At 55.6% G+C, this 57061-nt stretch carries 52 protein-coding genes (1 of these 52 cut by a window edge); 26 read left to right on the top strand and 26 right to left on the bottom strand.

Annotated features, from left to right (window positions below):
- The 6 genes from glgP to asd form a co-directional block, all read right to left on the bottom strand.
- A protein-coding gene (gene glgP / locus VGM55_RS16530; RefSeq protein ID WP_331636060.1) for a glycogen phosphorylase crosses the window boundary here: on the bottom strand, positions 1-1047 show its start. 1401 nt of this gene lie to the left of the window's left edge; only the first 1047 of its 2448 coding nucleotides appear in the window; it begins with the start codon at positions 1045-1047; its stop codon lies off the left edge, out of view.
- 26 nt (positions 1048-1073) lie between these two features.
- Positions 1074-2507: a glycogen synthase GlgA gene (gene glgA / locus VGM55_RS16525; RefSeq protein ID WP_154189128.1), complete on the bottom strand. Its 1434-nt coding sequence runs from the start codon at positions 2505-2507 to the stop codon at positions 1074-1076.
- A gap of 111 nt (positions 2508-2618) precedes the next feature.
- Positions 2619-3902: a glucose-1-phosphate adenylyltransferase gene (gene glgC / locus VGM55_RS16520; protein ID WP_154189129.1), complete on the bottom strand. Its 1284-nt coding sequence runs from the start codon at positions 3900-3902 to the stop codon at positions 2619-2621.
- A gap of 14 nt (positions 3903-3916) precedes the next feature.
- Positions 3917-5899 carry a glycogen debranching protein GlgX gene (glgX, locus tag VGM55_RS16515; RefSeq protein WP_154189130.1) on the bottom strand — a complete coding sequence of 661 codons (1983 nt, stop codon included), beginning with the start codon at positions 5897-5899 and terminating at the stop codon, positions 3917-3919.
- Positions 5896-8085, bottom strand: a complete 2190-nt coding sequence (glgB, locus tag VGM55_RS16510; protein WP_331636058.1) for a 1,4-alpha-glucan branching enzyme — start codon at positions 8083-8085, stop codon at positions 5896-5898. The genes glgX and glgB overlap by 4 nt, the downstream gene beginning before the upstream one ends.
- A gap of 261 nt (positions 8086-8346) precedes the next feature.
- On the bottom strand, positions 8347-9453 hold the full coding sequence (asd, locus tag VGM55_RS16505; protein ID WP_154189132.1) for an aspartate-semialdehyde dehydrogenase: 1107 nt from the start codon (positions 9451-9453) through the stop codon (positions 8347-8349).
- A gap of 174 nt (positions 9454-9627) precedes the next feature.
- Between asd and VGM55_RS16500 the strand changes: the two genes are divergently transcribed.
- The gene (locus VGM55_RS16500) at positions 9628-10221 is read left to right on the top strand and encodes a YhgN family NAAT transporter (protein WP_331636057.1); all 594 of its coding nucleotides are present in this window, start codon (positions 9628-9630) and stop codon (positions 10219-10221) included.
- Between the two features lie 589 nt (positions 10222-10810).
- On the opposite strand, the gene VGM55_RS16495 is transcribed toward VGM55_RS16500, so the two are convergent.
- The 6 genes from VGM55_RS16495 to VGM55_RS16470 all read right to left on the bottom strand — a co-directional run bounded on the left by VGM55_RS16495 (position 10811) and on the right by VGM55_RS16470 (position 16476).
- A complete protein-coding gene (locus tag VGM55_RS16495; protein WP_154189133.1) occupies positions 10811-11245 on the bottom strand; it encodes a hypothetical protein in 435 nt (144 codons plus the stop codon).
- Positions 11246-11359: 114 nt separating this feature from the next.
- On the bottom strand, positions 11360-12700 hold the full coding sequence (gene gntU / locus VGM55_RS16490) for a gluconate transporter (RefSeq protein WP_331636056.1): 1341 nt from the start codon (positions 12698-12700) through the stop codon (positions 11360-11362).
- Positions 12697-13230 carry a gluconokinase gene (gntK, locus tag VGM55_RS16485; protein ID WP_154189134.1) on the bottom strand — a complete coding sequence of 178 codons (534 nt, stop codon included), beginning with the start codon at positions 13228-13230 and terminating at the stop codon, positions 12697-12699. The genes gntU and gntK overlap by 4 nt, the downstream gene beginning before the upstream one ends.
- Before the next feature lie 150 nt (positions 13231-13380).
- Positions 13381-14376: a gluconate operon transcriptional repressor GntR gene (gntR, locus tag VGM55_RS16480; RefSeq protein ID WP_154189135.1), complete on the bottom strand. Its 996-nt coding sequence runs from the start codon at positions 14374-14376 to the stop codon at positions 13381-13383.
- 243 nt (positions 14377-14619) lie between these two features.
- Positions 14620-15315 carry a pirin family protein gene (locus VGM55_RS16475; RefSeq protein WP_154189136.1) on the bottom strand — a complete coding sequence of 232 codons (696 nt, stop codon included), beginning with the start codon at positions 15313-15315 and terminating at the stop codon, positions 14620-14622.
- A 123-nt stretch (positions 15316-15438) separates the two neighbouring features.
- Entirely contained in the window at positions 15439-16476 is a 1038-nt protein-coding gene (locus VGM55_RS16470; RefSeq protein WP_331636054.1) for an oxidoreductase, read from the bottom strand.
- 422 nt (positions 16477-16898) lie between these two features.
- Here VGM55_RS16470 and VGM55_RS16465 point away from each other — a divergent pair, with 422 nt between their 5' ends.
- Positions 16899-17396, top strand: coding sequence for a GNAT family N-acetyltransferase (locus VGM55_RS16465; protein WP_331636053.1), 498 nt, complete (start codon positions 16899-16901; stop codon positions 17394-17396).
- Positions 17397-17491: 95 nt separating this feature from the next.
- On the opposite strand, the gene VGM55_RS16460 is transcribed toward VGM55_RS16465, so the two are convergent.
- From VGM55_RS16460 to VGM55_RS16445, 4 genes are all read right to left on the bottom strand, one after another.
- The gene (locus VGM55_RS16460; RefSeq protein ID WP_331636052.1) at positions 17492-17719 is read right to left on the bottom strand and encodes a hypothetical protein; all 228 of its coding nucleotides are present in this window, start codon (positions 17717-17719) and stop codon (positions 17492-17494) included.
- A 310-nt stretch (positions 17720-18029) separates the two neighbouring features.
- Positions 18030-19451, bottom strand: coding sequence for a PTS cellobiose transporter subunit IIC (gene celB, locus VGM55_RS16455; RefSeq protein WP_331636051.1), 1422 nt, complete (start codon positions 19449-19451; stop codon positions 18030-18032).
- 36 nt (positions 19452-19487) lie between these two features.
- Complete coding sequence (locus tag VGM55_RS16450; protein WP_331636050.1) at positions 19488-20789, bottom strand: 6-phospho-beta-glucosidase; 1302 nt, start codon at positions 20787-20789, stop codon at positions 19488-19490.
- A 16-nt stretch (positions 20790-20805) separates the two neighbouring features.
- Positions 20806-21111: a PTS sugar transporter subunit IIB gene (locus VGM55_RS16445; protein ID WP_331636049.1), complete on the bottom strand. Its 306-nt coding sequence runs from the start codon at positions 21109-21111 to the stop codon at positions 20806-20808.
- Between VGM55_RS16445 and VGM55_RS16440 the strand changes: the two genes are divergently transcribed.
- The 3 genes from VGM55_RS16440 to VGM55_RS16430 all read left to right on the top strand — a co-directional run bounded on the left by VGM55_RS16440 (position 21098) and on the right by VGM55_RS16430 (position 23233).
- Positions 21098-21301: a hypothetical protein gene (locus tag VGM55_RS16440; RefSeq protein WP_154185941.1), complete on the top strand. Its 204-nt coding sequence runs from the start codon at positions 21098-21100 to the stop codon at positions 21299-21301. The genes VGM55_RS16445 and VGM55_RS16440 overlap by 14 nt on opposite strands.
- Before the next feature lie 59 nt (positions 21302-21360).
- Positions 21361-22476, top strand: coding sequence for a MurR/RpiR family transcriptional regulator (locus VGM55_RS16435; protein WP_331636048.1), 1116 nt, complete (start codon positions 21361-21363; stop codon positions 22474-22476).
- 88 nt (positions 22477-22564) lie between these two features.
- Complete coding sequence (locus VGM55_RS16430) at positions 22565-23233, top strand: DUF3313 domain-containing protein (RefSeq protein WP_331636047.1); 669 nt, start codon at positions 22565-22567, stop codon at positions 23231-23233.
- A 51-nt stretch (positions 23234-23284) separates the two neighbouring features.
- Here the strand turns inward: VGM55_RS16430 and VGM55_RS16425 are convergent, their stop codons facing one another.
- Entirely contained in the window at positions 23285-24184 is a 900-nt protein-coding gene (locus VGM55_RS16425; RefSeq protein WP_154185935.1) for a DMT family transporter, read from the bottom strand.
- 174 nt (positions 24185-24358) lie between these two features.
- On the opposite strand from VGM55_RS16425, the gene VGM55_RS16420 reads away from it, so the two are divergent.
- Positions 24359-25231, top strand: a complete 873-nt coding sequence (locus tag VGM55_RS16420) for a helix-turn-helix domain-containing protein (RefSeq protein ID WP_154185933.1) — start codon at positions 24359-24361, stop codon at positions 25229-25231.
- Here VGM55_RS16420 and VGM55_RS16415 read toward each other — a convergent pair.
- Entirely contained in the window at positions 25211-26377 is a 1167-nt protein-coding gene (locus VGM55_RS16415) for a benzoate/H(+) symporter BenE family transporter (RefSeq protein WP_414648283.1), read from the bottom strand. The genes VGM55_RS16420 and VGM55_RS16415 overlap by 21 nt on opposite strands.
- A 95-nt stretch (positions 26378-26472) precedes the next feature.
- On the opposite strand from VGM55_RS16415, the gene VGM55_RS16410 reads away from it, so the two are divergent.
- From VGM55_RS16410 to VGM55_RS16360, 11 genes are all read left to right on the top strand, one after another.
- A complete protein-coding gene (locus tag VGM55_RS16410) occupies positions 26473-27012 on the top strand; it encodes a helix-turn-helix domain-containing protein (protein WP_154185929.1) in 540 nt (179 codons plus the stop codon).
- 70 nt (positions 27013-27082) lie between these two features.
- Positions 27083-29047 (top strand): U32 family peptidase, encoded by a 1965-nt coding sequence (locus VGM55_RS16405; RefSeq protein ID WP_331636046.1) that lies wholly within the window; start codon positions 27083-27085, stop codon positions 29045-29047.
- A gap of 369 nt (positions 29048-29416) precedes the next feature.
- Positions 29417-30556: a UDP-4-amino-4-deoxy-L-arabinose aminotransferase gene (gene arnB / locus VGM55_RS16400; protein ID WP_154185925.1), complete on the top strand. Its 1140-nt coding sequence runs from the start codon at positions 29417-29419 to the stop codon at positions 30554-30556.
- A 1-nt stretch (position 30557) separates the two neighbouring features.
- Positions 30558-31538, top strand: a complete 981-nt coding sequence (arnC, locus tag VGM55_RS16395) for an undecaprenyl-phosphate 4-deoxy-4-formamido-L-arabinose transferase (protein ID WP_154185923.1) — start codon at positions 30558-30560, stop codon at positions 31536-31538.
- Positions 31538-33520, top strand: a complete 1983-nt coding sequence (gene arnA, locus VGM55_RS16390; RefSeq protein ID WP_154185921.1) for a bifunctional UDP-4-amino-4-deoxy-L-arabinose formyltransferase/UDP-glucuronic acid oxidase ArnA — start codon at positions 31538-31540, stop codon at positions 33518-33520. The genes arnC and arnA overlap by 1 nt, the downstream gene beginning before the upstream one ends.
- A complete protein-coding gene (gene arnD, locus VGM55_RS16385; protein ID WP_331636045.1) occupies positions 33517-34413 on the top strand; it encodes a 4-deoxy-4-formamido-L-arabinose-phosphoundecaprenol deformylase in 897 nt (298 codons plus the stop codon). The genes arnA and arnD overlap by 4 nt, the downstream gene beginning before the upstream one ends.
- A 4-nt stretch (positions 34414-34417) precedes the next feature.
- On the top strand, positions 34418-36079 hold the full coding sequence (gene arnT, locus VGM55_RS16380) for a lipid IV(A) 4-amino-4-deoxy-L-arabinosyltransferase (RefSeq protein WP_154185917.1): 1662 nt from the start codon (positions 34418-34420) through the stop codon (positions 36077-36079).
- Positions 36076-36399 (top strand): 4-amino-4-deoxy-L-arabinose-phosphoundecaprenol flippase subunit ArnE, encoded by a 324-nt coding sequence (arnE, locus tag VGM55_RS16375; protein ID WP_154185915.1) that lies wholly within the window; start codon positions 36076-36078, stop codon positions 36397-36399. The genes arnT and arnE overlap by 4 nt, the downstream gene beginning before the upstream one ends.
- Positions 36399-36794, top strand: coding sequence for a 4-amino-4-deoxy-L-arabinose-phosphoundecaprenol flippase subunit ArnF (gene arnF, locus VGM55_RS16370; protein WP_331636044.1), 396 nt, complete (start codon positions 36399-36401; stop codon positions 36792-36794). Before arnE ends, arnF begins: the two co-directional genes overlap by 1 nt.
- A 55-nt stretch (positions 36795-36849) precedes the next feature.
- Positions 36850-37434 (top strand): flavin reductase family protein, encoded by a 585-nt coding sequence (locus VGM55_RS16365; RefSeq protein ID WP_154185911.1) that lies wholly within the window; start codon positions 36850-36852, stop codon positions 37432-37434.
- Positions 37434-37676, top strand: a complete 243-nt coding sequence (locus tag VGM55_RS16360; RefSeq protein ID WP_154185909.1) for a DUF2164 domain-containing protein — start codon at positions 37434-37436, stop codon at positions 37674-37676. Before VGM55_RS16365 ends, VGM55_RS16360 begins: the two co-directional genes overlap by 1 nt.
- Here VGM55_RS16360 and VGM55_RS16355 read toward each other — a convergent pair.
- Positions 37666-38241: a shikimate kinase gene (locus VGM55_RS16355; RefSeq protein ID WP_331636043.1), complete on the bottom strand. Its 576-nt coding sequence runs from the start codon at positions 38239-38241 to the stop codon at positions 37666-37668. The genes VGM55_RS16360 and VGM55_RS16355 overlap by 11 nt on opposite strands.
- A 283-nt stretch (positions 38242-38524) precedes the next feature.
- Here VGM55_RS16355 and VGM55_RS16350 point away from each other — a divergent pair, with 283 nt between their 5' ends.
- Entirely contained in the window at positions 38525-38869 is a 345-nt protein-coding gene (locus VGM55_RS16350; protein WP_154185905.1) for a hypothetical protein, read from the top strand.
- A 40-nt stretch (positions 38870-38909) separates the two neighbouring features.
- On the opposite strand, the gene VGM55_RS16345 is transcribed toward VGM55_RS16350, so the two are convergent.
- The 3 genes from VGM55_RS16345 to VGM55_RS16335 form a co-directional block, all read right to left on the bottom strand.
- Complete coding sequence (locus VGM55_RS16345; protein ID WP_154185903.1) at positions 38910-39725, bottom strand: MetQ/NlpA family ABC transporter substrate-binding protein; 816 nt, start codon at positions 39723-39725, stop codon at positions 38910-38912.
- A 95-nt stretch (positions 39726-39820) separates the two neighbouring features.
- On the bottom strand, positions 39821-40489 hold the full coding sequence (locus VGM55_RS16340) for a methionine ABC transporter permease (RefSeq protein ID WP_154185901.1): 669 nt from the start codon (positions 40487-40489) through the stop codon (positions 39821-39823).
- Entirely contained in the window at positions 40482-41504 is a 1023-nt protein-coding gene (locus VGM55_RS16335; protein WP_154185899.1) for a methionine ABC transporter ATP-binding protein, read from the bottom strand. Before VGM55_RS16335 ends, VGM55_RS16340 begins: the two co-directional genes overlap by 8 nt.
- A 452-nt stretch (positions 41505-41956) precedes the next feature.
- Between VGM55_RS16335 and VGM55_RS16330 the strand changes: the two genes are divergently transcribed.
- Both VGM55_RS16330 and btsR read left to right on the top strand, forming a co-directional pair.
- Positions 41957-43645 (top strand): sensor histidine kinase, encoded by a 1689-nt coding sequence (locus tag VGM55_RS16330; protein ID WP_331636042.1) that lies wholly within the window; start codon positions 41957-41959, stop codon positions 43643-43645.
- On the top strand, positions 43639-44358 hold the full coding sequence (btsR, locus tag VGM55_RS16325) for a two-component system response regulator BtsR (protein ID WP_331636041.1): 720 nt from the start codon (positions 43639-43641) through the stop codon (positions 44356-44358). The genes VGM55_RS16330 and btsR overlap by 7 nt, the downstream gene beginning before the upstream one ends.
- A 12-nt stretch (positions 44359-44370) precedes the next feature.
- Here btsR and yjiA read toward each other — a convergent pair whose 3' ends face one another.
- From yjiA to VGM55_RS16310, 3 genes are read right to left on the bottom strand one after another with little or no spacing between them, the layout of a single operon-like run.
- The gene (gene yjiA / locus VGM55_RS16320) at positions 44371-45333 is read right to left on the bottom strand and encodes a GTPase (RefSeq protein WP_331636040.1); all 963 of its coding nucleotides are present in this window, start codon (positions 45331-45333) and stop codon (positions 44371-44373) included.
- 13 nt (positions 45334-45346) lie between these two features.
- Positions 45347-45550: a YbdD/YjiX family protein gene (locus VGM55_RS16315; RefSeq protein ID WP_154185891.1), complete on the bottom strand. Its 204-nt coding sequence runs from the start codon at positions 45548-45550 to the stop codon at positions 45347-45349.
- A 56-nt stretch (positions 45551-45606) separates the two neighbouring features.
- On the bottom strand, positions 45607-47760 hold the full coding sequence (locus VGM55_RS16310; protein WP_331636039.1) for a carbon starvation CstA family protein: 2154 nt from the start codon (positions 47758-47760) through the stop codon (positions 45607-45609).
- Between the two features lie 433 nt (positions 47761-48193).
- On the opposite strand from VGM55_RS16310, the gene cueP reads away from it, so the two are divergent.
- Positions 48194-48742 carry a copper-binding periplasmic metallochaperone CueP gene (gene cueP / locus VGM55_RS16305; RefSeq protein WP_331636061.1) on the top strand — a complete coding sequence of 183 codons (549 nt, stop codon included), beginning with the start codon at positions 48194-48196 and terminating at the stop codon, positions 48740-48742.
- A 43-nt stretch (positions 48743-48785) separates the two neighbouring features.
- Here the strand turns inward: cueP and VGM55_RS16300 are convergent, their stop codons facing one another.
- Positions 48786-49349, bottom strand: coding sequence for a LuxR family transcriptional regulator (locus VGM55_RS16300; RefSeq protein ID WP_331636038.1), 564 nt, complete (start codon positions 49347-49349; stop codon positions 48786-48788).
- Positions 49350-50057: 708 nt separating this feature from the next.
- Between VGM55_RS16300 and pgaA the strand changes: the two genes are divergently transcribed.
- From pgaA to VGM55_RS16275, 5 genes are all read left to right on the top strand, one after another.
- On the top strand, positions 50058-52502 hold the full coding sequence (pgaA, locus tag VGM55_RS16295; RefSeq protein ID WP_331636037.1) for a poly-beta-1,6 N-acetyl-D-glucosamine export porin PgaA: 2445 nt from the start codon (positions 50058-50060) through the stop codon (positions 52500-52502).
- Between the two features lie 8 nt (positions 52503-52510).
- Complete coding sequence (gene pgaB, locus VGM55_RS16290) at positions 52511-54526, top strand: poly-beta-1,6-N-acetyl-D-glucosamine N-deacetylase PgaB (RefSeq protein WP_331636036.1); 2016 nt, start codon at positions 52511-52513, stop codon at positions 54524-54526.
- A complete protein-coding gene (gene pgaC / locus VGM55_RS16285) occupies positions 54519-55847 on the top strand; it encodes a poly-beta-1,6-N-acetyl-D-glucosamine synthase (RefSeq protein WP_331636035.1) in 1329 nt (442 codons plus the stop codon). The genes pgaB and pgaC overlap by 8 nt, the downstream gene beginning before the upstream one ends.
- A complete protein-coding gene (gene pgaD, locus VGM55_RS16280; protein WP_154185885.1) occupies positions 55847-56281 on the top strand; it encodes a poly-beta-1,6-N-acetyl-D-glucosamine biosynthesis protein PgaD in 435 nt (144 codons plus the stop codon). Before pgaC ends, pgaD begins: the two co-directional genes overlap by 1 nt.
- Before the next feature lie 240 nt (positions 56282-56521).
- A complete protein-coding gene (locus tag VGM55_RS16275; RefSeq protein WP_331636033.1) occupies positions 56522-56959 on the top strand; it encodes a GNAT family N-acetyltransferase in 438 nt (145 codons plus the stop codon).
- Positions 56960-57061: the final 102 nt, after the last annotated feature.

Raw genomic sequence — 57061 nt, 5'->3', positions numbered from 1 at the left:
GACCTCAAACGCCTCTTCCCACGCAAACTTATGTTCGTCAATCAGCAGCCGCATCAGCTCCGGAATCGACAGTACCGGATGGGTGTCATTCAGGTGAATCGCCGTTTTCTCTGCCAGATTGGCATAGGTTTTATGCAGCTGGTAATGGCGGCTCAGGATGTCCTGCATGGTTGATGAAACCAGGAAGTATTCCTGACGCAGACGCAGCTCGCGCCCCGAATAGGTTGAGTCATCTGGATAAAGCACACGGGACACGTTCTCGGAGTGGTTTTTGTCTTCTACCGCCGCGAAGTAATCGCCCTGGTTAAACTTACCGAGGTTGATCTCGCTGCTCGCCTGGGCGTTCCACAGTCGCAACGTGTTGGTCGCATCGGTGTCGTAGCCCGGGATAATCTGGTCATAGGCCACCGCCAGGATCTCTTCGGTCTCGACCCAGCGAGATTTTTTACCCTCCTGCTGAATACGTCCGCCAAAACGCACCTTATAGCGTGTGTTATGGCGCTTAAATTCCCACGGGTTACCGTATTCAAGCCAGTAGTCCGGCGACTCTTTCTGGCGACCATCAACGATGTTTTGCTTAAACATACCGTAGTCGTAGCGAATACCGTAGCCCCGTCCCGGTAACCCCAGAGTCGCCAGCGAATCGAGGAAACAGGCGGCGAGACGGCCAAGACCACCGTTGCCAAGGCCGGGGTCGTTCTCCTCATCAATCAACTCTTCCAGGTCCAGCCCCATCTCTTCGAGGGCGTTTTTCACATCTTCATAAATGCCGAGAGAAAGCAACGCATTCGACAGCGTGCGCCCGATGAGAAACTCCATCGACAGGTAGTAAACCTGGCGGACTTCCTGCGAGAGCTGGGCGCGATTGGAGCGTAACCACCGCTCAACCAGCCTGTCGCGAACGGCAAAAAGCGTGGCGTTAAGCCACTCGTGTTTATTGGCGATGGCAGGGTCTTTCCCCACCGTAAACATCAGCTTATACGCAATCGAGTGTTTCAGCGCCTCGACGCTAAGCGTGGGTGATGCATAGGAAAAGGGTGCGTTCATATCAGTGATTCCTGGTGTATGGGTAATTACAACAAGCGTTGATAAAGGTCGCGGTATGACTGCGCCGCTACCTGCCAGCTAAAATCCATATTCATCGCCTGCCGCTGCACAAAACGCCACAGAGACGGGCGGGACCACAGCACGAAAGCACGCCGGATCGCACGGAGCAGCGACCAGGCATTACTGTCTTCAAATACAAAACCGGTCGCCACACCGTCTGCCAGATTTTCCAGCGAGGTATCCGACACGGTGTCGGCCAGGCCACCGGTTCGCCGCACCAGCGGCAAGGTGCCATATTTCAGGCCGTAGAGCTGCGTTAAGCCGCAGGGCTCAAAGCGGCTCGGAACTAAAATCACGTCAGCACCGCCCATGATGCGGTGAGAAAAAGCCTCGTGATAGCCAATTTGTACCCCAACCTGGCCGGGATGCTCGGCCGCCGCCGCCAGGAACCCTTCCTGCAGGACGGAATCACCGGCGCCCAACAGCGCCAGTTGCCCGCCCTGCTCCAGGAGTCCGGGTAGCGCCTCGAGCACCAGGTCCAGCCCTTTTTGGCTGGTTAAGCGGCTGACCACCGCAAACAGCGGCACTTTGTCATTCACCTTCAGCCCCATCGCCACCTGTAGCTGACGTTTGTTTTCAGCTTTCTCTTCCAGCGAGTCGCGGGTATAGCGTGAGGCCAGCAGCAAATCACTTTCCGGGTTCCAAATCTTATCGTCTACGCCGTTTAAAATGCCCGACAGGCGTCCTTCACGCTGGCGCTGGCGCAAAAGCCCCTCCATGCCATAGGCAAAGTGCGGTTCGGTAATCTCGCGAGCATAGGTTGGGCTGACGGCGGTAATATGATCGGCGTAGTAAAGCCCGGCCTTCAGGTACGAAATCTGCCCATGAAACTCCACTCCGTTCATATCGTAAAACCACCACGGAAGATCGATTTCACTTAAGTGGTGAGCATAGAACATGCCCTGATAAGCAAGGTTGTGCACGGTAAACACCGACTTCGCCGGGCGACCGCGCGCCGCCAGATAAGCCGGTACCAACCCCGCGTGCCAGTCATGGGCGTGCACGATATCAGGGTGCCAGAAGGGATCGAGTCCACAGGCCATTTCGGCGCCCACCCAGCCAAGTAGCGCAAAACGCAGCACGTTGTCCTGGTAGGCAAACTGATTCGTGTCGTGATACGGGCTTCCGGGACGCTCGTAAAGATGGGGCGCATCAATCAGGTAAATCCCTACGCCGTTATAGTGGCCGTAGAGCAGGCGCATGTCGCCCGCGAACGTTTGTCGATGGGCAACGACCTGAATATCTTCGATTCCCCGCCGAATGTCGGGAAAAGCGGGAAGCAGGACGCGCGTATCAACGCCGCCTGCAATCTGTGCCGCCGGCAACGCGCCAAGCACATCCGCAAGGCCGCCAGTCTTCAGCAGAGGAAACATCTCGGAACAGACATGTAAGACCTGCATTATCGCTCCCATTTGGAAAGTCGCGGCGCTGTGTCTTAACCCTCAGGCAACGCCAAACGATAAAATAACCGCGCACGGCAATCGCGTGCGCTGGCCAATTTTCTACGCGCTTCAGCTCTGCAGCTTCGCCAGCATCTCACGCGTGACCAGTACAATGCCCTCTTCAGAGCGGTAAAAGCGGCGAGCATCCTCTTCAGCATTTTCTCCGACTACCATGCCCTCAGGGATCACGCAGGCGCGGTCGATAATGCAGCGGCGTAATCGGCAGGAGCGGCCGACAATGACGTCTGGCAACAGTACGGATGAGTCGATATTGCAAAACGAGTTAATGCGCACGCGCGGAAACAGCACCGATTGCACGACCACCGAGCCCGAGATAATGCAGCCACCGGAAACCAGCGAGTTCAGCGTCATGCCGTGACTACCGGAACGGTCCTGCACAAACTTAGCGGGCGGCAGCGGCTCCATATGCGTACGAATCGGCCAATTCTGGTCGTACATATCCAGCTCCGGCATGACCGAGGCCAGGTCAAGGTTTGCTTTCCAGTAGGCTTCCAGCGTGCCCACATCGCGCCAGTAAGGCTCGGCGTTAGGATCGGACTGCACGCAGGAGAGCGGGAACGGGTGGGCGTAAGCTTCGCCGGCCCGGGTAATTTTTGGAATGATATCTTTGCCAAAGTCGTGGCTTGAATTTTCATCCCGATCGTCTTCTTCCAGAAGAGCGAACAGGTAATCGGCGTCAAAGACGTAAATGCCCATGCTTGCCAGAGACTTGCTGCTGTCGTTTGGCATCGTTGGCGGGTTTTCCGGCTTCTCCACGAAGTCGACAATTTTTTCGTCAACGTCCACCGCCATGACGCCAAACGCCGAAGCTTCATGTATCGGCACCGGCATACAGGCAACGGTACAGCGCGCGCCCTTCTCGACGTGATCGATAAGCATGCGCGAGTAGTCCTGCTTGTAGATGTGATCTCCGGCGAGGATCACCACATATTCGGCGTCGTAGCGGCGAATAATGTCGAGGTTCTGGGTCACGGCATCCGCCGTACCGCGATACCAGTTTTCACCGTGCACGCGCTGCTGGGCGGGCAGCAGATCGACAAACTCGTTCATCTCTTCGCTAAAGAAGGACCAGCCGCGCTGAATGTGCTGCACCAGGGTATGTGATTGATACTGAGTAATGACCCCAATGCGGCGAATACCGGAGTTGATGCAGTTGGATAGCGCAAAATCAATAATGCGGAACTTGCCGCCAAAGTGAACCGCAGGCTTGGCGCGTGTCGACGTGAGATCCTTCAGTCGAGTTCCGCGACCACCGGCCAGAATTAACGCAACGGATTTGATCGGCAGCTGGCGAGCCAACATCAACGGATCGTTTTTTTCAAACCTAACCATGACGAACTCCTTTTTCATGACTTGTGGAACACGCAAATTCCGTGCGCAGGACCATGCCATACAACCATCACGACCGGGTTATCCTCTCCGGCAAACGGAGGAACGGCGTGCCATTCCCCCTCAGGTAGAACGATGTCCGCAACGTCTTCGGTCGCGTTAATTGTTATCAGCCAGCGATCGGACAGCTGGATTTGCAGGCGATGCACCCCACACTGCCACTCATCGACGCTCAGGGGCTGCGCCTCCTTATTCAGCCAGCGAACGTTGCCGTCCCCCTCTTCCCACCAGCCGTTGGCGGTCAACGCCGGAATAGCCTGGCGCAGACGAAGAAGGGCCGCCGTAAAGGTGGCTAACCCGTCGTTTCCCTGCTCCCAGTCAAGCCAGGTCAGCACATTGTCCTGGCAGTAGGCGTTGTTGTTGCCATGCTGGCTGTGGCCATGCTCATCTCCGGCGAGCAACATCGGCGTTCCCTGGGAAAGTAATAACGTTGTGAGCAGCGCATGCACGCTGTCCCGACGCCGTTCTTTAATAATCAGGCTGGCCTCAAGCCCTTCAAAACCATAGTTATTGCTAAAGTTACTGTTGGTACCGTCGCGGTTATCTTCACCATTGGCTTCGTTATGCTTCTGGTTAAAACTGACGCAATCACGCAGCGTAAAACCATCATGGGCAGTGATTAAATTAATACTGGTGGATGGCCGCCTTTCGCCATGACGATAAACATCGCTCGACCCGGCAAAGCGGCAGGCAAACCCGCCCAAAGAGAGATCCTGCTGCAGCCAGAAGCGGCGCATCCCGTCCCTGAAATGATCGTTCCATTCGGCAAACAGCGGCGGGAAGTTACCGACCTGATACCCCCCCTGACCGATATCCCAGGGCTCGGCTATTAACTTCACCTGCGACAGTTGCGGATCGTTTTTGATCGCCTCAAACAGCGGCGCATCCTGGCGAAACTCCGGCGTGCGCCCCATCACCGAGGCCAGATCAAAACGGAAACCGTCCACATGGAAGCTGTCAACCCAGTAACGCAGGCAGTCCGTCATCTGCGCCACCACGCCCGGCGTGCTGAGGTTCAGGGTATTCCCACAGCCGGTCCAGTTCTGGTAATCGCCGTTGTCCATTAACCAATAATAGCTACGGTTGTCGATTCCGCTCAGCGACAGGGTTGGGCCATCTTTGTCCAGCTCCGCGCTGTGGTTCAGGACAATGTCGAGGATCACTTCAATGCCGGCTTTGTGCAGCGCTTTGATGGCGCTTCGTAGCTCGTTCGCGGCGTTATGAGGGTTTTGATCTATCGCGTAGTCACTTTCAACGGCATAGAAAGCGCGAGGGTTGTAGCCCCAATAGTTACTCAGCCCCAGCTGCGAAATGCGGGGTTCGGTAACAAAATGCGCGACGGGCAGCAGTTCAAGCGCCGTGATCCCCAGTCGTTTGAAGTAATCAGTCATCACCGGGTGCCCCAGCGCCGCATAAGTGCCGCGCAGCGCCTCCGGGATGCCGGGATGAAGCAGCGTCAGCCCACGGACGTGGGCTTCATAAATAACCGTGTTGCCCCACGGCGTTCTGAGCGGCAGGTCGTCTTCCCAGTCAAATGTTTCCCTGACCACCACGCACTTCGCCATGTGCGGGGCGCTGTCTTCGAGGTTGGGTTCATCGTAGCCGCAGTGAAAATGTGGGTGATCTTCGGCACCGCCCACCACCACACGTGCGCAGGGATCGAGCAGCAGCTTCGCAGGGTTGAACCGGTGACCCTTTTCAGGCTCCCAAGGCCCGTGAACCCGGTAGCCGTAGAGCAGCCCCGGTTTGCCTTCCGGCAGATAGCCATGCCAGATGTCCCCTGAACGCGATGGCAAGTCATAGCGCTGTTCGCGACCGTGTTCATCAAACAGGCACAGCTCTACCTTTTCGGCATGCACCGAGTAGAGGGTGAAATTAACGCCTTTGCCGTCGTAATACGCACCGTACGGTGCCGGGCTACCTTGAGTGAGCTGCATCATGCATCGCCCTCCCGGATCAGCCAGAGGGTGGACAGCGGCGGCAACGTAATGCACAGGGAATGCTCGCGGCCGTGGCTTGGCACCGCCTCGCTGCGCACTGTACCGCTGTTACCGGCGTTACTGCCGTGATAATGCATCGAGTCTGTATTCAGCTCTTCGCGCCAGCGCCCAGGCTGGTTGATGCCGAAGCGGTAATGGTAGCGAGGTACCGGCGTGAAGTTGCTGGCAACAATGACCTCGTTGCCCCCGGCATCACGGCGCACGAAAATAAAGACCGAATTCGCCTTATCTTCCACCACCAGCCATTCAAAGCCGTAGTCGTCAAAATCCAGCTGATGCAGTGCGGCATGGCGCCGGTAGGTATGGTTGAGGTCGCGCACAAGGCGCTGCACGCCATGGTGCCAGTTATCGCCCCCCTGCAGCAGGTGCCAGTCAAGGCTGCTGTCGTGGTTCCATTCGCGGCCCTGGGCGAACTCATTGCCCATAAACAACAGCTTTTTGCCGGGGAAGGCCCACATCCAGCCATAGTAAGCGCGCAGGTTGGCGAACTTCTGCCAGGCATCCCCCGGCATGCGGTCGAGAATCGACTTTTTGCCGTGCACGACTTCATCGTGCGAGAGAGGCAGAACAAAGTTTTCGGTGCCGTTATACAGCATCCCAAAGGTCATTTTATCGTGATGATGCTGGCGGTAGACCGGGTCGAGCTTCATATAGTCGAGCGTGTCGTGCATCCAGCCAAGATTCCACTTAAACCAGAACCCCAGCCCTCCCATGCTCGGCGGGCGAGAAACGCCGGAAAAATCGGTCGACTCTTCCGCCATGGTTACCGCGCCCGGCGTTTGCTCACCGATGATACGGTTGGTATTACGCAGAAATTCAATGGCCTCCAGATTTTCACGTCCCCCGAACGCATTCGGGATCCACTCGTCTTTTTCGCGACTGTAATCGCGGTAAATCATCGAGGCGACGGCATCCACGCGCAGGCCATCAATGCCAAAACGTTCAATCCAGTACAGCGCGTTGCCCACCAGATAGTTACAGACTTCACGGCGGCCATAGTTATAAATCAGCGTGTTCCAGTCCTGGTGATAACCCTCACGCGGGTCGCCATGTTCATACAGCGCGGTACCGTCAAAATTCGCCAGCCCCGCGTCATCCGTCGGGAAATGCCCGGGCACCCAGTCCAGCAGAACGTTAAGTCCGGCCTCGTGGGCGGTCTGAAGGAAGTAGAGGAAGTCGTCGCGCGTGCCGAAGCGGCGCGTCGGGGCATAAAGCCCTTGCGGCTGATAGCCCCAGCTGCCGTCAAACGGGTGTTCGTTAACCGGCAACAGTTCAAGATGGGTGAAGCCCATCTCTTTCACGTAGGGAATGAGCTGCTCTGCCAGCTCGCGATAGCTGAGCCAGAAGTTATTGTCGCTGTGGCGGCGCCAGGAGCCAAGGTGCACTTCATAGATTGAGATGGGCTGGTCAAAGCCGTTAGCTTTCTGCCGTTCGGGGCTGAGCGTGGTTTTCTCCGGCAGGCCACAGATCAAAGAGGCCGTTTCGGGGCGCATTTGCGCTTCAAAAGCGTAAGGATCGGCCTTAATACGCAGGTGCCCATCGGCATCCAGCAGCTCGAATTTATACAGCTGTCCGTTGTGCGCTCCGGGGATAAACAGCTCCCAAATGCCGCTCTCTCGCCTCAGCCGCATCGGGTGACGGCGGCCGTCCCAGTAGTTAAACTGCCCGACAACGGAGACGCGCCTGGCGTTCGGTGCCCAAAGCGAGAAGCGCGTTCCGGTCACGCCGTCCATCGTGTCGGCGTGCGCGCCCAGCGTTTCATACGGGCGTAGATGCGTGCCTTCGGAGAGCAGCCAGCTGTCCAGGTCCTGAATCAGCGGCCCAAAGCGATAGGGATCGTCAATCAGGTTCTCCTGACCGTGCCAGACCACGGCAAGCTGATAGCGAAAGGCATTTTTACGGCGAGGAATCAGCCCACAAAAGAAACCCCGGGAATCAAGGCACTCCAGTTGGCCCACTTTGCGCCCGGTTTTTGGTTCGATAACCCAGACTTCTGTGGCGTTAGGCAACAGCGCACGGACTTCAAGCCCGGCGTCTGTTTGATGCATTCCCAGCAGGGAAAACGGATCGGCAAAATGACCCGTAATTAGCGCATTGATCACGTCTCTTTCCGGCAGAACAGACATGGCATTTTCCTTTTTTATGTGTCACCAACAACCCACGCTACGCCGCCGCGCAGGTACGACACTTATCATTGACCTGACGAACGGCACTTAACTCCTGTAAGCCGGTTCGCCCAATACTCGCCAAAACGCTTGCGCGTGATGACTTAAGCATAGCCAACGCTTTATTGACTCCTCGTGAAATAAATTAATAACTTCCGTTTTACCTCAAATTGCAGGCAAAAAAAGAGGGGCATCATTTGCCCCTCTGTTAACTCCGCTTGATTATGCGAGCGCCCGCAGCATTCTGCGCAGCGGCTCGGCAGCGCCCCACAGCAGCTGGTCGCCGACGGTGAAGGCCGAAAGATACTCAGGCCCCATGTTCAGCTTACGCAGGCGGCCAACTGGCGTAGACAGCGTGCCGGTTACCGCAGCCGGGGTCAGCTCACGCATGGTGATATCACGGTCGTTTGGCACCACTTTCGCCCACGGGTTGTGCGCGGCCAGCAGCTCTTCCACGGTTGGGATAGACACATCTTTCTTCAGCTTGATGGTAAACGCCTGGCTGTGGCAACGCAGCGCGCCCACACGCACGCACAGACCGTCAACCGGGATAACGGAAGAGGTGGCAAGAATTTTGTTGGTCTCCGCCTGACCTTTCCACTCTTCACGGCTCTGACCGTTGTCGAGCTGCTTGTCGATCCACGGGATCAGGCTGCCGGCCAGCGGCACGCCGAAGTTATCAACCGGCAGCTTACCGCTGCGGCCAAGCTCGGTGACCTTACGTTCGATATCCAGAATCGCGGAAGCCGGATTCGCCAGTTCGGTGGAGACTTCGCCATACAGCTGGCCCATTTGATTCAGCAGTTCACGCATATGGCGCGCGCCGCCGCCGGATGCAGCCTGGTAAGTCGCAACGGATACCCAGTCAACAAGGTCGTTGGCAAACAGGCCGCCGAGGGACATCAGCATCAGGCTTACGGTGCAGTTGCCGCCAACGAAGGTTTTGACGCCTTTGTTCAGGCCTTCCTGAATGACATGCTGATTGACCGGGTCGAGGATAATAATCGCGTCATCTTTCATGCGTAGAGAAGAAGCTGCGTCAATCCAGTAACCTTGCCAGCCGCTTTCACGGAGCTTTGGATAGATTTCGTTGGTATAATCGCCGCCCTGGCAGGTCACTATGATATCCAGCGCCTTCAGCGCTTCCAGATCAAATGCGTCCTGCAATGTACCGCCGGTAGTGCCGGTAAACGTAGGGGCTGCCTGCCCAAGCTGGGAAGTGGAGAAGAAAACCGGACGAATGGCGTCAAAATCGCGCTCTTCCACCATGCGTTGCATGAGTACAGAGCCGACCATACCGCGCCAGCCAATAAAACCAACATTTTTCATAGCGACTTAATCCTGCAGAGATGATTGCGTGTGTAAGCGCTGGCAGTGAGCCAGAACATCACTCCACATTACAAAATGCAGCCAAAGTCGCAAGTGAAATTAATCAATGATATCTGCCGTGTCAGAAACAAAGCTTATTACCAGAAACAACTTGCCAGATTTTGGGGAAAACAGATGACTGAAATCATATCCGCAGCGGTTTTACTGATCCTGATTATGGACCCGCTCGGCAACCTGCCGATCTTTATGTCGGTGCTAAAACATACGGAGCCAAAGCGCCGCCGGGCCATTATGATCCGCGAACTGCTTATTGCTCTACTGCTAATGCTTATCTTCCTGTTTGCCGGGGAGAAAATCCTGGGCTTCCTGAATTTGCGGGCCGAAACCGTCTCCATTTCAGGCGGGATTATCCTGTTCCTTATCGCCATTAAGATGATTTTTCCGGGCCAGGAAGGCAGTTCGTCCGGCCTGCCCGCCGGGGAAGAGCCGTTTATCGTGCCGCTGGCGATCCCGCTGGTTGCCGGCCCTTCTCTGCTGGCCACGCTGATGCTGCTGTCGCACCAGTATCCAAACCAGATGGGACATTTAGTGGCCGCGCTGATGCTGGCCTGGGGTGGCACGGTGGCCATTCTGCTGCAGTCTTCCCTGTTCCTGCGCCTGCTGGGTGAAAAAGGCGTGAATGCCCTTGAGCGCCTGATGGGGCTGGTGCTGATTATGATTTCCAACCAGATGTTCCTGGATGGGATCAGAACGTGGATGCGTGGGTAAAATAGAGAGCCTTTTGCCGTAAATATCCTCTATGAAAGTTCGGCTAAGGTTTCATTCACTTATAGCCCGCAGTTGTTCCGTTCACCAGAAAATCTGTGTTCCACATAAGTTCAGAGTACGGTGAACGTGTCCGGGGGATAACGCCATCCCCCGGACAGCCCCGGCGCCCGGCGAGCTCATCGCCGCTGAAGCGGTAAACCCCCGGCTATCACCCAAACAGTCGGGGGCGATGAGAGCCGGGGACAAGGGTGTAGCTGTAGGTCTTGAAGCGACTGTAATGTTCTGTGTAGCTGCGGGTTTGAAGCGAGGCTCGGTTCCGGCTTAAATCGCCTCCGTTTTCTCTCCGACTGGCCAGGGTCCGGACGTCGGGAACGCATCTCAGCCGACCCAGGACTGGGAGATAAAGCGGAGGTCTGCCGCTTTATCGGTCGATTTATTTGGCCGGGAGTCCGGGGTCTCGAGGAAGTGACGGTGACTTCCCCGAGACGTTCACCGTTGCGGTGGCTGCATATAAAACAGGACTGGAAGTGAACGGAATCTTAGCCGATCCCACATAAGCAAGAGATAACCCTACCAGGCTCGATCCCCCTCACGAACACATATACCGATACGGCCCCGGCTGGCATGCACGCAGCAGGAGATGAAGATTTTCCTGCTTCAGCGTATACATGCCGCCAAAGAACGGATCGACAATCAGCCACCCCGGTACGCCGAAGAAGATGATGTTGCCGAAGAGATACCAATTGCTAAAACGGATTTCCAGCGGTATGGACATGGAGTAATACCCTTCGTGCTTTAGCATCAGCGTATAGTTTTTCTTCCCGAAGTAGCTGCCGTCCGTCTTTTTAAGCGTCACGGACTGTGGGGTGATGCCCTGCGCGGCAATCTCTCCCTTGCCATCAAAAATCGTAAAGGCCGCGCTCTTTGGCGTACTGTCGATATACACCGTGGCGTCATTATTGCTAACCAGCGTCGCGCAGCCGGTTAACAGCGGCAATAACAGTAAGAAGAGTAATTTTTTCATGCGGCGCTCCCTCTTTAATAGGGAGTAAGAGCGTCACGGGAAGAGAGAAGCTTAACCCGTAAAAGCAAAACACCCGGCAATTACCGGGTGTTTTTAGCAGGTTCAGACGAGAGATTAAGACAGCAGGCTGAACGCAATCATCCCGACAATCGCCCCGGTGGTGCCGAGGATGGTTTCCATCATCGTCCAGGTCTTCAGCGTTTGTGCTTCGGTTGCGCCGGTAAACTTACCAAACAGCCAGAAGCCTGCGTCGTTCACGTGGCTCACCACGATAGAGCCGCCCGCGATACAGATAGACAGCGCCGCCATCTGCGCGCCGTTATAATGCAACTGCTCGATGACCGGCATCACCAGGCCAACGGCGGTCAGGCAGGCCACGGTCGCGGAACCCTGAATAATACGTACCGCAGCCGCCAGCACGAAGCAGGTAATCGCGATAGGCAGACCCATGCCGGTCAGCGCTTCGCCCAATGCCGGGCCCACGCCGGAGTCAACCAGCACCTGTTTGAACACGCCACCGGCGCCGATAACCAGCAGGATAATCCCCGCAGGCTGCAGCGCCTGGCCGCACACCGCCATCACTTTTTCTTTGTCCATGCCCTGGCGATAGGCCAGACCATAAATAGCCACCAGGCAGGCCACCAGAATCGCGGTGAACGGGTGGCCGATGAACTCCAGCCATTCGTACAGCGTAGAACCCGGCGCGGTGAAACGAGCGGCAATGGTTTTCAGGCCAACCAGCACCAGCGGCAGCAGGATCAGCGACAGGCTGAAGCCAAAGGACGGCAGCCTGCCTTCGCCCAGGTGCGGCTCGGAGATATCGTCCGGGATTTCCAGCGAAACAAATTTGCTGATGAAGTTTCCGAACAGCGGGCCGGCGATAATCATGCCGGGGATCGCGGCGCACAGGCCAATCAGGATCATCCAGCCAAAGTCAGCGTGCATCTGCGATGCCAGCAGCATCGGCGCAGGCCCAGGCAGCAGGAACGCGGCAGCAGCGGCGACGCCCGCAAACAGAGGGATCACCAGCTTCACCAGGTTGGTTCCGGTATGGCGCGCCATCGAAAACGCAACGCTTATCAGCAGCACGATGGCTACCTCAAAGAACAGCGGCAGCGCGCAAATCAGACCCGCCAGGCCAATCGCGTAATGCGCGCGGCTGTGGCCGAAGGACTTCAGCATCTTAACGGCAATCTGATCCACCGCGCCGGTTTCATGCAGAATTTTGCCGAACATCGCGCCGAGGGCCACCACAATCGCCAGGAAGCCCAGCGTACCGCCCATGCCTTTCTGCATGGTGTCGGCGATTTTGTCGAGCGGCATGCCGGAGAACAGCCCGGCACCAATAGAAACCACCATCAAAGCCACGAAGGCGTGCATACGGGCCTTCATCACTAAAAACAGCAGGAGCAGCACGGAGCCGACCGCGGTTAAAACAAGCGTTAATGTACTCACTCTGCGCTGCCTTGGTTGATTAATGCGAGGGTGCTGGCGACAACGCCGTCCAGCGGCTGGTCGATATCCACGATCAGCACGTCTTTTTCATCCGCCTGCGGCTCTTGCAGGGTTTCGAATTGAGTCACCAGCATCTGGGTTTTGAAGAAATGGCCTTTACGCGCTTTCAGGCGGCTTTCAATCACCCCGAAGTCGCCTTTCATATAGATAAAGGAGAGGTTCGGATTGCCGTCACGCAGCAGGTCACGATAGTGCTTTTTCAGCGCCGAACAGACGATCAGCGAAACCTTGTTGGTGCGCTGCATCGCAAACGCGGCGTCGTTTAACGCCTTCAGCCACGGGGTACGGTCGTCGTCGTTCAGCGGCTCGCCGGAGGCCATTTTCAGGATGTTGCTGCGGGGATGCAGGAAGTCGCCGTCAAGAAACGCGGCGTTCAGCCGATGGGCAACTTCGCTGGCAACGGCGGATTTGCCGCTGCCGGAGACGCCCATCAGGACGTAAATGTGGTGGTCGTGATTAGTAGTGCTCATGATGGCTCCGACTCTGACACAAAGCAATGCGCCTGGTTTTGTTACGGGTAACTGTTACCGATAACATTTTCCGGTCTGGCTGAGCAATAAGCAATAACCATTAGCTTGCAAAGTGTATAAGTGTGAGCTGTATCAAATAAAATTTTCGGCTTAGATCGAGCCGCCGGGCGACAGCGTAAAGCCTAAATCGAGCATTTTTGGGGTAATGATCTCACCGCGAATACGCGCCAGCAGACGCTCTGCCCCGATACGCCCCATGCGCTCTCGCGGGGTAAGCACGCTCGCCAGCCGCGGCTCCATCACCTGCCCGATGTCATGGCCGTGGAAACCGGCAATCGCCATATCTTCCGGAATGCGCAGGCCCTGGCGCTGGCATTCAAACGCCGCACCAATCGCTAAGTCATCGTTGGTGCAGAAGATACTGTCGAGCTGTGGATATTCCCGTTTTGCCTGGCGCAGCAGCTCAATGCCGGTGGAGTAAGAAGAGGAGTTTTCAATCATCACGCTGTACGGCGTCAGCCCGGCGTCGAGCATCGCCTGCTCGTAGCCTTTTTGCTTGATGAGGGTACGTTCGTCGAGCCGCGCGCCGAGGTAAGCAACGTGCCTGTGGCCACGGGCAATGATGGTGGCCGTCATTTGGCGAGCCGCTTCGAAGTTATCAAAGCCCACGGCGATATCCAGGCAGGGAGAAATGCTATCCATCAGCTCCACCACCGGAATACCGGCGACTTCAATCATCTTTAGCGTTCTGGCCGTGTGGTTCCGCTCGGTCAAAATCAGGCCGTCGATGTTCCAGGACAGCATGGATTCCAGGCGCTCCTGTTCCAGCTCCGGCTTATAGCCGTAGTGGGCGAGCATGGTTTGATAGCCGTGGGCATCAATGACGTTTTCAATGCCGCGCAGGACTTCGGCGAATACCTGGTTGGTCAGAGAAGGAAGCAGGACACCGATGGCCCGGCTGGTTGAATTAGAAAGAATATCCGGCGCACGGTTCGGGATATAGCCCAGCTCATCTAACGCGGCGGCAATTTTAACCTGCAGCGCGGCAGACACCTGATCCGGGTTGCGTAAAAAACGGCTGACCGTCATTTTGGTCACCCCAACGCGATCCGCAACATCCTGTAGTACCGGTCTTTTCTTTTTCATCGTCCTGCTTGGCTTATGAAGTTTCGACAGCCGAGTTTAGCACGGACAAAAGAAAACCCGCCCCTTTTTCAGGGACGGGTTCAGATTGATGACAAACAGCCGAAAAACGTGGTTTTCGACTGTTTGGGATAAACCAGAGAACATAGTTCATTGTTTTATTAGGCCGTCAGACCTTTTTAGGACAATGAACTTTTCCAGCATTTATAGCCCGCCCTTCTTCAGGGCGGGTTTGACGGGTAACGTTTATACTGGCGGCAGGTCGAACAGCAGGATCTCACTCGCTTCGCTGGCGTGAACGGAAATCGCCTGCTCATCCCATATCGCGATCGCGTCGCTGGTTTTTGCCTGCGTGCCGTTAATAGACACGTCGCCTTTTACCACCTGGATCCAGACGCGGCGGTCGGCCGGAATCTGATAAACAGACTGCTCATCTTTGGCCAGCGCCCAGCGAGACAGCTCCATATCCTGATAGACTTTCAGTGAACCGTCACGAGCATCCGGGGAAAGCACCAGTTGGCGCCCCTGAGGGGCATCAAAACGGCGCTGATCGTAGCGCGGCGTAATTCCGGTTTTTTCTGGAATGATCCAAATCTGGTACAGGCGCAGCGGTTCGGTCTGGCTGGCGTTGTACTCAGAGTGACGGATCCCGGTCCCGGCGCTCATAATCTGGAATTCACCCGCAGGCACGCGCTCTTTGTTGCCCATGCTGTCCTGATGCTCAACCGCACCTTCCAGCACGTAAGTCAGGATTTCCATGTCCTTATGCGGATGGGTACCAAAGCCCTGGCCCGCATCGATAACGTCTTCGTTAATGACCCGCAGCGCCGAGAAACCCATAAAGTTGGCGTCATAATAGTCGGCAAAAGAGAAGGTATGCCAGCTGTCCAGCCAACCGTGGTTCGCATGGCCGCGGTCCTGTGCTTTTCTTAAGTAGATCATGGTATGTCCTCCGCAATTCGTTTGATGGGATAAGTGTGGACCCATTTAGCGGAGGATCATAGAGGGTGAAAATTGACTCCTCTGTTCAAAAAAAGTGAACGAGTCAGAGGAGCCAAAATGTTATCAGGAGAGGCTTATTGTCGCAGGTGACGGCTGTTCGAAACCGCGCTCCAGAATTTCCAGGTTGGTCAGAGCTTCAATTTCTCTGACGTAATTAGGCCTGCCGGCGATCAGCGTGTCGTACAGCGCATCGTAGACGCGGCCATAGTCACCCACTTCCGGCTTCCACTCCTCGCGCACCGTTTCACCGGCTTCGTTAACGTACTCCAACGTAGCTACGCTGCTGTCCGCGCCGAACCCAGGCTCACCCGGCATGATGTACGCTTTGAGGCTGGTTTCCTGCTGGTCGATGCCGTACTTCACGAACGAGCCTTTGGTGCCGTGAACGATAAATTTCGGGTAATCGATTTTCACCAGATGGCTGGTTTTCACGATCGCTTTGAGGTCGCCGTAGAACAGCTGGGCTTCAAAGGTATCGTCCGGGTTGGCTTTGTTACGCAGGCTGCGGATGTCATAGGCAACGCGATCCGGGCGGCCAAACAGGGAAATGATCTGGTCCATGGTGTGCACACCCAGGCCGTAGAAAGCGCCGTCCGCAGGTTGGCCCGGGTTCGCTGGCGCATCAGGGCGATACATATCGAAGTGACTTTCAATTTCCACGATCTTGCCGAGCTTGCCGCTCTCGATGGCTTTTTTCATCGTCAGGAAGCAGGAGTCAAAGCGGCGGTTCTGGTAAGGCGTAACCACCAGGCCCTTCTCACTCGCCAGCGCAAACAGCTCGCGCGCTTCGGCAAGCGTTGGGGTAAACGGTTTTTCCACCAGCACGTTCTTACCCGCTTCGAGCGCCTTTTTCGCGTACTCGAAATGGCTGTCGACGTGGGTACAAATCACCACCAGCTTGACCTGAGGGTCGTTGAGAATGTCATCAAGCTGGCTGGTAAAGTGGATCCCGGCGTACTGCGGCTGCTGTTCCAGCTCCGGCTTTTCGCTACGGCGGAAGATGTGGGCCACGTTGAGTTTGTCTTTACGGAAGAGTACGAACGGAAGGTGATAGCGGGTGGTGCTTTTACCAAAGCCGATGAAGGCACAGTGCAGAGTCATTTCATTGTCCTTTTTGATTTGAGCTGACTGTACCTTACTGCATTTTCCATCCACGTTTTATTAAAACCGGACAAAGGTTTGCCCAAAGTAGTTGGAGCTGTAGCAAGGCAGCAAGGGAAGGCATCCCGATGAGCTTACTCAGGTAAGTGATTCGGGTAACTGAGTGCAGCCAACGCAGCTGCAGCTTCAAATAAGAAGGGCAAAAAAAAAGCCAGCACCCGGCTGGCTAAAGTAATACTGGAAGCAATGTGAGCAATGTCGTGCTTTCAGGATGTCTCCGTAGGGGTCTCCCCTGAACGCACGGCAATAATAATCATTATCATTCGCACTTGTAAAGCGTTTTTTGAAAAAAATAGCGTTGACTTGCGGTTCAAAGTCAATGATGTTTAAAAGGTTTTCCATAACTCATTGAGGAGAAAAGGATGAAATCAGTTGTTGTGCGTCACGCCGAACCCGGCGATGCGGAAGCTTTACAGAAAATGTATGCCCATCCGGCGCTTTACCGCGACACGCTGCAGCTACCTCATCCTCCTCTAAAAGCCTGGCATGACCGAATTACCGCCCCCAAACCGGGAAGCCGACATTTGGTGGCGTGCATCGACGATGAGATTGTGGGGCAGTTGACGCTCACGGTGGAGCAGTCTCCGCACCGCAGCCACGTTGCCACCTTCGGCATGGGCGTGCATTACGATCATCAGGGAAAAGGCATCGCTTCAGCTTTGCTTAAAGAAATGATTGCCCTGTGCGATAAGTGGCTTCGCGTCGAGCGCATTGAGCTGACGGTCTATACCGATAACGCCCCGGCGCTGGCGGTGTACCGCAAGTTTGGCTTCGAGGTGGAAGGCACCGGGAAACGCTTTGCGCTGCGCGACGGCGAGTATGTGGATGCGTATTTTATGGCACGTTTTAGACCGGGGTGATTTTAGCCCTCACTCGGGCACTCTCTTATACCCTATTTTCTCGGAGGATATCTTTCGCTCCGCGGCTGTTCCGTTCACCCGTAGATCAATGTTCTCTACACGCTCAGAGCACGGTGAACGTGCCAGGGAGAAAGCGCCATCTCCCTGGCAACCCTGGCGCCCGGCAAGCTCATCGCCGCTAAAGCGGTAAACCCACCGGCTATCACCCAAACATTCGGGGTCGTTCGCGATTCGTTCCCGACGATCGCTCTCTTTCGCTGCTCCCGGCAGCTCAACCCCGCCTGAGTTGGGTCATAACCTGGGACGATGAGAGCCGGGAACAAGGGCGTGGCTGCGGGACTTGCAGCAACTTTTATGTTCAGCGTGGCTATAAGCTTGAAGCGAGGCTCGGTTCCGGCTTAAATCGCCTCCGTTTTCTCTCCGACTGGCCAGCCTCCGGCCGTCGGGAACGCATCTCAGCCGACCCAGGACTGGGAGATAAAACGGAGGTTTACCGCTTGCGGCGATTTATTTGGCCGGGAGTCCGGGGTCTCGGGGGAATGGCGGTGATTCTCCCGAGACGTTCACCGGTTCGGTGGCTAAGGGTGAGGCTGTACTTGAGGTGAACGGAACTTCCTGGACACAATTAAATCGCTACACCGTACTCCTCTCACTCACCGCCTCAGCCGGGGCGCTGACCGCCGCCTGATTCGCCTGCTGCTCTTCGCGGAACTTCAGGTTATCCCAGACCCGGAAGAACGGGTAATACATCACCAGCGAGATAGCCAGGTTCACAATCTGCAGAATTGAGCCGGAAACGTGGCCGCCCGTCGCTAAATAGCCGCTGACGATAATCGGCGTGGTAAACGGCAGCGCAATCCCGGCAGGGGGCGCAACCAGGCCGGTTGCCATCGCCGTGTAGGAGACAATGACCAGCACCACCGGCGTCAGGATAAACGGCACCACCAGGTACGGGTTCATCACCAGCGGAATACCAAACACCATTGGTTCGCTGATGTTAAACAGGCTGCCAGGGGCGGCAATTTTACCCAGCTGCTTCATCTGTACGCTACGGCTGCGGATCAGCATGAAAATAACCAGGCCTAACAGCGCGCCGGTGCCGCCGGGTGCGATCCACAGGTCGTAAAACTGCTGGGTAATGATGTGCGGGATAGGCAGGCCGTTCTGGAATGCGGCCAGGTTCTCGGACATATTAGTCAGCCAGACCGGGCGGATAAACACCAGCACGATGGTGTCGCCGTGCAGGCCCAGCGTCCAGAGAATGCCAATCAGGATCACCGACACAATCATCCCCGGCAACGAACCGCCGATATGGCTCATCGGGATGCCTACCAGATCGGTAATCATAGTGTTGATGTCACCAAACGGTGTGGCTTCCACCAGCAGGCGAAGCGCCAGCACCACCGCCAGCACGCAGAAACCGGGTACCAGCGCGAGGAACGATTTTGCTACCGCCGGCGGCACGCCCTCAGGCATGCGAATCACCAAATTACGGTTGCTGATAAAACGGTAAATTTCGGTAGAAAGCAGGGCGATAAGAATGGCAACGAACAGCCCCTGGCTGCCGATTTGCCCCATCGGCAGCACGCCCTTCACGAATTCCGCAGGACCGCCGGACGGCGGCGTGAACATGATGTTCTGTGGAATAGTCATGATAAAGGCCACCAGCGATACCGCCCCGGAGGTGAGCGGGTCGATAGTGCGGTACTTTTCAGCCAGGCGGTAGGCGATGCCGAAGCTGGAGATAATCGCCATGATGTCGTAGGTCGCTTTGACCGGATAAAGCAGCTTGCTTTGCCAGGTTGCGCCGAACAAATCGGTCATCAGCTGGGGGTAACCCGGCACCGGCAGATAGGCGAAAATCAGGAAGAATGAGCCGATCAGCATGAACGGCATATTCAGGATTATCCCATCACGGACGGAAAGCACATGCTTCTGCCCGGCGATTTTCAGTGCTACCGGCAGCACATATTTTTCAAGAAACGATTTCTTTGCAGACACGGTTACCCCTGTCCCGGCGCATGGCCGGGCATTATTGTTATTGATTTCTGTCATGGGATGGGCGGCACACCAGCCCACCGATAAGCGGCGCTAATTAAACTGCGGCAGCCACGCCTTGTTGCTTTCAAGTACTTCGTCGAGCAACGCCTGAGCAATATTCACGTCGGCCACCAGCGGGTTCGCTATCAGCGCCAGGAGCGCCTGCTGCTTGTCGCCGTGAACCGCCGCTTCAATCGTCAGCCGTTCAAAGTCTTTCACCTGCTGAGTCAGGCCGTTCATTAGAGGAGGAAGTTTACCGAACGCGAGCGGATGAGCGCCAAGCGCGTCTATCACGCAGTTGGTTTCGATCACCGCGTCGTCCGGCAGCCCCTGAATGGCGCCGTTGTTAGCGGTATTCACCACCATCTGCCTGCCGAGGTTGTTGTGCAGGGCGTCGATAAGCTCCAGGGCAACTTCCGAATAGAACGAGCCGCCACGCTGGCTGAGCTGCTGCGGCTTTTTGTCGAGCTGCGGGTTGGCGTACAGCTCAAACAGCTCGGCCTCTACTTTCATCACCTGCTCGGCGCGGGTGCCTTTCCCGTTCGCGGCATCCGTCAGTTCATCCTTCAGCATGGTGCGGGTTTGCCAGAAGTAACGATGGTACGGGCAAGGGATCGCTTTCAGGGCGCGCAGCAGTGCGGGCGGCCACGGAATCGCTTTGATGTTGTTCATTGAAAGCTGCTCGCCGTCGCACAGCATTTCAATCACCTCGGCGGTCGCGTCACTGCCATCGGCAATCACCTCGTGCACCCACACCATGTGGTTGAGCCCGGCGAAGCGCAGCGTGACTTTGTCGTAAGGCAGTTTGAGCATGTCGGCGATGGTGTGGTGCATGGTCACCGGCACGTTGCACAAACCTATGATGTTGGCGGAGCTGTAGCGGGACACAGCTTCGGTGACAATGCCTGCCGGGTTGGTAAAGTTAATAATCCATGCATCCGGCGCAAGGCGCTCGACGCGCTTTGCAATATCCAGCATTACCGGAATGGTGCGCAGCGCTTTGGCAAAACCGCCGACGCCGGTGGTTTCCTGGCCCAGCAGCTCGTGGCTGAGCCCCAGGCGTTCATCGGCGGCGCGAGCGGGCAGCTGCCCTACGCGAAGCTGGGTCAGCACAAAGCTGGAACCGGCAATCGCGGCGTCTGGCTCGTAATGCACCGTCACTTTTACCTGTTCCAGCCCTTTGCTGTCGAACATACGGCGAGCCAGCGCGGCGATAATCTCAACTTTCTGGCGCCCGGCTTCCACGTCCACCAGCGCCAGCTCCGTCATCGGCAGGGCGGCATGGCGCAGAATCAGACCTTCAATCAGTTCCGGGGTATAGCTGCTGCCCCCGCCTACAACGGTAATTTTCATCGTTTTCTCCCGCTCATCAGGCCATCAGGGTAAGAGCTTTATCCAGCACGCGGTCGCCGCGCATGGTGCCGTAATCCATCATGTCGATAACCGCCACCGGTTTACCGAGCGGGGACGAAAGCTCGGTAAGGCGGGCCAGTTCGAACTGCACCTGAGGACCCAGAAGCACCACGTCGGCGCTCTGGAGATGGCTTTCAATTTCTGCGACGGAGACGGCGTCAATTTGCACGTCCAGCGCACGTTTAGTGGCCTCGGTGCGCATTTTCTGTACCAGCATGCTGGTGGACATTCCCGCGGCGCAACACAACATGATCTTCTTCATTACCTTTATCCTTCAAATTGAAAACGTGTTTCAAACAACAGCGCGTTTATTCAGCATGTATGAAAATTATTTTCATGACCGTGATCTGCGTTGGATTATTGGTTTCCTGAATATTAAAGGGGGTTCAGGAGGCTGTCGGGCTGGTGTAGCGAAAGTGAGAGGTATGACGGCAATGGTAATTGAAAAATAATTTCAAGATATTATGATGGTTTATTCGCCTGTGACGCAGACGCAAGGAATCTTTCAGCGATGGATATTGTTTATCACCTGGTCCATGGGTTAGCGGACTCTTCTCCGCAGGAGACCCGGCTGGCACGCTTTTTTCTTGAGAATTTTTTCCAGCTACCGGATGCGACGATGGAGCAGCTGGCGGCGCGCGCGGGTGTCAGTCAGGCTACGCTCCAGCAATTTGCAAGAACCATTGGCTGCAGCGACATGAATGATTTTCTCGGCCAGGTTCGCCATCAGCAGCACGACAGCCGGGTACAGGATTTGCTGGCTGCACCGTCTCAAGTGCTGGGCGATGCGGCATGGGTAGATAACGAGACGCTGCAATTTCTGGCCAGTCGTGGCGGCGTGGCTAAAGACGTGCTGGCGCGTTTTTCACACTCCATCGGGCGTGATACGGACGGCGATATTATCAGCCGCATTCGCCAGAAGCTGGCGGAGTTCAGCCAGCAGGAGTCCAGGGTAGCGCAGGCTATTCTGCACGATCCGGGTTTTGCCTCCTCGGCCACTATTGACCAGCTGGCGCAGGCGGCGGGCGTCAGTCCGGCCACCATCACGCGCTTTGCCAGAGCCGCCGGCTGCGATGATATTCGTGATTTACGCATGAAGCTGGCGCAGGCCAGTGCCGCCATGCCGGGCAGCGAGCTGTCTGCTGCCTGGCAGCAGCGTTTGGGCAGCATCCAGCAGTCGCTGAGTCAGCAGCTGGAAACGTTGCCTGAGGCGAGCGTCACGCGTGCCGTGGCGCTGCTCAGGCGAGCCAATGCGATTCATATTTTTAGCGCCGGTGCGGCGGACACGCCTTTTGCCAGCCTGCTGCAGTATCGCTTGCTGACGCTGGGACAGCCCGCCAGCGTCTGCTATGACCCGGCGCTGATGAGCTTCACCGCCTCGATGCTGAATGCGGGGCAGGCGATGATTGTCTTCGCCAGCTCAACGCCGGACAGCGCGCTGCTTGCGGCGGTGCAGCAGGCCAGGCGGCAGGGCGCGGCGATAATCATGGTGACCAAAGATCCCACCAGCGCGACGCAGGCCGGAGATGTTTGGCTTTCTCCCGGCGAGGTGCAATATGGCGCGTTACTGATTATCGACCTGCTGTGCGATGGCGTCGCCGCCGCAGGAGATGAGCGGCAGATCTGAGTTTTTGCATCAAAGCCGCTTTACCCCCACAGGACGTGTCGTTTTTTGCTATACCTGAAAGGCTTATATCCACTAACAGGAAAAAACGATGCGTACCACAACGTATTTTAAAGTGGCTTGTCTGGCAGGTTTATTCGCACTGGCGGGTTGTGCTTCAAAAACCACCGCGCCGGAAAAATACTCTGGATTTCTAAAAGATTACTCTGGTCTGCAGGAAACAAAATCGGCGACCGGAAAAACCGTTATGCGCTGGGTCGACCCGAACTTCAAACCCAGTAATTACGACAGCCTGGTCTATAACCCGGTGGTTTATTACCCAACGCCTAAACCGACGACGCAGATTGGCCAGCAAACGCTGGATGGCCTGCTGGCTTATACCAACACAAAGTTGAAGGCAGCGGCACAGCAGCGCAAACCGCTGGTAACGACGCCAGGCCCACGTAGTTTAATTTTCCGTGGGGCGATTACCGGCGTGGATAGCAGCAATGAAGGGCTGCAGTTCTATGAGGTTATCCCGATTGCGATGGTAGTGGCTGGCACACAAATGGCCACCGGCCACCGCACGATGAATACCGATCTCTACTTCGAAGGCGAACTGATTGACGCGTCCACCAATAAGCCTGTCTTACGCGTGGTGCGTAAAGGCGAGGGGAAAACGCTGAATAATGAAAACGCCAAAGTCACCGTCGATACCCTGAAGCAGGTGGTAGATGATTTAGCCACCGACGCTACGATGTTTGACGTGCCGAATAAATAACTCCGGCCATGAAGGCAAAAACCGCAGCCCTGAACAAGCTGCGGTTTTTTATTACGCCAGTTTTCTACGCCACGGCAGCCACTGCTCGGGTTTGGCAAACATCACCAGGTTACCCAGCAGAATCATCACCAGCCCCAGCACCGCATTCGCGTGCCAGACGTAGCCCTCGTAAACCGTCGATAACGAGAGGGCCACCAGCGGGAACAACAGCGTACTGTAGGCCGCCTGGCTGGCACCGATTCGGCCAACCAGCGTAAAATAGGCACCAAAAGCGATCACTGAACCGAAAATGGCAAGGTAAAGCAGCGAACCGATGTAGCGCGAGGTGAAGTCAGGCATAAACGACTCGCCGCTCGCCAGCGCCACTACGCCCATAATCGCGGTGCCGTAGAACATCGCATAGGTATTGGTCGACAGCGTTTCCAGGCCCCGGCTTTGGTGACGGGCGCTGATCATATTCCCCAAAGAGAAGCCAAACGTGCCGAGTGCGCTAAGGCCGATGCCGATGAGCAGCGAGGGGGCCATTTGGGTCGCAACCAGATCGTGCCAGAACAGAGCGATAATTCCGGCTATCCCGAGCGCCGCCGCGGGCAATACGCGCGGAGAAGGCTTCTTGCGGAAGAACAGCAGGTTGTTGAAGGCGTTAAACAAGACCGCCATCGAGAAAATCACCGACTCCAGCCCGGAGCTGATGTACGCGGCGGCGTGATAGAAGCAGAAGAAGTTGAAACCGAACACACACGCGCCCTGCAGCACGCAAAACAGGTGGTCTTTGAGCCCGATGCGCTTCAGGCGACCCAGCGCCAGAAGGACTACCAGCATCACCACCGCCGCCACGGCAAAGCGCCAGAAGATAGACACCGGGACCGAAACCACTCCCTGTTGCATATAAATGGCAATCCAGGTTGTCCCCCAAATCACCACCACCAGAATATAAAGCAAAGCGTTCATTATTGTTCTCATCAGCCAAAATCAGACCACGAGTATCCGTTTTTGCTTTGCCTTCGGCTTTCATCCGAGGGGGGAAGACTTACATATTCTTGCGGTTTTTTTTCACCGTGACGCTGGCGACGGCCGAACGCAGTCCTTACACTAGCCAGTATGTTCCAGAAGCCAACTTCCCCTATGACCACGCCATATCACGCCTTTGAAAACCTGCAGCAGCACAAAGCCCGTCTGAACGGCAGCGTTCAGCTTGGGTCAGGTATTCAGCTCGCCGCCTGGTCAAACGGTAACGACTGTATTACCCAGCGTTGCGATCACCACACGCTCAGCCTTTACGTTACCGAAGGGTACGAAACCTACCAAAAAACGGCTTCAGGCTGGCGCAACGGCGGCGGCCCGGATCGCTTCTGTATCATGCCGGAAGACAGTGAATCGACGTGGGACGTGCGGGATGACTTCTCGTTTGTGCATCTGTACTGCACCGACGAACACCTCAAAGAGATTGCCGCGCAGATTTGGGATCGCAGCCCGGCGGCAATCAATCTTGATGAAAAAACTTTTGCCGATGATGCGCGCATCACCCAGCTTTATCGCCATTTCTTGCTTAGCAGCGACTGGCAGCAGCGGGCGAATCACCTGACGTTAAGCACGGCTTCCACGCTGCTGCTGACGCACCTGGTGCAGCATTACAGCAGCGTGCAGTGGAAGCTGCCGACGGTGCGCGGCGGGCTTGCGCCTGCGGTGCTGCGAAACGTGCAGGCATACATCGAACAGAACCTCAGCGAAGCGCTGACGCTCAGCGAGCTTGCCCGACTGGCAGATCTCAGCGAGTACCACTTTGCGCGCATGTTCAAGCAGTCGACCGGCCAGGCGCCGCATCAGTTCGTTATGCAGTGCAGAATGGCGAAGGCAGAAACGCTGGTACGCCAGGGGCGGTTACCGTTAACGGATATCGCCATGGCCTGCGGATTTAGCTCGCCCAGCCATTTCAGCAACCGCTTCAAAAGCGTCTTTGGCGCCACGCCGTCGCAGCTACGCGCGCTTAAGGCGTGAAAACGCGGTATAGCAAATCCCTCCGGCAATCACTCCCCAAAACGCAGAGCTGACGCCCAGCAGATTCACCCCCGAGGCAGTCACCAGGAACGTGACGATAGCCGCGTCCCTGTCCCGCTCGTGATTCAGCGCCTGGTGCAGGCTGCCGGCGATCGTGCCCAGCAGGGCCAGCCCGGCGAGCGTGTGGATCCAGGCCAGCGGCAGCGCGGTCAGCAGCGACGAAATCGACCCGCCGAAAACGCCGGCAATCAAATAAAACACGCCCGCAGCGGCGGCGGCAAGCCAGCGCTTGTCCTTGTCCGGATGGGCTTCTGCCCCCTGGCAAATGGCGGCGGTAATGGCGGCGATACAAACCGAAAACACGCCGAACGGCGCCAGCAACAGGGCAATTAAGGCGGTCACGACAATCAGCGGTGAAACCGGCACTTTATAGCCAGAGGCCGCCAGCGTGGCGACGCCGGGAGCATTTTGCGACGCCATGGTCACCAGAAAGAAAGGCACCCCGATGCCCAGCAGGCTGGACACATTAAACGACGGTGAGGTGAATTCCGGGACCGCCACAGAAACCGGAACGCTCCCCGTGTGAAGCTCGCCGGTGACGAGGCAAATCAGCAGGCCGATCAGCATGGCGACGACGACGGCATAGCGCGGGGCAAAGACCTTCGCCAGCAGCCAGCCAAGCAGCATGCTCCCGCCCAGCAAAAAGTGACCCTGTAACGAGGTGAAAGTATCCAGGCCAAACCTGAGCAGAACCCCGGCCAGCATGGCGGCGGAGAGTGTAGGGGGGATAAGGCGCATCAGCCTGGCAAACAGCCCGGTCACGCCGCAAATCAGGATCAGCAGCGAAGCAAAAATAAAAATGCCAATGGCTTCACTCAGGCTATGCCCCGGCAGGCTGGTGGCCAGCAGCGCAGCTCCCGGCGTTGACCAGGCCGTCAGGATCGGTGCGCGATACCACAGCGTCAGTCCCAGCGTGCTGATGCCCATCGCAATGCCCAGCATCGTCAGCCAGCCGGCTATTTGGTGGGACGTGGCCCCGGCGGCATCTGCGGCCTGCCAGATAATGGCGGCGGAGCTGGCATAGCCGACCAGCACGGCAACAAAACCGGCCAGCAGAGTGGGAAACGGCGGCAAAGAAAGGCGCATAATAAACTCGTTGTGCGTTATAACGTCCGCGAAATATAGCATCGTGCGTTATAGCGCACAAGGCGCTATACTTCGCCGTCAACAGGAGGAAGAAAATGGACATTGCGCTACATCTGGCGAACACCCTGAAAAGCCTGCGCCAGGCCAGAGGCTGGAGCCTGACCTTTGCGGCGGAGCAGACCGGCGTGTCGAAGGCCATGCTCGGGCAAATCGAACGCAACGAGTCCAGCCCGACGGTGGCGACCTTGTGGAAAATTGCCACCGGCTTTAACGTACCGTTTTCGGTGTTTCTGGAAGCTGGCGTTGAACCCGTACGTCCGGTCTTCGACCCGCAGCACAGCGAAATGGTGGTGGTGCCGCTGTTTCCTTACGATCCGCAGCTGCGTTTTGACCATTTTTCTATTCGTCTGGCATCCGGCGCGCTGAGCGAATCTTCGGCGCACGACGCGGGCGTGATTGAGCATGTGGTGGTGATAAGCGGTACGCTGGAGATGAATGTCGACGGCGAATGGCAGATTTTGACGGCCGGAGAAGGCCTGAAATTCCACGGCGATCGCCCCCATGCCTACCGCAATTCAGGCGCCGATGAGACGCATTTTCACTCGCTGATCCACTATCCCGCGACGACCGCATAATCCCCCTGTTTTTGCGCGGGGGAAGTGACTACAATAGCCGCCTTTCGCCCATTACAGAACACGACAAACTATGCGCCTGCACGCGAATCAACTTGAATTACTCAGCCCTGCCCGTGATACCGCCATCGCCCGCGAAGCCATTCTCCATGGCGCGGATGCGGTTTACATCGGCGGGCCTGGCTTTGGCGCTCGCCATAACGCCGGCAACAGCCTGCAAGACCTGGCCGAGCTGGTGCCGTTTGCCCATCGCTATGGGGCGAAGATTTTCGTCACGCTGAACACCATCCTGCACGACGACGAGCTGGAGCCCGCGCGCTCGATGATTATCGACCTGTACGAGGCAGGTATTGACGCGCTTATCGTTCAGGATATGGGCGTGCTGGAAATGGACCTGCCGCCGATTGAGCTGCACGCCAGCACCCAGTGCGACATTCGTAGTGCAGAAAAAGCGAAGTTTCTGTCAGACGCGGGCTTCTCGCAAATCGTGCTGGCGCGCGAGCTGAACCTGCAGCAAATTGCCGCTATCCATCAGAACGTTGACGCGACGATCGAGTTCTTTATTCACGGCGCGCTGTGCGTGGCGTACTCCGGGCAGTGCAATATTTCCCACGCGCATACCGGGCGCAGCGCCAACCGCGGCGACTGCTCGCAGGCCTGCCGTCTGCCTTACACCCTGAAAGACGACCAGGGGCGCGTAGTGGCTTATGAAAAACACCTGCTGTCGATGAAAGACAACGACCAGAGCGCCAACCTGGCGGCGCTGGTGGACGCGGGCGTGCGTTCCTTCAAAATTGAAGGGCGCTACAAAGACATGAGCTATGTAAAAAACATCACCGCGTATTACCGCCAGCTGCTGGACGAGCTGATGGACGGGCGCAGCGATCTGACCCGCGCCTCTGCCGGCGTCACCTCGCACTACTTTATTCCGTCCCCGGACAAAACCTTCCACCGCGGTAGCACCGACTACTTTGTTAACGAGCGTAAAATCGACATCGGCGCGTTTGACTCGCCGAAATTCGTTGGCCTGCCGGTGGGCGAAGTGCTGAAGGTGAGCAAAGATCATCTGGATGTTTCTACCACCGACACATTGACCAACGGCGACGGCCTGAACGTGCTGATCAAGCGCGAAATCGTCGGCTTCCGTGCCAATACGGTAGAAAAAACCGGTAAAAATCAGTATCGCGTCTGGCCAAACGAAATGCCGGACACGCTGAAAAAGGTGCGTCCTAACCATCCGCTTAACCGTAACCTGGACCACAACTGGCAGCAGGCGCTGCTGAAGACCTCCAGCGAACGCCGCGTGGCGGTGGATATCGCGCTGAGCGGCAGCCAGCAGCAGCTGGTGATGACCGCGACCAGCGAAGACGGCGTCAGCGTCAGTAAAACGCTTGACGGCCAGTTCGACGTGGCGAATAACCCGCAGAAAGCCTTCGACAGCCTGCGTGACGGCCTGACCAAACTTGGGCAGACCATGTACTCCGCGCGTAAGGTCAACATCCTGCTGGAGGAGGCGCTGTTCGTGCCAAACGCCCAGCTTAACCAGCTGCGCCGTGACGCCATTGAGGCGCTGACCGAAGCGCGCCTGCAAAGCTACCAGCGCGGTACCCGTAAAGCGGTAAGCGTGCCGCGTCCGGTCTACCCGGACAGCCATTTAAGCTTCCTGGCTAACGTCTATAACCATAAAGCGCGCGAGTTCTATCATCGCTATGGCGTGCAGTTGATTGATGCCGCCTATGAAGCGCATGAAGAGAAGGGCGAAGTGCCGGTGATGATAACCAAGCATTGTCTGCGTTTCGCGTTTAACCTCTGTCCAAAACAGGCGAAGGGGAACATTAAGAGCTGGAAGGCTACCCCAATGCAGCTGGTACACGGTGATGAAGTGTTGACGCTGAAGTTCGACTGCCGTCCGTGCGAAATGCACGTCATTGGCAAGATGAAAAACCATATTCTGAAAATGCCGCTGCCGGGCAGCGTGGTCGCGTCCATCAGTCCGGATGACCTGATGAAAACGTTGCCGGGCAAGGCGAAGCGTTAATTTCTGTGCTAATTATTTAAAACCGTCTATATCAGGCGGTTTTTTTTAATCAAATGAAAAGGCGTTAATATTATTTGTCACACACGTAATTATTCCGCGATTAAACAATGGTTCAATAAGCGTGACATTTAGGTGACAATTGTTGCTGTTGGCAGGGCACATTTCAGCAAGCGATGCTTAACTTCACGATTTTTCGTTATATCTCACTTTCTTAATACTGTTCTAAGATTTCTTTGTTAAATTCTTTTCATTGATTAGTTGTTTAGCTAAACAGGCCGTACTTCCTGAATGTTGTACTTTTATTTAATTAGCTTGATTCATTATCCCGTCAGCTTTTGGCGTTCAGCGATTTAATAAGGAATCCACGTAATGAGTGATTTTCTGCCTTTTTCACGTCCAGCGTTAGGTGCGGAAGAAATTGCAGCGGTAACTGAGGTCATGCAATCCGGCTGGATCACCACCGGGCCGAAAAACCAGGCGCTTGAGAAGGCATTTTGCGAATTAACCGGCAATAAACATGCGATTGCGGTGAGTTCCGCGACCGGCGGGATGCACGTTACTCTGATGGCCTTAGGGCTGCAGCCGGGTGACGAGGTTATCACGCCATCACTGACCTGGGTTTCCACGCTGAACATGATTGTGCTGCTTGGCGCGGAGCCGGTGATGATTGATGTCGATCGCGACACGCTGATGGTCACGCCGGAAGCGATAGAAGCGGCCATTACGCCACGCACCAAAGCGATTATCCCTGTGCATTACGCGGGCGCACCCGCCGACATCGACGCCATCCGTGCGATTGGCGAACGTCACGGTATTCCGGTGATTGAAGATGCTGCCCACGCGGCCGGCACCGAATACAAAGGCAAGCACGTTGGCTCTCAGGGGACGGCAATCTTCTCTTTCCACGCCATCAAGAACATGACCTGCGCCGAAGGCGGTCTGATCGTGACCGACGACGACCAGTTTGCCAACCGTATCCGCAGCCTGAAATTCCATGGCCTGGGCGTGGATGCCTTTGACCGTCAGACTCACGGCCGTGCGCCGCAGGCTGAGGTTATTTCCCCCGGGTATAAGTACAATCTGGCGGACATCAATGCGGCTATCGCACTGGTGCAACTTGGCAAACTGGAACAGTTGAATGCACGTCGCCAGGAGATTGCCCAACGTTACCTCAAGGAGCTGGCCGATACGCCATTCCTGCCGCTTTCCGTGCCAGAATGGCCGCATCGCCATGCCTGGCATCTGTTTATTATCCGCGTGGATGAAGAAAAGTGCGGTATTTCGCGCAGCGGCCTGATGGATGCCCTGAAAGAGCGAGGCATCGGCACCGGCCTGCATTTCCGCGCGGCCCATACCCAGAAATATTACCGTGAACGCTATCCGCAGCTTCAGCTGCCGAACAGTGAATGGAACAGCGATCGCATTTGCTCCATTCCACTGTTCCCAACCATGACTGACGATGACACTTCACGAGTCATTATCGCATTACGTGAAATAGCAGGACTCTAAGATGATGACCCCGGCTCCAATCAAAAAAGTTTCCGTTGTGATCCCGGTTTACAACGAACAGGACAGCCTGCCTGAACTGCTGCGTCGTACCTCGGAGGCTTGCCAAAAGCTCAACCGTGATTATGAAATTCTATTGGTCGATGATGGCAGCAGCGACGACTCTGCCGCCATGTTGACTCAGGCAGCAGAAGCCCCGGACAGCCACATCGTCGCGGTGCTGCTGAACCGCAATTATGGCCAGCACTCGGCAATCATGGCAGGCTTTAGCCACGTCACCGGTGACCTCATTGTCACGCTGGATGCCGACCTGCAAAACCCGCCGGAAGAGATCCCGCGCCTGGTTGAGAAGGCCGATGAAGGCTATGACGTTGTGGGTACTGTGCGTCAGAACCGTCAGGACAGCTGGTTCCGTAAACGTGCATCGAAAATGATCAACCATCTGATCCAGCGTACTACCGGCAAAGCGATGGGCGACTACGGCTGTATGCTGCGCGCCTACCGTCGCCACATCATCGACGCGATGCTGCACTGCCACGAACGCAGCACCTTTATCCCGATTCTGGCAAACACCTTTGCACGTCGCGCCATCGAGATCCCGGTGCACCATGATGAGCGTCAGTTCGGTGACTCGAAGTACAGCTTTATGCGCCTCATCAACCTGATGTATGACCTGATCACCTGCCTGACCACCACGCCGCTACGTTTGCTCAGCGTTGTCGGCAGCATTATCGCGCTCTCCGGCTTTGCTCTTGCGGTACTGCTGGTGGTGTTACGTCTTGCTCTTGGCCCGCAGTGGGCGGCAGACGGGGTGTTTATGCTCTTCGCCGTACTGTTCACCTTTATCGGTGCCCAGTTTATCGGGATGGGGCTGCTGGGTGAGTACATTGGCCGTATCTACAACGACGTGCGTGCTCGCCCTCGTTACTTTATTCAACGCGTAGTTAGCAGTGAAACCGCTTTATCTTCAGAGGAAAATCAATAATGAAAGCAGTTGTTTTCGCCTATCACGATATGGGCTGTGTGGGTGTTCGTGCCCTGGTTGAAGCAGGCTATGACATTGCAGCAATTTATACTCACCCGGATAACGCCGCTGAGAATAACTTCTTCGGCTCTGTGGCCCGCACGGCGGCAGAATTCGGGATTCCAGTTTTTGCTCCTGAAGATGTGAACCACCCGCTGTGGGTTGACCGCATTAAAGATGCTCAGCCTGACGTCATTTTCTCCTTCTACTACCGCAACCTGCTGAGCGAAGAGATTTTAGACTGCGCTTCCGTTGGGGCATTTAACCTGCACGGTTCACTGCTGCCTAAATTCCGCGGTCGCGCACCGCTGAACTGGGTGCTGGTTAAAGGTGAAACCGAAACCGGCGTTACCCTGCATCGCATGGTGAAACGCGCAGACGCGGGCGACATCGTGGCTCAGGAACGCGTGGCGATTGCTGCAGAAGATACCGCGCTGACCCTGCATCACAAACTGTGTGAGACCGCTAAATCCCTGCTGGCGAAAAGCCTGCCGGTGATTAAAACCGGGCACTTCCCGCAGACCGCGCAGGACGAAAGCAAAGCCACCTATTTTGGCGGCCGTTCACCAAAAGACGGCGCGATTAGCTGGGAAGGTTCCGCAGCTGAAGCCAATAACCTGGTGCGTGCGGTAACGGAACCGTGGCCGGGCGCTTTCAGCTATGTTGGTGGCGGCAAATTTATTATCTGGAAAAGTCGCGTCCTGGAAAACAACAACGGCGCGAAAGCAGGTACCGTCATCTCCGTGAACCCGCTGGTCATTGCCTGCGGCACCGGTGCGCTGGAAGTGGTCACCGGCCAGGCTGAAAACGGCGTGTACATGCAGGGCTCCCAGCTTGCACAGTCCCTGGGCCTGGTGAGTGGCGCAATTCTGAGCAGCAAGCCAGTATCCGCGATTAAACGCCGCACCCGCGTGTTGATCCTTGGCGTGAACGGCTTTATCGGTAACCACCTGACTGAACGCCTGCTGCGTGATGATAACTTCGAGATTTTCGGCCTGGACATCGGTTCCGATGCTATCACTCGCTTCATCGGTAACGAGCGTTTCCACTTTGTGGAAGGCGACATCAGCATTCACTCCGAGTGGATCGAATACCACATTAAGAAGTGTGATGTTGTTCTGCCGCTGGTGGCAATCGCGACGCCAATCGAATACACCCGTAACCCGCTGCGCGTGTTCGAGCTCGACTTCGAAGAGAACCTGAAGATCATCCGCGACTGCGTGAAGTACAAAAAACGCATTATCTTCCCGTCTACCTCCGAAGTGTACGGCATGTGTACCGACGCCTCGTTTGACGAAGATAACTCCCCGCTGATCGTTGGACCAATCAACAAACAGCGTTGGATCTACTCCGTGTCCAAGCAGCTGCTTGACCGCGTTATCTGGGCATACGGCGAAAAAGAAGGGCTGCGCTTTACCCTGTTCCGTCCGTTTAACTGGATGGGCCCGCGTCTGGACAACCTGAACGCCGCGCGTATCGGCAGCTCCCGTGCGATCACCCAGCTGATCCTCAACCTTGTGGAAGGTTCGCCGATCAAGCTTATCGACGGCGGCAAGCAGAAACGTTGCTTCACCGACATCGGTGACGGTATCGAAGCGCTGTTCCGCATTATTGAAAACAAAAACAATAACTGCGATGGGCAGATCATCAACATCGGTAACCCGGACAACGAAGCGAGCATCAAACAGCTGGCAGAAATGCTGCTTGAAAGCTTCGAGCGTCATCCGCTTCGCAGCCAGTTCCCGCCGTTTGCCGGCTTCCGTGAAGTGGAAAGCAGCGCGTACTACGGCAAAGGCTACCAGGACGTTGAGCACCGTAAACCAAGCATCCGCAACGCGCAGCGTTTGCTGGACTGGACGCCTGAAGTGCATATGGAGAAAACCATCGATGAAACGCTGGACTTCTTCCTGAAAACCGTAGAGCTGACGGATCCTGCTTCATGAGAAAAGTCGGCCTGCGTATTGATGTCGACACCTGGCGAGGCACCCGTGAAGGGGTGCCAAACCTTCTGGAGACGCTAAGTTTACACTCGACTCAGGCAACCTTTTTCTTCAGCGTTGGGCCAGACAACATGGGGCGTCACTTGTGGCGCCTGATCAAGCCCAAATTCCTGTGGAAGATGCTGCGCTCTAACGCAGCATCGCTGTATGGCTGGGACATTCTTCTGGCGGGCACGGCATGGCCAGGGCGCGTGATTGGCACCGGCAATGCCGGGGTTATCGCGGCGGCGGCGGATCACCATGAGGTGGGCCTCCACGCCTGGGATCATCACGCCTGGCAGGCCTGGGCCGGCGTTTGGGAACAGGACAAGTTCGAACACCAGATCCGCCTTGGACTGGATGCGCTGCAGAAAATCGTTGGCCAGCCGGTAAGTTGCTCAGCGGTGGCTGGCTGGCGCGCTGACCAGCGCGTCGTCAAAGCGAAAGCCGCTTTCCCTTTCCATTACAACAGTGACTGTCGTGGTACGACACCGTTTATCCCGATGCTGTCTGATGGCAGGGAGGCGGCGGTACAAATCCCCGTGACGTTGCCGACCTGGGATGAAGTCATTGGTACCGAGGTCAGTAAAGAAAACTTTAACCGCTTTATCCTGGATAAAATCCATCAGGACAGCGGCACACCGGTTTACACCATCCATGCGGAAGTCGAAGGGATGGTGATGCGAGATTCCTTTAGTGAATTGCTGGCAATGGCCGCGGTGGAGGGGGTGCAGTTCTGCCCGCTTAGCGAGCTTCTGCCGGACGATTTATCCACGCTGCCGAAAGGCAAAATTGTGCGCGGGACAATTCCAGGCCGGGAAGGCTGGCTGGGTTGCCAACAACTTATAGAGTCGTGAACCGATGAAATCAGCAAAATATGGAATGGCCCTTGTGGTCTGTTTTGCCTTACTTTACCTCGTACCGCTGGAGTTTCGTCACCTGTGGCAGCCGGATGAGACGCGTTATGCGGAAATCAGTCGTGAGATGCTGCTGTCAGGTAACTGGATCGTTCCGCATTTCCTCGATCTGCGCTATTTCGAAAAGCCTGTTGCAGGTTACTGGATCAACAACATCAGCCAGTTTATCTTCGGGCATAACAATTTTGCCGTGCGTTTCGGCTCCGTTTTCTCGGTGACCCTGAGCGCGCTGCTGACTTCCTGGCTGGCGTTCCGCCTATGGCGCGATAAAACGGTTGCGGTGCTGGCAGGGGTTATTTACCTCACCTGCCTGCTGGTCTACGGCATCGGGACTTATTCCGTTCTTGACCCGATGATCACGTTGTGGATGACGGCGGCCATGTGCAGCTTCTGGTTAGCCAGTACGGCCAAAACCACCGGCGGCAGGATTGGCGGCTATGTTCTGCTGGGCCTGGCCTGCGGCATGGGCGTGATGACCAAAGGGTTCCTGGCGCTGGCGGTGCCGGTGATTGGCGTCCTGCCGTGGGTGATTGCCCAGAAACGCTGGAAAGAAGTTCTGCTGTTTGGGCCGATTGCGGTGCTGAGCGCGGTGCTGATCACGCTGCCCTGGGCCGTAGCGATCGCTAAAGCGGAACCTGACTTCTGGCACTATTTCTTCTGGGTAGAGCATATTCAGCGCTTCGCCGAGAAAGACGCGCAGCACAAAGCTCCATTCTGGTATTACATTCCGTTCCTGATTGCCGGCAGCCTGCCGTGGCTGGCGCTGTTGCCCGGCGCGCTGAAAAGCGGCTGGAAAGGTCGTGCTGAGCAGGGTGGGGCTTTTTACCTGTTGGGCTGGATAGTGATGCCTTTCCTGTTCTTCAGCATCGCGAAGGGCAAGCTGCCCACCTATATTCTGCCGTGCTTTGCGCCCCTGGCTATCCTGATGGCGCGTCATGCGGTTGAGCTGGCGAAAAGCGGGTCTGCCGTTTTGCGCGTCAACGGCTGGATAAACCTGGCGTTCGGTTCGGCCTGTGTGATTACCGTGGCCTTCTTCCTCGCGCCGTGGGGGCTGGCAAGACATCCGGTTTATGCCGCCAATGAAAGCCTCAAAGTCGTTCTTGCGTGCCTGGCGTTTGCGGTCTGGGGGCTGTTTGGCCTTCTGACCCTGAGCCAGACGGCGAAACGCTGGTACTGGGCGGCGCTGTGCCCGCTGGGTCTGGCGCTGCTGGTCGGCGTGGTGATCCCATCTAAGGTGGAGAACTCCAAGCAGCCGCAGGCGTTTATTCACGCAATGCGTCCGCAGCTGGAAGACAGCCGCTACATCTTCACCAACAACGTAGGCATCGCCGCCGGGGTTGCCTGGGAGATGAAACGCAGCGATATCAACCTCTATAGTCAGGCGGGCGAACTGCGTTACGGTCTCGACTATCCGGATGTAAAAGATCGCTACGTCGGCTCTGAGCAGTTCGAGTCCTGGCTGGCGGAACACCGCAAACAGGGCAAAGTGTCGCTGCTGTTGCTGGTGTCTAATAACAGCGATCTTAACGACCTGAATCTACCGACGCCGGATCATCGCGCTAACAGCGGACGCTTTGTTCTGTTTGAGTACGACGCTCAGCCATGAATATTGCGCTGATAATTCTGGCCAGCCTGCTTAGCTGCGGTGGGCAGCTGTGCCAGAAACAGGCGGCGCAGGGGGCGGGGCGCCGCCACCTGATGCTATGGCTGGGGTTTAGCGTGCTCCTGCTCGGGCTGGGGATGCTTGTCTGGCTGCTGGTGCTCCAGCACGTCGAAGTGAGCATTGCTTACCCGATGCTCAGCCTGAACTTTATCTTTATCACCCTTGCCGCGCGGTGGATCTGGAAAGAGAGAATTTCCGCTCACCACTGGCTGGGGGTGATTTTGATTATCCTGGGCATCATCGCGCTGGGAGGGCACGCCTGATGGGGTATATCTGGGCGTTAATGAGCGTATTGCTGGTGAGCGGGGCGCAGCTCAGCATGAAATGGGCGATGATTCAGTTCCCGCCCGCTTCGCTGAGCCTGGAGTTTGCTATGTCGGTGCTGTTTGGCGGCTACGGCCTGCTGGCGCTGATTTGCGGCCTGGCCGCCTATGCGTTCTCCATGGGCTGCTGGTATATGGCGCTGAAGCGTATTCCGCTCAGCAAGGCTTATCCGCTTTTAAGCCTGAGCTACGTGCTGGTGTGGTTTGCAGCCATTAATCTGCCGTGGCTCAACGAAGCGTTTAGCCCGGAAAAGCTTATCGGCGTGGCGGCGATTTTTGTCGGCCTGGTGCTGATTTGCCTGCCCCATAAGCTAAGCCACAAAAAGGAAAAGTAATGCGCTAATTGTTCAGGCAAACTGACGGCAACCTGATGAAAACTGGATGCGAAGTATGGACCCACATATCATTGAAGTTCCGTTAGAAAAGTCATACCGCCTGATCAATCACGGCCCAACGGTGCTGGTGTCTGCCCATCACAATGGCGTAGACGACGTAATGACCGCCGCCTGGGCCTGTGCGCTGGATTTCACCCCGTCAAAACTGATGGTGGTGCTGGATAAAATCACCGTCACCCGCGCACTTATCGAAGAGAGCGGCACCTTTGTTATCCAGGTGCCCTGCGCCGCCCAGCTCAAAATGACTCATTTTCTTGGCACCCACAGCCTGAAAAATATGCCCGACAAGCTCGAGCAGGCAGGCGTTGAGCTGTTCCGCGCCCCGGGGCACAATGTGCCGCTGGTGACCGGTTGCACGGCCTGGATGGTCTGCAAGCTCATTCCTGAACCTCATAACCATCAGGCCCACGATCTGTTTATCGGCGAGATTATCGGCGCATGGGCGGACAACCGCATTTTCCAGAACGGCCACTGGTCGTTTGAAACTTCGGCCCCTGAATTGCGCAGCCTGCATTACATTGCGGGTGGTCAGTACTACGCCATCGGCGAGTCGCTGGTGGTGCCGGACGTGGAGGCGTAATGAAAAAGATTGAATTACCCGCCGAGGACTACCGCAAGCTTAGCGACTTCATCACCGACTGGCTGGCCGACAAACACGACCTGCAAATTGGCCAGTTCGAATCCGAGTTTTTCCTCGATGAGCTGGTGAAAAGAATGGCGCCAGCCCTCTACAATAAAGGGCTGGACGATGCCCTGGCGGTGACACAGGGCAATATGCTGACGCTGGAAGAGCTGATCGATTTAGAGAAAGTCATCGACTAGTTTTGCCGTGGGCGGGAGACGGATCCTCCGGCCTGAGCGTCGCCAGCTGCCGGGCAATGCTATCGGCGATAGCGTCCGGTACTGCCATCGAAAATATCTGCACATCGCCTAATGGCAGATACTGTTCAAAACGCTGGCGGAATTTTTCTACTTCGCTTTCTCTTTTCAGGCCAAAGCCCCGTTTTAGCTGGCGTTCGACAATGCAGCTAAGCGCTTCGTGATAGTCACGGGAAGGGAGCAACAGTACTGAGAGACCGGCACGATGGACTTGCTTTCTGTTCTGCTCCACGATGTCCGGGCGAATATCGGTTGCCAGAAAGCCCGAAGAGAGAATAAAAACGGCACAGGCATCGGCTTCTTCGAGCAGCGTTTTCAGCAGCTTCGCATTCTCCTCAAGATAGCGCTCATACCCGTTGAGCGTGATAAATTCACGTATATTGAGGATCCGGTCGCAGAATTCGTCGTCAAGATCGATTGCCGCGCAGCCAAGCCTGCTCGCCAGTAATTTACCCACGGTGCTTTTACCCGCGCCGCCGGGGCCAATCAGAAACACAACATCTGCCATTCGTTCTCTTATTTATTCGCTGTTTGCTGAAGCGCTATCTTGCCTCTGCTGATAAATAAATTCGCTGATAAAATCCACAAAAACGCGGATCTTCGATGAAAGCTGCTTGCCGGAAGTCCAGACCATCTGTAAGTGACCGGGCTCCTTCAGGTCATTCCCCAGCAACGGCCAGTCCTGCAGCCTGGCGGAATTCACATAGCGGAAGCGAATTCCGTAATGCCCCTCCAGTTCACGAGGGGTTTGCGGCTCGCCGTGGCGGGCGCTGCTGGCAGAAGAAGCGACGTTGCACGGCGTCGTGCTGAAGGCGCCGATTCAGGGCAAAACGGCGATTATCGACATCCTCAGGGCGGCGATCCCGCTGTATGACTTCCAGCGTTTTACCTACCGGGATTACGTGAACGCGCGGTTTTTTATGGAGTCTAACCGCGCAAGCGTGGACGGCATGGCGGTGGAGTGCGCGGTGTGGGTGCATATTAACGAGCAGGGGCAGGCAGATTCGGTGATGGTTCACCACCATCCACTGCCGGCGGCGCTCTATTTTTCCCGGCGGATGTGGCAGCAGGTGGACGAGAAATATCGCGAGCTTTACCTCAGCCCGGATGAATATGCGGCGTTGACTCACGGATAAGAAGAAGAGGCGCATTGCGCCCCTCTTCTCTATTACAGGATTACTGGTTAACCGGCACAACGGCACCGTGATACTTCTCGTTGATCCAGTCCTGGATCGTTTTAGAGTGCAGGACTTTCACCAGCTCAACGATGTCATGCTTCTTCACGTCGGCGCTGTGCACGGTGATGATGTTGGCATACGGGTTACCTTCGGCACTTTCCACCGCAATCGGGTCTTTGATTGGGTTAAGGCCCGCATCAAGCGCATAGTTCGCGTTGATGACAACCGCATCACCTTCGTCATTGGCGTACATCTGTGGCAGCAGGGCGGCTTCAATATCGGCCTTGAATTGCAGGTGTTTTGGGTTAGTGGCGATATCGGTAATCCGCGCATTCACCGGCTTGATGCCCGGTTTCAGGGTGATGACGCCTTCGCGCTGGAAAATAGCCAGAATGCGGCCTTCTTCGGCAACGGAGTCGCGCATAATGACTTTGCCGTTTTGCGGCAACTCTTTCAGGCTTTTATATTTTTTCGAATAGATGCCGATCGGCTCAACGTGAATAGCACCGGCGCTGACGAAGTCATAGTTTTTATCACCTTTATGATCCTGCAACACGGAGTCCAGGTACGGCTGGTGCTGGAAATAGTTAGCGTCAATTTCACGCTCGGCCAGCGCGGTGTTAGGCAGGATATAGTCCTGGAAAGTTTTAATCTCCAGGTCGATACCTTCTTTCGCCAGAATAGGTTTTGCCTGCTCCAGAATTTCCGCATGCGGTACGTTAGATGCGCCAACAATCAGCTTTTCTGCCGCGTTGGCATTCAGGCTCAAGGCGGTTAAAGAAGCCAGTGCCAACATCATGAATTGTTTTTTCATTATCCCGTCCAGTAGTGATGAGTGATTAATAAAATATTGCCGTGTCACTCCGACAGGCAGGTAGCGCACCTGCCTGCCGAAAGATGAGGCGTCCGTTAACGCTTATCCAGCAGGTGGGTAATACGGTCGCCGATAAACTGAATAATAAAAACGATCGCCAGTATCATGGCGGTCGCCACTAAAGTGACGTCGTTATGGTTACGCTGGAAACCTTCCAGATAGGCGAGGTTGCCGAGGCCACCGGCGCCGATAACGCCCGCCATCGCGCTGTAGCTGACCAACGCAATGAGCGTCACCGTAATGCCGGAAACCAGCGCCGGAGAAGACTCGGGCAGCAGCACGCGGAAGATCAGGGTATGGATCTTTGCCCCCATTGAACGCGTGGCCTCAATCACGCCTTTATCTACCTCGCGCAGGGCAATCTCCACCAGTCGGGCATAGAAGGGCGCTGCGCCCACAATCAGCGCCGGCAGTGCCGCATTGGTGCCCAGAATGGTGCCGACCAGCGTTTTGGTAAACGGGATCAGCAGCACGATGAGGATAATAAAAGGGATCGAGCGGAAGACGTTCACCAGCACCGTGGCAACCGAATACACCAGGCGGTTCTGTAACAGCTGGCCGCGAGAAGTCAGGAACAACAGCACGCCAAGCGCGATACCCAACACCAATGTTGCCAGCCCGGACCAGGCCGTCATATACAGCGTTTCGCCGGTTGCGGCCCACAGTTTGTCGAGTTTTAAATGCGGAAAGAATTGCTCAATCATGTTGAATAACCTCTGTTTCTACCCGCTTTTGGTTCAGGTATTGCACAATATTGTCCAGTTGGCTGACATCATCGAAGTGGACATACAGCTCGCCAAACGTCCCGTCTACCGTCTGGGTGATTTTGCCGTGCAGGATATTCAGCGCGACGTTAAAGTGCTGAATGGCCTCGGCAATAACCGGTTGCTGTGCCTGGCCGCCGGGGAAAATAAGCTTCAGAATGCTGCCACTTAACCCCTTAACCCACTGCGGATTGAACGGCTCGTTCGCTTCGCCGTGGAGTGAAACCTGGCGGACAAAAGTCTGCGTAATCGGCTGTTGGGGATGGGTGAATACATCCAGCACCGCGCCTTCCTCAACGATTTTTCCGTTTTCCATCACCGCGACGCGCTGGCAAATCTTGCGCACGACGTGCATTTCGTGAGTGATCAGCACGATGGTCAATTTGAGCTGGCGATTAATGTCGAGCAGCAGGTCGAGGATGGCGTCGGTCGTTTGCGGATCTAACGCGGAGGTTGCCTCGTCGCACAGCAGAACGTCGGGGTTATTTGCCAGCGCACGGGCAATACCGACACGCTGTTTCTGACCGCCGCTGAGCTGGGAAGGGTAAGCATTTTCACGTCCTTCAAGGCCCACCAGCTTGACCAGGTCGTTGACGCGCTGCGTTATCTGGCGCTTATTTTTCCCGGCAATTTGCATTGGGAAGGCGATATTCTGGGCTACCGTACGCGACCACAACAAATTGAAATGCTGGAATACCATACTGACTTTTAAACGTGTCTGACGCAGCTGCTCGCCTTTTGCACGGGCAATGTCCTGACCGGCAACAAGAATAGAGCCGGAGGAGGGGGTTTCCAGCCCGTTTAATAGTCTGATTAATGTGCTTTTACCCGCGCCGCTATAGCCAATAATGCCGTAAACCTGGCCTCTTTCGACGTTGAGGCTAATATTATCTACGGCGGTAATATCGCCGTTTTTTCCGGCAAATACCTTCGACACGCCCGATAGAACGATCATTATTCTGTTTCCTTAACTGCTTAAAACTTCCGCACCGCGGCAGCATAATTCGCTGTTAATAGCCGCCAGTGCGTTTTGTTCTGCGAGCTTAATCGCCGTTGTTTGGCCGATACTACCTGCTAACGCCGCATGGCAGAAGAATATAAAAACATGAGTTATAGCATTCAGGTCTATACGAGAACCGGGGGTATGCGAGCCGTTGTTATTTCATTTTTCTTTAGCAAATAATCAGCGTTGTTTATATGTAATCTGGCTATTGGTTATTGCCTGTGAATTTGATTTTATTTATGACGGGGTTTTTGTTTTTTTATTTAATAAAGTCTTTTGGGGCATCTTTTTTTACTGAAAAATAAGAAATTTATGCGCCAAATGAACAAACCGTGAAGCACGCTCGGGAAATATATTGCCAGCTGCGCTATGTTGCCCGCGTTGTAAACGGAGAGTCTCTAAGCATGTATGAGTTCAATTTAGTGCTGCTGCTTTTGCAGCAAATGTGCGTGTTTCTGGTCATTGCCTGGCTGATGAGTAAAACCCGCCTGTTTATCCCGCTGATGCAGGTTACCGTGCGCCTGCCGCACAAGCTGCTGTGCTACATCACCTTCTCCGTTTTTTGTATTATGGGCACCTATTTCGGTCTGCATATTGAAGGGTCAATCGCCAATACGCGAGCGATAGGTGCCGTGATGGGCGGGCTGCTTGGCGGGCCATTGGTCGGTGGGCTGGTGGGCCTTACCGGTGGGCTTCACCGTTACTCGCTTGGCGGGATGACGGCGCTCAGCTGCATGATATCGACCATCGCCGAAGGGTTAATCGGTGGGCTGATCCACAGCTATTTAATCAAGCGCGGCCGGACCGATAAACTGTTCAGCCCGCTGATGGCCGGGGCGGTCACTTTTGTCGCTGAACTGGTGCAGATGCTGATTATTCTGCTGATCGCCAGACCCTTTAATGATGCACTCCACCTTGTCGGGAACATTGCAGCCCCGATGATGGTCACCAACACCCTTGGCGCGGCGATGTTTATGCGCATCCTGCTGGATAAGCGTGCCATGTTTGAGAAGTACACTTCGGCATTCTCCGCCACCGCCCTGAAAGTGGCTGCCTCGACGGAGGGGATCCTGCGCCAGGGGTTCAATGAAAAGAACAGTATGAAAGTCGCGCAGGTACTGCTCCAGGAGCTGGATATCAGCGCCGTCGCCATTACCGACCGGGAGAAGCTGCTGGCATTCACCGGCACGGGTGATGACCATCATCTGCCCGGCAAGCCGATTTCATCGGGCTATACCTGGCGGGCAATAGAGAATAACGAGGTTGTGTATGCCGACGGCAATGAGTTGCCTTACCGCTGTTCGCTGCACCCCAACTGTAAGCTAGGTTCGACGCTGGTTATTCCGCTGCGCGGTGAGAACCAGCGGGTGATCGGCACGATAAAACTCTATGAAGCCCGTAACCGGTTGTTCAGTTCGATTAACCGTACCCTTGGCGAAGGTATTGCCCAGCTGCTGTCGGCGCAAATCCTCGCCGGTAAATACGAGCAGCAGAAAGCGTTGCTGGCGCAGTCAGAGATCAAGCTGCTGCATGCTCAGGTGAATCCGCATTTCTTGTTTAACGCCCTGAATACGCTGAAGGGCGTGATCCGCCACGACAGCGATAAAGCCGGGCAGCTGGTGCAATATCTGTCGACCTTCTTCCGCAAAAATTTGAAGCGTCCGTCGGAAATCGTCACGCTCTCTGATGAAATTGAGCACGTTAATGCCTATCTACAAATCGAGCTGGCGCGATTCCCGTCGCAGCTGAAGGTAGAATTACAGGTTCCGGCGCGCTTTACCCACCAGCGTTTACCGGCTTTCACCCTGCAACCGATTGTGGAAAATGCGATTAAGCACGGGACTTCCCAGCTATTGGGGAGCGGCATTATCACTATCCGGGCCCGCAGTGAGGGGGATAATGTCTTTGTGGACGTCGAGGATAACGCCGGGTTGTACCGGCCAAAAATCAACAGTAATGGATTAGGTATGAATCTGGTAGACAAGCGCCTGCGTACGCGCTTTGGCGATGATTACGGTATTACAGTGAACTGCAGTCCTGACTGCTTCACCTGCGTCACGCTGCGTCTGCCCGTTGAGGAGTCTGCATGTTAAGAGTTCTGATTGTTGATGATGAGCCGCTGGCTCGTGAAAACCTGCGCATCCTGCTCCAGGATGAAAGCGACATTGACATTATTGGCGAGTGCGCCAACGTGATTGAGGCGATAGGGGCAGTACACAAATTACGCCCGGATATCCTGTTCCTTGATATTCAGATGCCGCGTATCAGTGGCCTGGAAATGGTGGGAATGCTCGATCAGCGGCACCGGCCCCGTATTGTGTTTCTCACCGCGTTTGATGAGTACGCGGTGCAGGCTTTTGAGGCGTGTGCGTTTGATTACCTGCTGAAGCCGATAGAGGCGCTGCGCCTGCAAAAAACGCTGGCCCGCCTGCGCCAGGAGCAGAAAGTGCAGGACATTTCGCAGCTGCCGGAAAACCAGCAACCGCTGAAGTTTATTCCCTGCAGCGGCCACAGCCGTATCTGGCTGCTGCAAATGGAAGAGGTAGCCTACGTTAGCAGCCGGATGAGCGGAGTGTATGTGACCAGCCGGGATGGCAAAGAGGGCTTTACCGAGCTGACGCTGCGCACGTTGGAAAGCCGTACGCCTTTACTGCGCTGCCACCGGCAATATCTGGTGAATATGAATTATCTGCAGGAGATCCGCCTGGAGGATAACAACCAGGCGGAGCTGTTGTTACGAGATGGCCGCACCGTACCGGTCAGTCGTCGCTATCTGAAATCGCTGAAAGAGGCGGTGGGGCTATGACCCACCGCGTAATCAGCCCTGCCGTAGCCCGGCAAAAGCATGTCGGATCTCCGCTTCCGGCAAGTCGATACCGATAAACACCAGCGTGCTGCCCGGCGTTTCATCCGCCTGCCACTCGCGGTCCCAGTCGGCGCTGTAAAGCCGCTGCACGCCCTGGAACAGCAGGCGGCACGGCTGCTCTTCAATCCATAACATCCCTTTGTAACGCAGCAGATTATCGGCAAAGCTGGAAAGCAGCGTTTCCATTACCGACGACACTGCCGACAGGGCGACCGGATAATCAAGCGTGACGACAATCGAAGACACCGGGTTTTGCTGCGGGGCTATGTGGTGGAAGCGCGGTTTGGCTATCACCACCTCTTCTCCCAGCATAAAGCCTCGGGTATCAAACAGCCGGGCCAGCTCAATGTCACCGTGTATCACCGGGTAAACCGGGGCACGCGCATTGATGCGTTGCAGGCGTTCGGTCAGTGCGCCGCAATCACCGGCCACATCGGTTTTGGTCAACAGGATGCGGTCTGCATAGCCAATTTGGGACTGAGCAAGCTGGAACTGATCCAGCTGCGACGTGGCGTGTACCGCATCCACCAGCGTAATGACGCCGTCGAGCAAGTAACGCTCGCAGATAATCTCATGGGAGAAAAACGCCTGCAGGATAGGGCCGGGATCCGCCATGCCGGTGCACTCAACGATCAGCCTGTCAAATTGCACCTCGCCTTTATCCAGGCTGTCGAGCAGATCCAGCAGCGCGTCTTCCAGCTCGCTCGAACGCGTACAACAGATGCAGCCGTTGCTTAAGGTGGTGATGCGGGTGGCGCGATCGCCAATCAACTGGCTGTCGATGGGGACTTCGCCAAATTCATTTTCTATAACGGCAATCTTTTCATCCTGCTGCTTATGCAGGATCTGCCGTAAAAGGGTGGTTTTCCCGGCACCGAGAAAACCCGTTAAAACAGTAACTGCAATCGGTGTCATAGCATCATTCCTGTTAACAGCAGCGCATTCCGCCTTTACCGTCTCCGCCGTAGCGTGCCTGCTGGCGTTCGCGGAAGAACTCTTTATACGTCATGGCAGGCTGGTCCGGGTGATTAGTCTGCATATGCAGGACGTAAGTGTCATAGTCCGGGATCCCAACCAGCATCCGTGCCGCCTGGCCGAGATACTTTTTCGCTGCGCCTAAGTTATCGAACATCCGTCGCTCCTTTTGTGATGAAAGCCCCGCGTGGGCGGGGCAGTCAGATGAAACGATCAGTGGCCGGACGAAATCTTAATGCCTTCTTTCGGCACCGGCTGGTAAGGCGTTTCTTTATCCGTAGGTTGGTCGGTCTTACGCGCTTCTCTCCATGCTTTAAAGCCGTAGAAGATAATACTGTAAACCACCACCAGGAACAGAATACTCAGGCCCGCGTTGGTGTAGTTGTTGACCACAATATGGTTCATATTGGCTATCTCTTGTGCCGTCAGGTCTGCACCGCCCGCGCTGATGCGCGCCTTATACTGGTTGGCCATGAAGAAGAAGCCTTCCATCTGCGGGTTGTTGCTGAACAACTTCAGGCCCAGCGCCCAGGTGGTACAGATAAGCAGCCAGACGGCCGGAACCACGGTTACCCAGATGTATTGGGTGCGCTTCATCTTCACCAGTACCACGGTCGCCAGCACTAACGCTACCGCCGCCAGCATTTGGTTGGAGATACCGAACAGCGGCCACAGGCTTTTGACGCCGCCCAGCGGATCGACCACGCCCTGGTACAGCAGGTAGCCCCACAGGCCCACGCAGCCTGCGGTGCCGATAATCCCGGCAACCAGTGAATCGGTCTTCTTCAGGAACGGAATAAAATTACCCAGCAGATCCTGCAGCATAAAGCGACCGGAACGGGTACCGGCGTCCAGCGCGGTCAGGATAAACAGCGCCTCAAACAAAATACCGAAGTGGTACCAGAAGCCCATGTCGGCCACCGGCACAATTCTGTGAAACACGTGCGCGATGCCGACCGCCAGGGTTGGCGCGCCACCGGCACGGTTCAGAACCGAAGGTTCCCCGATGTCTTTCGCCGTTTGCAGGATCTGCTCCGGGGAAATCACGAAGCCCCAGGAGCTAACGGTCGCCGCCGCCTGGGCGGTCACATCCTTCAGCTGCGCCAGAATCATCGGCGCGTTCTCGCCGCCCAGTTCATGCAGGTTTGGCATGGTGATGCCCAGACCCGCCGGTGGCGTATTCATGGCGAAATAGAGACCCGGCTCAATGATAGAGGCCGCGACCAGCGCCATCACCGCCACAAAGGACTCCATCAGCATCGCGCCGTAGCCTATAAAGCGCGCGTCGGTTTCACAGGCCAGAAGTTTTGGTGTCGTACCGGAAGCAATGAGCGCATGGAAGCCGGACACCGCGCCGCAGGCAATCGTAATAAACAGGAACGGGAATAGAGCACCTTTCCACAGTGGGCCGGTGCCGTCCACGTACTGAGTAATGGCCGGCATTTTCAGTTCAGGGTTCAGAATAACGATACCGATCGCCAGGCCAACGATGACCCCGATTTTCAGAAAGGTGGCCAGATAGTCACGCGGCGCGAGGATCAGCCATACCGGCAGCAGGGCGGACACGAAGGCATAGCCAATCAGGGTAAAGGTGATAGTGGTATCTTTAAAGGTCAGCGCAGGGCCCCAGTACGGGTCATGGGCAATCACGCCGCCGAAGTAAATCGAGGCGACCAGCAGAACAATACCAATAATGGACACTTCACCGACACGGCCAGGGCGAATAAAGCGCATGTAGATGCCCATAAACAGGGCAATGGGCACCGTTGAGCAGACGGTAAACACGCCCCACGGACTTTCCGCCAGCGCTTTCACCACGATCAACGCCAGCACGGCCAGGATAATAATCATGATCAAGAAGCAGCCGAACAGGGCAATGGTACCCGGCACCGGGCCCATTTCCTCTTTGATCATTTCGCCCAGCGAGGCACCGTTACGGCGAGAGGAGATAAACAGCACCATAAAGTCCTGCACCGCGCCGGCCAGCACGACGCCCGCTAATAGCCAGAGGACGCCGGGCAAATAGCCCATCTGTGCAGCCAGAACAGGGCCAACCAATGGCCCGGCACCGGCGATAGCCGCAAAGTGGTGACCAAACAGGACGTTGCGGTTGGTAGGAACATAATTCAGGCCGTCGTTATTAATGACCGCCGGGGTTGCTCGCGTTGGGTCGAGCTTCATCACCTTTTGGGCGATATAGAGACTGTAATAGCGGTAGGCCACTAAATAGACCGAGACCGACGCGACCACTATCCACAGGGCGCTGATATGTTCGCCGCGCCGCAGGGCAACAACGGCCAGACAGCAGGCCCCGATAATACCCAAAATCACCCAGGGTATATGTTTTAAGTATCTGTTTTTATTCATAAGTCATCCGTTTTTCAGACTGTCAACGTAATACCCGTCCCTGTATTCCTGAGTCTGCTGTTGGTAGAGAGAAGGGTAAAAATTTATGGCGGATATATCCTGGCGCGCTTTTCTGCCGAACGGGGGAAAGAGTGCTTTAGCGGTCATATGAAGAGATAAGCGGTTGCCGGGTGGGCTAAGCGGTTTAGCCCGAAGGCTAACCCACTGAAATTTGTGATTTAGATCTCACTGACCGGAAACCCAAAGCCTGCAGCAAGTCTGCATGGGCTGGGTTTCCGGTCAACGGACCGTGAATGTTTGATTAAAATCAATTAAACCATAATAAATACATTGCTTTACCTTTCTATACGTCCCGGGCTTTGACCTTCCCCCTGGGGGAAGGTGTACCTTTTCCGCCAGTGATTTCAGCACGCTTACTCTTAAAGGAAATATGATGAAAATGCGCATGATGACGGCGTTACTGGCTTTGACACTGAGTGGTTCTGCGCTGGCGACTACGCCGGAGGCCAATGCTTTTCTGGCGAAGCACGGGCTGGCGGGGAAAACCGTGGAGCAAATGGTTGAGGCTATTGACCAGTCTCCTCAGGCTCGCCCGCTGGGCTACAGCGCCGGGATCACCAGCCATGCGCTGGTGCTTTCTGAGGGGCAGCAGAAGTTTAGCTATCCGCTGGGGGACAAGTTCTACCTGTCGTTTGCGCCGTACCTTCAGCAAACGCACCCTTGCTTCAATCACAGCCTGTCCGGGTGCCAGGGAGAGCTGGCCAACACGCCTTTTGAGGTGACAATCACCGACAAGGTGGGCAAAGTCATTCTGAATAAAACGCTAACCAGCCATCAGAACGGCTTTGTCGGCGTGTGGTTACCGCGTAATACCGAAGGGACGGTCAGCGTAAGCTACAAGGGACGCACCGCGCAGTCGGCCTTTGCCACGTTCGACGACAGCCAGACCTGCATGACGACCCTGGCACTAAAACAGGCGTAATTTTTCTACGCGGCGGCAGGCCTGAGGGCAGCCGCCGCCTGAGCTAAGGGTAATCCTGCTCTGTGTGAGTAAAGATAAACAAGCAGGCTTCGTTAAAATTTGCCAGACCCAACCTCTCGTACAGTTCAGTCCGCCTGCGATACAGGCTTTTAAGCGAAGTATTCAGTTTTTCAGCCACGTTCTCCATCGGCAAGCCTTCCCTGAGCAGCTTCATCATCGTGCGCTCTTCGTTGCCGAGGCGCATTTCAAGAAACCACTCTCTGGCCTGGCGGTCGATATTCACCTTTTGCAGCAGCGAGAACAGAGCTTCAACATCCGGGTGCGGTATCGACATATCGAGGCTCCACTTTAGCCTCAGCGGAGAGAGCTCACTGTGGCGCATATCGAGAACGAGGCAGCAAACGGGTGTTCCCGCCCTCCCGGCACTGGTTATAATGTTTTCCCAAAGCACCAGCGGTAACCGGCTATCAACCAGTATGGCGTACCCTTCGTAGCCATAACTAAAGCTCCTTCTGTCGACCGAGCGCAGTTGTATGATGTCGGGGAAATAGCTTTTTATTCCCTGGTAAAGATAGTGATCCTGAGTGATCAAAATTGTCGCATTCACCGCAGCGTATCCCTTTAATATCACTTCAATCCAAAATGCATATCCATCGAAAACCAGGGGCATGCCTATGCACGGCATATTTCGACTATTTCATTGGAAATGAGCTAACTAACCTTTAGGTAAGTTAGACGTAATTAATGTTTGTCACTGCGTTAAATATTGAAGCGTTGGTTGTGTCCGTCTTTATTATCGGCGTGAAGAATTATAAATAAAAAGAAATAAGAAAAAAGGCAGTGGGATTAAAATTAGGATTCTTTGCCAGGAAACTTCCTGAATAACACAGGGAAATTCACCGTGCAATGCCAGGAATGACAATAAAAATAGCATATCCTCGCATTTGTTGTTTTTGTCTTTTCGATTTGAATCATGATGTTATGTGTCGGCCTCTTACGTTTGATAAATTATTAAAAAGCCGATGCGGAGTATTCTTAAAAGCATCTTTGCTGCCGCTCTGATGTATTCACAAAGTTATTGTTAGTGACTTATCATTTCTGTTGTCTGCTCTATTGTTCGATTGGTTGTATTTTGAGTTTTATCCTAAAGCTTAAGGCAAGTAACGGCGATAGATGAAGAATATCCATTGTAATAAAACCCGCTGAATAACAGAGGGGCATTTTACTGTGTAAGTTTTCTTCCGCTGATACTGATGCCCGGTATTCAAATGCGGTGGAAAGATCATGCTCATTCATAATGGAATAATAGATATTTATGGGACAACGGCTGAGTATCAACAAGTTAATCTTTTATCATGGCGCGAAACTCTCGCTATTTTTAGTCGTGCCAGGATTGCTCCCGCTTCAGGGGATGGGGGCGACATCGTTATATGACAGCCAGGTCTTGCAGGCTCGCAGCGGTAATTATCAGCCTTTGCTGGATGGGCTCAGGCTTGAGGAGCGGCGCAGGCCGCTTAATCCGGAGCAGGTGGCAGACTGGCTGCAGGTTGCTTCCTGGGCCGGGCATGATGATGAAGTGGTTAGCGTCTGGCAGCATTTTCAGGGGCGAGTTTCCATTCCGGCACGGGGCGTTGCCGCCGCCGCGCAGTCCTTGCGCAATCTGCGACGGTGGGCGTCGTCGCTTTCCCTCTGGGACGAGGCGCTACGGCTTTCACCCGGAAACGATGACTACCGTATGGGGAAAATTAAAACGCTGGCTGACGGGCGAAAAGAGTGGCAGGCGAGGGATGCAGCCCTGCGCCTGGTTAAAGAACATCTTAGCCCGGCGCATCTGCAGACGCTGTCTTATGTTTCTCTGCGACAGGGGAAGACATGGGATCAACTGCTGAGCGACACGCGGGCCCTCGCGCTTGTGCCGGAAGATAAAACCGCACGCCAGAACCTGATAACCAGCCTGACGCTGAACAGAGTCAGCACGCCCGCGCTTGCCCTGGCAGATGAGGTGGAACTTCCGGCTGCCGGGCGCAGAAAGCTGGAGGTCAACGCGGCGGCTGAAATGGTGCGTATTGCTGAAATCGCACCCGGTGAAGAAAAAGCGCGTTTTGCCCTCGCGCAGCAGGCATTAAACCGCTACGACGCGCTGTTTGCCAGCTGGCGTCATGACCCGCAGGCTCAGCCGGATCTTGCCCGAGCGAGGATTGACCGGCTTGGGGCGCTCTACGCCCACAGCGATTACCCGGGGGTCATCCGGGAATATGCATCCCTGACCTCAGAAGGTGTGAGCGTGCCTCCCTGGGCCTTACGCTGGGTCATTTCCGCTTACCTGGCAGAAAAGAAGGTGACGATAGCGCAGACCCTTTCTCAGCGGCTTTCCGGGGGCGCGGAGGATGAGAACAGTAAAGATGAGATGTTTTACGCTTTGCTGGACAGCGGCCAGTATGATGCCGCATGCCTGTATCTGCAAAAACGCGATCGGATCACGCCGTATCGCCGGTACGTGTCGGGTTTCCCTGCACCTCAGCCTAACGACCGCTGGCTGGAGGGGAAAACGCTTTCCCTTCAATACCTTTTATCGACCAATGCGCTGCCGGAGGCCGAGGCACTTTCCCACCATTTGGCCACTACGGCACCGGGCAATCAGGGGCTGCGTATAGCTTATGCGCGGATATTGCAGGCGCGTGGGTTGCCTCATGCCGCCGAGAGAGAGCTAAAGAAAGCAGAGGCGCTGGAACCGTCGAATCCTGAACTTGAGCGGCAGCAGGCATACACTGCCATGGCTCTCCATGAATGGCGGCAAATGGATCTGTTAACCGATGACGTGATGGCCAGATTGCCTTTGGATCTCAGCGCCCAGAGATTGAGCCGCGCCCGTGAGGTGCATCGTCTGTCTGAGCTGCGCATTAACGGCCTGCAGGGTATTCACGCCGACACGCCGGTCAGCGGCGCGCGCGACCTTAACTGGGATATGGCGATTTATGGCCCACCCGTGGCTGATGGCTGGCGGTTGTTCGGCGGGCATCGCTATAACAGCGGGCGGTTCGAGGAAGGAAAGGGTTCCAGTCGAAGCGTTTTCGGCGGTATTGAATGGCGCCCGCGCGATAGCCTGGCGGAGCTTGAGCTGTCGAACAACAACTTTAGCGGTAGTAATAAACTCGGGGCGCGCTTCTCTGCCTGGCATAGCTTCAGCGACCGCTGGAGAGTGGGGGGAGACGTTGAGCGCCTCGCTCAGGCCACGCCCTTAAGGGCGCTGCGTAATGGCGTGAGTGCAAACCAGGCCAATGTCTGGATCCGCTGGTATCAAAACGAACGCCGCGAATACCAGCTGACCACCGCGACCAGCGGGTTCTCAGACCATAACCACCGGCAGGAATATACCTTGCATGGCAAAGAGCGGCTCTGGCAGGCCCCGGGAGTAACGCTTGATCTCGCGCCCGGTCTTGCTTTTAGCACTAACAGCAAGACCGACACGGTTTACTACAGCCCGAAATGGGACTTCTCCGCCGTTCCGGCACTTTCCGCTAACCATATGATGTACCAGCACTATGACACCGTCTGGAGCCAGCAAATTACGGCGGGAGCAGGGCTTTACCGGCAGAAAAACTACGGCTCGGGCGCTATCACCTCGCTGGGATATGGCCAGCGTATCCAGTGGAACAACGTTCTTGATGCCGGGGCCATGTTGGGCTGGGAGAAACGGCCCTACGACGGTAAACGGGAAACCCATCTCGCCGTTGCTTTTGATGCGAATTTACGATTTTAAGGACAAGCATGTTGACCAACAGTTTTCGTATCGGCCCGATCGTTATCGGCTGGTTATTTACTCTTTCGGCCTGGGCCGCGCAGGAGATTCATTTTCTGCCGCCAAAAGAGCGGCCGGTACTTGAAGCCAACAAACCGTGGCCTAAGAACCACTTTTTGGTGCTGGCCTACCATGACGTCGAAGACAGCGACCCCGATCAGCGCTACCTGGCAGTACGCACCAGCGCGCTGAATGAGCAAATCAGCTGGCTGTTACATAACGGCTATCGCGCGGTAAGCGTGCAGGAGATTCTGGATGCCCATAGGGGCGGGAAGCTGCTGCCGCCCAGGGCGTTTTTGCTCACCTTCGATGATGGCTATAGCAGTTTTTATACCCGCGTCTGGCCGCTGCTCAAGGCTTACAATGTGCCCGCGCTCTGGGCGCCGGTAGGTAGCTGGGTCGACACGCCGGAAGGGAAAAAAGTGGACTTTGGCGGGCTGATGACGGCTCGGGACAAGTTTGCCACCTGGGATAGGGTACGTGAGCTAAGCCAATCCCCGCTGGTTGAAATTGGCTCGCACACCTGGGCATCTCACTACGGCGTTTTGGCGAATCCGCAGGGCAGCCGCGAGCCGGCCGTGGCCAACCGGGCGTGGAATAAACTCACCGGCCAGTATGAAAGCGACGAGCAGTTCACCCGCCGTATTGGCAACGACGTGCGTCAAATCAGCCGCAAAATCGAGCAGGTCAGCGGTAAGGCTCCGCGCGCCTGGGTCTGGCCGTATGGGGCGGCCAGCGGAACTTCGCTTAAGGTCATTAAAAATCAGGGGTACCAGATGGCGTTCACGCTGAATGATGGCCTGGCAGATGTTCGGGATCTGGATAATATTCCCCGTGTCCTGATTGCCGGTAACCCAACACTTAAGGCGTTTGTCAACATCGTGAGCTGCGTTCAGGAGCCCGATCCTGTAAGGGTGATGCATGTGGATCTGGACTATGTCTATGATCCGAACCCGGTGCAGCAGGCGAAGAATATTGATGCGCTGGTGCAGCGGGTATATGACATGAAAGTCAGCCATGTCTTTTTGCAAGCCTTCTCCGACCCGTTGGGTGACGGCAATATCAAGTCGCTCTATTTCCCCAACCGATGGCTGCCGATGCGCGCCGACCTGTTTAACTTCGTTGCCTGGCAATTACGCACTCGCGGTGACGTGAAAGTGTTTGCCTGGCTGCCGGTGCTCTCTTTTGACCTGAATGCCTCCCTTCCGCGGGTAGAACGTTGGGATACAGCAAGTGGCCGCGCACACCGGGCAAACAGCCCCTATCTGCGTCTTTCGCCGTGGAACCGACAGGTTCGCCAGCAGATAGTCGACATCTATGAAGATCTCTCCCGGCATGCGGTGTTCGACGGCATCCTGTTTCATGACGATGCGCTGCTGACTGACTTTGAGGATGCAGGCCCGGAGGCAATGGCCGCTTACCGGCAGGCGGGTTTCCGGGGCAGCATTGATGACATCCATCAAAACCAGGCCGAACTCCATAGCTGGACGCGATTTAAAAGCCAGACGCTGATTGATTTCACCCGCACGCTCACCGACGCGGTGCGGAATATCCGCGGCCCACAGATAAAAACCGCCCGCAACATCTTCGCGCTGCCGATTCTGGAGCCCGAGAGCGAAGCGTGGTTCGCCCAGAGCATTGATGATTTCCTTGCCGCCTACGACTGGACGGTGCCGATGGCGATGCCGCTGATGGAGTCGGTACCGGTGGAAGAGAGCAACGACTGGCTGGTGAGATTGATTCAGACCGTGGCGGCGAAACCCTCGGGGCTGAATAAAACCATTTTTGAGCTTCAGGCCAGGGACTGGAACCATAAAACGCAAAACGGCATTGCCGAAAAACAGCTGGTGGAGTGGATGCGACTCCTGCAGTTAAACGGGGTTAAGCATTACGGCTACTACCCGGACGACTTCATCAATAACCAACCTGAAATGTCCCGCATCAGGCCTGAAATATCCACTTCCTGGTACCCAAACAATGAGTGATCGCCTTATTTCTCTGCTGATTCTGTGTCTGGTATTTGGGTTGCCGCTCAGTATGGCGGCCGTCTTTACCGGGAAAATGCTGCTTGATTTTGTCTTTTTCTGGCCGCTGTTTATGTCGGTGCTGTGGATGACCGGTGGGCTTTATTTTTGGTTTCGGCTGGAGCGCCACTGGCCGTGGGGCAAGGACGCGCCACCGCCACAGTTGGTGGGCAACCCGCTTATTTCTATTTTGATCCCATGTTTTAACGAAGGTAAAAACGCACGGGAAACGGTAGAGGCCGCGTTGGATCAACGTTATGAAAACATCGAGGTCATCGCCATTAACGATGGTTCCCGGGACAACACCGCAGAGATCCTTAACCAGCTTGCACAGGAATATCCGAAGCTAAGGGTGATTCACCTCGCGGCGAACCAGGGCAAGGCCGTGGCCTTAAAAGCCGGTGCCGCCGCGGCGCGAGGTGATTTGCTGGTGTGTATTGATGGCGACGCGCTGCTGGAGCGAGATACGGCGGCGTATCTGGCCGCACCGCTGATCCAGCATCCCCACGTCGGGGCGGTCACCGGTAACCCACGTATCCGCACGCGATCCAACCTGATTGGCCGGATCCAGGTCGGGGAGTTTTCTTCCATTATCGGGCTGATTAAACGTACCCAACGCATCTATGGCCGGGTGTTTACCGTCTCCGGGGTGATTGCCGCGTTTCGCCGTCAGGCGCTGGCGGAAGTCGGCTACTGGAGCCCGGATATGATCACCGAAGATATAGACATCAGCTGGAAATTACAGCTCAGCCACTGGACCATTTTCTTCGAGCCGCGGGCGCTGTGCTGGATCCTGATGCCGGAGACGCTAAGAGGATTATGGAAGCAGCGCCTGCGCTGGGCGCAGGGTGGGGCAGAGGTTTTCCTGGTGAATATCCGCCGCCTGTTCCGCTGGGAACACCGCCGCATGTGGCCGCTGTTTATGGAGTATGTGTTATCAACGGTGTGGGCATTTGCCTATGCCATCACCGTTCTGTTGTTTATCGCCAGCCAGTCGTTCGCGCTTCCGGCCAATCTTGTCGTCCAGAGCCTGTTTCCCCCGGCCTTTACCGGCCTGATGCTGGGCGTAATGTGCCTGATGCAGTTCCTCGTCAGCCTGTTTATTGAACGACGCTATGAGAAGCGCATTGCCGGTTCGCTGTTCTGGATCATCTGGTTCCCGATGATGTACTGGATGATAGGCCTGCTAACCACCCTGGTTTCATTCCCTAAAGTGATGCTAAAACGCCGACGCGCCCGCGCGCGCTGGGTAAGCCCTGACCGTGGAAAAGGAAGAGTGTAATGAACGCCAACGCATTGATCTTGACCGAACGCCGGGTTGGCCCGCGCATCTTTGATGGCCTGCTAACCTGCGTCGCCTGGGCCGGTTTTATCTTCTTCGCCTATAAAAATCTGCTGCTACAGCTGGTGGCCTTTCCCGACCAGCGTGGGGAGGTGATTACCGGTTCGCTTAACACCGTGCTGATCTATTTGCTGATGGCGGCGATCAACGGCTGGCTACTTATTCTTTGGTACCAGTACAGTCTGCGCAGGCACAGCGCGCGCTACCACAGCAGCCAGGCACCGCTGCACGTTAACGAGCTGGCGCAAAGTTTTAACGTGCCGCCGCAGCTGATATCGGAGATGAGCCAGCATAATTTGCTGACGGTGTACCATGACCAGATAGGGCAGATTGTGGATCTGAAAAGCAGCCGGGCGGAGAGCGAGCGGGCGTAGCCTGTTGCTTAGCGCCGCTGTGCTAAACGGCGGCGCTATATTCCAGGTGCTTTTTACCGGGGAAGGGGGAGCTTAATTCGAAGGTCTGTTTTGTGCCAGGAGCGGACATCATGACCCCACTTTATGTTCATCAACATGTTCCAGCCTGGCTTCAGAAGTGAATTATATTGACACTCAGGCGTCGCAGCGCTACTTATCTTTTCCATATTTTCTTCAGGTTCTATCGCTAAGGGGTAAAGGATGATCTCGTTTCGCTCAATGACTGCAGAAGAGTATCCGGCGTTTCTTCAATATTTTATTTCTGATTATGCTGATGAGATCGGGTCAAACTATGGGCTTTCCCCTACTGATTCTCTTGTAAAAGCGAATAAGGAAATATCGGAAGCGCTAACGGAGGGGGTCAATACTCCAGGACAAGTGTTACTGTGTATTTCTGAGCAGTCAGATCACACTGCCAGGCATATAGGTTATCTCTGGTATAAACCAGACTCCGCTATGGGGACTGTTTTTATTTATGATTTTCATATATTCAACGCCTGCCAGGGACGAGGGCTAGGTAAACAGTCTCTTCGTGATTTTGAAGCGTATCTGCGTGAAAAGGGTTTCAAAGAGATCAGACTGCGTGTTGCTGGCGATAATGGTAAACGCGCGGTGAACTCACCTTGCGCTATCAGGTAAGTTCGGCTTTCTGTTTCCCGGGAGAGTAACTGAAGGGATTACTGGCATACGGTAACAACTCATCCAGCCTGCTGTTCGGCCACGATGGTAGCCGCGTCAGCA

The sequence above is a fragment of the Cedecea sp. genome (genome assembly GCF_036500665.1).
In the GTDB taxonomy this organism is placed as follows: domain Bacteria; phylum Pseudomonadota; class Gammaproteobacteria; order Enterobacterales; family Enterobacteriaceae; genus Cedecea.
This window is presented reverse-complemented; position numbering and strand designations above follow the sequence as displayed.

What these genes read in the sequence shown, in the direction of transcription:
- glgA (WP_154189128.1), bottom strand. Translation starts at nt 2,507, where the DNA reads ATGCAGGTCTTACATGTCTGTTCCGAGATGTTTCCTCTGCTGAAGACT.
- glgC (WP_154189129.1), bottom strand. Translation starts at nt 3,902, where the DNA reads ATGGTTAGGTTTGAAAAAAACGATCCGTTGATGTTGGCTCGCCAGCTG.
- glgX (WP_154189130.1), bottom strand. Translation starts at nt 5,899, where the DNA reads ATGATGCAGCTCACTCAAGGTAGCCCGGCACCGTACGGTGCGTATTAC.
- glgB (WP_331636058.1), bottom strand. Translation starts at nt 8,085, where the DNA reads ATGTCTGTTCTGCCGGAAAGAGACGTGATCAATGCGCTAATTACGGGT.
- asd (WP_154189132.1), bottom strand. Translation starts at nt 9,453, where the DNA reads ATGAAAAATGTTGGTTTTATTGGCTGGCGCGGTATGGTCGGCTCTGTA.
- VGM55_RS16500 (WP_331636057.1), top strand. Translation starts at nt 9,628, where the DNA reads ATGACTGAAATCATATCCGCAGCGGTTTTACTGATCCTGATTATGGAC.
- VGM55_RS16495 (WP_154189133.1), bottom strand. Translation starts at nt 11,245, where the DNA reads ATGAAAAAATTACTCTTCTTACTGTTATTGCCGCTGTTAACCGGCTGC.
- gntK (WP_154189134.1), bottom strand. Translation starts at nt 13,230, where the DNA reads ATGAGCACTACTAATCACGACCACCACATTTACGTCCTGATGGGCGTC.
- gntR (WP_154189135.1), bottom strand. Translation starts at nt 14,376, where the DNA reads ATGAAAAAGAAAAGACCGGTACTACAGGATGTTGCGGATCGCGTTGGG.
- VGM55_RS16475 (WP_154189136.1), bottom strand. Translation starts at nt 15,315, where the DNA reads ATGATCTACTTAAGAAAAGCACAGGACCGCGGCCATGCGAACCACGGT.
- VGM55_RS16470 (WP_331636054.1), bottom strand. Translation starts at nt 16,476, where the DNA reads ATGACTCTGCACTGTGCCTTCATCGGCTTTGGTAAAAGCACCACCCGC.
- VGM55_RS16465 (WP_331636053.1), top strand. Translation starts at nt 16,899, where the DNA reads ATGAAATCAGTTGTTGTGCGTCACGCCGAACCCGGCGATGCGGAAGCT.
- celB (WP_331636051.1), bottom strand. Translation starts at nt 19,451, where the DNA reads ATGACAGAAATCAATAACAATAATGCCCGGCCATGCGCCGGGACAGGG.
- VGM55_RS16450 (WP_331636050.1), bottom strand. Translation starts at nt 20,789, where the DNA reads ATGAAAATTACCGTTGTAGGCGGGGGCAGCAGCTATACCCCGGAACTG.
- VGM55_RS16440 (WP_154185941.1), top strand. Translation starts at nt 21,098, where the DNA reads ATGATCTTCTTCATTACCTTTATCCTTCAAATTGAAAACGTGTTTCAA.
- VGM55_RS16445 (WP_331636049.1), bottom strand. Translation starts at nt 21,111, where the DNA reads ATGAAGAAGATCATGTTGTGTTGCGCCGCGGGAATGTCCACCAGCATG.
- VGM55_RS16435 (WP_331636048.1), top strand. Translation starts at nt 21,361, where the DNA reads ATGGATATTGTTTATCACCTGGTCCATGGGTTAGCGGACTCTTCTCCG.
- VGM55_RS16430 (WP_331636047.1), top strand. Translation starts at nt 22,565, where the DNA reads ATGCGTACCACAACGTATTTTAAAGTGGCTTGTCTGGCAGGTTTATTC.
- VGM55_RS16425 (WP_154185935.1), bottom strand. Translation starts at nt 24,184, where the DNA reads ATGAACGCTTTGCTTTATATTCTGGTGGTGGTGATTTGGGGGACAACC.
- VGM55_RS16420 (WP_154185933.1), top strand. Translation starts at nt 24,359, where the DNA reads ATGACCACGCCATATCACGCCTTTGAAAACCTGCAGCAGCACAAAGCC.
- VGM55_RS16415 (WP_414648283.1), bottom strand. Translation starts at nt 26,377, where the DNA reads ATGCGCCTTTCTTTGCCGCCGTTTCCCACTCTGCTGGCCGGTTTTGTT.
- VGM55_RS16410 (WP_154185929.1), top strand. Translation starts at nt 26,473, where the DNA reads ATGGACATTGCGCTACATCTGGCGAACACCCTGAAAAGCCTGCGCCAG.
- VGM55_RS16405 (WP_331636046.1), top strand. Translation starts at nt 27,083, where the DNA reads ATGCGCCTGCACGCGAATCAACTTGAATTACTCAGCCCTGCCCGTGAT.
- arnB (WP_154185925.1), top strand. Translation starts at nt 29,417, where the DNA reads ATGAGTGATTTTCTGCCTTTTTCACGTCCAGCGTTAGGTGCGGAAGAA.
- arnC (WP_154185923.1), top strand. Translation starts at nt 30,558, where the DNA reads ATGATGACCCCGGCTCCAATCAAAAAAGTTTCCGTTGTGATCCCGGTT.
- arnA (WP_154185921.1), top strand. Translation starts at nt 31,538, where the DNA reads ATGAAAGCAGTTGTTTTCGCCTATCACGATATGGGCTGTGTGGGTGTT.
- arnD (WP_331636045.1), top strand. Translation starts at nt 33,517, where the DNA reads ATGAGAAAAGTCGGCCTGCGTATTGATGTCGACACCTGGCGAGGCACC.
- arnT (WP_154185917.1), top strand. Translation starts at nt 34,418, where the DNA reads ATGAAATCAGCAAAATATGGAATGGCCCTTGTGGTCTGTTTTGCCTTA.
- arnE (WP_154185915.1), top strand. Translation starts at nt 36,076, where the DNA reads ATGAATATTGCGCTGATAATTCTGGCCAGCCTGCTTAGCTGCGGTGGG.
- arnF (WP_331636044.1), top strand. Translation starts at nt 36,399, where the DNA reads ATGGGGTATATCTGGGCGTTAATGAGCGTATTGCTGGTGAGCGGGGCG.
- VGM55_RS16365 (WP_154185911.1), top strand. Translation starts at nt 36,850, where the DNA reads ATGGACCCACATATCATTGAAGTTCCGTTAGAAAAGTCATACCGCCTG.
- VGM55_RS16360 (WP_154185909.1), top strand. Translation starts at nt 37,434, where the DNA reads ATGAAAAAGATTGAATTACCCGCCGAGGACTACCGCAAGCTTAGCGAC.
- VGM55_RS16355 (WP_331636043.1), bottom strand. Translation starts at nt 38,241, where the DNA reads ATGGCAGATGTTGTGTTTCTGATTGGCCCCGGCGGCGCGGGTAAAAGC.
- VGM55_RS16345 (WP_154185903.1), bottom strand. Translation starts at nt 39,725, where the DNA reads ATGAAAAAACAATTCATGATGTTGGCACTGGCTTCTTTAACCGCCTTG.
- VGM55_RS16340 (WP_154185901.1), bottom strand. Translation starts at nt 40,489, where the DNA reads ATGATTGAGCAATTCTTTCCGCATTTAAAACTCGACAAACTGTGGGCC.
- VGM55_RS16335 (WP_154185899.1), bottom strand. Translation starts at nt 41,504, where the DNA reads ATGATCGTTCTATCGGGCGTGTCGAAGGTATTTGCCGGAAAAAACGGC.
- VGM55_RS16330 (WP_331636042.1), top strand. Translation starts at nt 41,957, where the DNA reads ATGTATGAGTTCAATTTAGTGCTGCTGCTTTTGCAGCAAATGTGCGTG.
- btsR (WP_331636041.1), top strand. Translation starts at nt 43,639, where the DNA reads ATGTTAAGAGTTCTGATTGTTGATGATGAGCCGCTGGCTCGTGAAAAC.
- yjiA (WP_331636040.1), bottom strand. Translation starts at nt 45,333, where the DNA reads ATGACACCGATTGCAGTTACTGTTTTAACGGGTTTTCTCGGTGCCGGG.
- VGM55_RS16315 (WP_154185891.1), bottom strand. Translation starts at nt 45,550, where the DNA reads ATGTTCGATAACTTAGGCGCAGCGAAAAAGTATCTCGGCCAGGCGGCA.
- VGM55_RS16310 (WP_331636039.1), bottom strand. Translation starts at nt 47,760, where the DNA reads ATGAATAAAAACAGATACTTAAAACATATACCCTGGGTGATTTTGGGT.
- cueP (WP_331636061.1), top strand. Translation starts at nt 48,194, where the DNA reads ATGAAAATGCGCATGATGACGGCGTTACTGGCTTTGACACTGAGTGGT.
- pgaA (WP_331636037.1), top strand. Translation starts at nt 50,058, where the DNA reads ATGGGACAACGGCTGAGTATCAACAAGTTAATCTTTTATCATGGCGCG.
- pgaB (WP_331636036.1), top strand. Translation starts at nt 52,511, where the DNA reads ATGTTGACCAACAGTTTTCGTATCGGCCCGATCGTTATCGGCTGGTTA.
- pgaC (WP_331636035.1), top strand. Translation starts at nt 54,519, where the DNA reads ATGAGTGATCGCCTTATTTCTCTGCTGATTCTGTGTCTGGTATTTGGG.
- pgaD (WP_154185885.1), top strand. Translation starts at nt 55,847, where the DNA reads ATGAACGCCAACGCATTGATCTTGACCGAACGCCGGGTTGGCCCGCGC.
- VGM55_RS16275 (WP_331636033.1), top strand. Translation starts at nt 56,522, where the DNA reads ATGATCTCGTTTCGCTCAATGACTGCAGAAGAGTATCCGGCGTTTCTT.